The sequence below is a fragment of the Pseudomonas sp. NFACC45 genome, assembly GCF_900113505.1.
GTDB classification, from domain to species: domain Bacteria; phylum Pseudomonadota; class Gammaproteobacteria; order Pseudomonadales; family Pseudomonadaceae; genus Aquipseudomonas; species Aquipseudomonas tehranensis.
On the sequence record NZ_FOPO01000013.1, the window covers coordinates 55295 to 112965 of the forward strand.

Below are 57671 nucleotides of genomic sequence, written 5' to 3' on the forward strand. Positions count from 1 at the left end.
GCAAAGTCGTCATCGAGGCGGACTAGCGTGGTGTCGCGTCGCTGGGCCAGGGATGACGGCTCGCCACCCGTTGCCAGGGCCTGCCAGTAATCGACCCAGGCGTCGCGCTTGAGCACCTCGAAGCGCGTGCGGATCTCGTGGATCCGGTCGTTCAGGGTTTCCAGTTTGGTGGCTTTGTCGACCACGTACTCGGGGGTGGTGACCTTGCCGCAATCGTGCAGCCAGGCGGCGATGTGCAGCGCTTCCCACTCATCCTCCGTGGGTTGGTAGGCCTGGAATGCCGACGCCTGGCTGGCAGCGGCGGCCTGGGCGAGCATCAGCGTCAGGGCTGGAACCCGCTGGCAATGACCTCCGGTGTAAGGACTCTTGGCATCGATCGCCCCGGCCAGCAGTTGAATGAACGAATCGAGCAGTTGTTTTTGCCGGGCTTGCAGGCGCTGGCCTTCGATGCTCACGGTGGCGGCGCCGGACACGGCCTGCAGGAAAGCGATACGGTCCGGCTGCAGTTTTTCCAGGTCGGCTTCAGTACCGCTGTCGGTGATCAGCAGCACCAGAACCCCGACGGTTTCCTGGTGGCGATTGCGCAGGCGGATGCCGATCAGATGAACCCGAGGGGCGTCCAGTGCCAGCAAGACACTCTTGAGGTCGGCGGCCTGCTCGAAGCCCAGCGAGGTGACGAGGTTGTCCGCGGCGTCCAGTTGCTGCAGCCATGGCGGGCTGTCCGGTGCCTTGAGCGCATGGCCTTGCAACTCGAAGGCTGCAAGGTCCCGAGGCGTTCCATCGATGACCAGCCCGTAGGGCCTGACCCGATCGTCATCGTTCTCGCGCAGGTAAATCAGGCCGGCCTGGGCCTGAGCGATTTTCACCGTCTCGAACAACACCCGCTCCAGCAATGGGGCAAAGCGGGTTTCAGCGCGCAGACTGGCGGTGATTTCGAAGAAGCTTGCCAGGGTCTCTTTCATTCGCGCCATCGAAACGCCCAACTGATCGACCTCCAGCACGGGGGAGCGACGGGACACTGGGTAGTTGAAATCGAAGCTGCGAATGGCGTCGGCCTCCTGCACCAGTGCGCGCAGGGGCTTGACCAGGATCCTGGAGGTCAACCAGCCCAGGGGCAGGCACAGGAGCAGGGTGGCCAGGGTAATCAGCGCGCCTTGCCAGCGCATGCGATAGGCATCGGCCAGCAACTCATCTTCAGGGACCAACAACGCCAGTTCCAGGCCCTGCGGTCCGCCTTCCTGCATGTGGCTGCGCGAAACGATCCATTGGCGTCCACCTGCCTCCAGGCGTGGGGTGTCGGTGTTGTCGTCGAGTGCGGCGGCGATGGCCGGGCTGAGGTCGCGTGCCTTGATCAGGCGTGCCGACTGGGTGTCGGTGATCAGCCGCTGACTGTCGGGGTAGGCGACTGTATTGCCCTGGGGGTCGAGCAGCACAATTTCGGTGCCGGCGGTCACCCTGTGCTTGGCCAGGGTCTGGGACAGGGACGCCAGGGTCAGGTCGGCAGCGATGACCGCCTGTGCGCCACTGCGCCGGGCGAGGGTGGTGCCCAGGTTTTGGGTGGAGAAGAAGACGTAGGGTTCGGTGGTGATTTGCTCGGCGCTGTCCAGCGCGCTGCGAAACCAGCCTCGATTGCGCGGATCGTAGGATTCGTCGGCAATGTCCTGACGGCTAACGAGCGTCAGGTTCTGGTCGTAGAACAGCGACTGGGCACGAACCTGGCCGGGGGTAGCTGTCCGATCCACGGTCCAGACCTGGTAGGCCGCGTTGGCCGGCGCGTTAAGTGCGGTCTTCAGGGTTTCGGTGCGCAAGGGGCGGACCATCAGGAAGTCGCCATTGCTGTCGCCCAGGTACAGCGACGACAGGTTCGGGTTGTCCCGCAGTGCCTGGCTGAAGGGGGCGAGCAGGGCCAGGCGCTGAGCTATCCTGGGTTCATGTGTCGCCGGGTAATCGGCCAGCAGGCCCAACAGGTGGCGGATGGGTTCATAGGTGTCATACAAATCCAGGCGTACGTCCTGCTCGATGCGGTTGAACAGTTTTTCACTGCTGGACAGGATGATTTGCGTTGTCTGGTGATAGTTGAAAAGGCCTAGCACCGCACCGGTCAGCAGCATGAGCAGCGTAAACATCACGCTGATGTGCACGTGCAAGGGGAACCGGCGTTGTTGCGGACGCGGTGCGCTGGGCATTGCAGTCACTCCAAGTGTTGGTGGGCGTTCCCAACTCATTCCCTGCCGCGCCGGGGGATGCCAATTGAGAACGCCCCTGGTGCGCACTGCTGAGCGATCAGCATAGTAAACGCTGGATTATTTTGCCTTGGCGATCTCTGTTTCCAGGGCGCGCTCCAGTTCGGTCATGGCCTGGTCGAGCGCCTCGGTACATTCGCCAATGGGGTGCGCACCCTGTGCCTGGCGGCAGGCGTGTTCCAGCGCCTCACATCTTTGTATCAACGAGGTCGCCTGCACTATTCGGGCGACGCCTTTTATTTTGTGTGCGGCCTCGGTCAGTGCCTGTCGGTCCCCACTGCGGGCAATATCGAGCAACTCCCGGCGGTCCGAGCGATTGCTGCTGAGCAGCTCTTCCAACAGGCGCCGGATGGACAAGGGGTTGCCACCGGTCAAGGTCTGCAGGCTTTGCACATTGAAAGCCTTGGGCCGGCTGGTGGATCTGACCGTTTTCATCCATTGGCTCAGGGCGCTCAGGCTGATCGGTTTGAACAGGCAGTCGTCCATTCCGGCGTCCTGGCAGCGTTGTTTCTCCTCCGGTTGTGCGTTGGCGGTAAACCCCAGGATGGTGCAGCGCGGCAGTTCGCGTTCGCACTCATGACGACGAATCGAACTGGCCAGTTCGTAGCCGCTCATGATGGGCATGTTGCAATCGGCGATGACCAGGTCGAAATCCCCTTCATGCCAGGCTTTGAGCCCTTGTGCGCCATCATGGGCGACCTGATGGTGATGACCCAGGTACTCCAGTTGCTGCGACATCAACAAGCGATTGGCCGGATGGTCATCCACGATCAGAACGCTCAAGGCCGCCGTGGCCGTTTCAACGACGGGCTCCGGGGGTACGCAAACCGTGGAGGTCGGCAGGGTAGTCAGTTGCAGTGAAATCTGGACCCGGGTACCGATGCCCGGCTCGCTGCTCATGTGCAGGCTGCCGCCCATCATCTGGCACAGGTTGCGACTGATCACCAGGCCAAGTCCTGCGCCCGTTCGCGCCATCCGGCCGGTATTGTCGACCTGGGAAAACGGCTCGAACAGACGTTGCAGGTCTGCCGCACTGATGCCGATGCCGCTGTCGCTGACCTCCAGTTGCATGTGCAGGGTGTCATCCGGGGTGGCCGGGGACAGTTGGACCTTGATTTGAACCTGACCCTGTTCGGTAAACTTGAGGGCATTGCTGATGAGGTTCGAGAGCACCTGTTTGAATCGCAAGGGGTCTATCAGGACGTCCGGGTTGCCTTCGGCCGGGTCGAACAGCAGCGACAATGCCAGGTTCTTCTGTCGGGCAACGCCTTCGAAAACCCGTATGACCGATTGCAGCAAGGCCCTGAGATTGACCCGTTCGGGCGCCAGGCTCAGGTGACCTGACTCGATCCGTGCAATGTCCAGGATATCGCCGATCAGCTCCAGCATGCCGGAAGCCGATTCGTACGCCACTTCTATTGTCGAGCGGTCCAGATGGCCCTTGTCGGCATGTTTCAAAGCCAGCTCCAGCATGCCGATCACCGCGTTCATGGGGGTGCGGATCTCATGGCTCATGGTCGCCAGGAACGTGCTTTTGGCGCGGTTCGCATCATCGGCCCGCTCCTTGGCGGCGCGCAGTTCATCGAACAGTTGGCGTCGTTCGCTGATGTCGATCCAGCCGCCAATGATGCCCTGCACTTCGGCGTTGGAATTTCGGTAGGGGAGAATCCAGTGATAGATGGTCAGTTTGTCATCCCCGATATGTAACGGGCGATCCATGACCAGCGGAGTGCCTTCGGCCATGACCCGCTGATAGTCCGCCTGGTACTCCTGCGCTTCGAAAGCATTGCTCATGGACCCAGGCATGACGTTCTTGCCGATGACCTCTTCGCGTTTCATATTGAACGTCTGCAAGTAGCTGTCATTGCAACTTTGCAGGAAACCGTTGCGATCTCTGACGTAGATCGGGTGAGGGGTGCCGTTGAGCAGCGAGTGCATGAACTCAAGCTGGTCATTGAGGGCCAGCTCCGCCCGTTGACGTTGCCTGATCTGGCGCTGCATGTAGGCATTCCATGCCAGTGACAGCAGCAGCAAGAGGCCGACGCCGGCGACGATCTGGAAAAACAGGCGGTTATAGGTGCGCCACGCGTGTTCCGATGCTGACACGTAACCTCGCCAACGATTATTGATCACGCCCAGTTCGTCTGGGTCGATGCTGGTGAGGGCTTTGTCGAGAATGGAGTTCAGCTCCACGGCGTCTTTGGCAGTGGCCAACGAGAACATGGCCTGGCGAGTTCCTACGGTACTGCTGATTTGCAAGGTGTCTCGCAACGAGTGCGACGAGATCAAGTAGTTGGCCATGACCAGAGAGTTCACGCTGCCGTCGATCTGACCCTTGGCGAGCATTTCCACGGCATGGAGAGGGTCGTCGGTTTCGATGATCTTGATGTCTGGGTACTGGCTGCGTAGCCATTCAATGATCGGATTGCCTTGAGTGATGGCCAGGCTTCGGTCCCCGAACTGGTCGAGGGTTGCCGGGGTGTCGGCTTGCTTGCGGGTCAGCAGGACGAATGAGCTGTCGACGTAGGGGCGGCTGAACTTCAATTGTTGTTGCCGCTCGCTGCTCGGTAATAGCGCTGCAATCATGTCGACCTGACCGTTCAGGACCGCGGCAATCATTTCGCTGTCATTCTGAGTGCGCTGGATCTCCAGGCGGATGCCGGTGCGCAACCGGATCAGCTCCAGCAGGTCGGCACTGATGCCACGAAAATCACCATCGGCGTCGAAAAAAGTGAAGGGCGCCGCGGTTTCGTTTACCGCGACTCGCACCACCGGGTGCCGTGCCAGCCAGCGTTGCTCCCGGGCAGTCAGTTGTATCTTGTGTTCCGTGAGATACAAGTCGCTGCCAGCGCTCCAGCGCTTGGAAATGGCCGCTTGCTCGGTGATGGAAATCTGGTTCAGCGTGGCATTGATGGCCTCCAGCAGCCGGGTATCGAGACTTCGAACCGCGAAACCGAATCCATAGGACTCATGCTTGCCGAAGCTGGCCATGCGGATGTTGCTCAGGTAACCCTTGCTGATCATGTAGTGGGTGGAAATGGTATCGCCGAGAAAGACATCCGCCTGGCCAAAAGCGACGGCGTTTATGGCGTTCTGGTAGGAGGGGTAGGTGCTGATGATTGCCTTGGGATAAAGCTTTTCGATTTCCCGCAGCGGCAGGTAGTGATAAACCATGCTCAGCCGCAATCCCTGGAGATCTTCAGTCAGGGAACGGCTTTCATTCGTCCGGGTGACGAGAACGGGTTGGTCCACTGCATAAGGGGTCGATAGCACAATGCCGGGGGTGCGAGCTTCGAAACCATTGGCGGTACCCAGCATGTCGATTTTTCCATTCTTGAGGGCAGCAATGGCCTCGTCCCGGGTCGCGAAACGCAAAACCCGCATTGGCAGACCGATCGCCCTGGCGATGACGCCGGCGTAGTCGGCGGTCATGCCCTCGTAGTCTTGCCCGCTGGTGGACAGATCGAAGGGCGGATAATCAGGGGCAGAAGTCCCCAGTACCAATTCCTGCCGGTCCTGTAACAGGCTACGGTGAGCGTCATCCAGCAGCACCTCGACATGAGCCGCCGTCGAACGACCCAAAAGCGTGTAGTGCTCGGGCATGCCCGGCGTCGCCATGAGGCCGTGCGCATATAACCCCGCGCTTAATAGCAGCAGGCATCTACTTATGCATTTGAGCATCCGGTCTTTTCTCACACCAGCGCGTTGCGCTTCGCCATTTCAATCAGTTCTACCAGGGACTTGACCTTGAGTTTTTGCATCAATCTTTTTTTGTAGGTGCTGACGGTCTTATTACTGAGAAACATACCTTTGGCTATTTCCTTATTGGTGCGCCCCTGAGCAAAAAGTTGCAGCACCATCAACTCTCGGTCATTGACGCTCTTGAACAGATCCAGCTCTATGCTGCGAGGATCGTCCTGGCGGACCGGGTTCAGTGCCTGGCTGGGGAAATAGTTATAACCGGACAACACCGCCTTGATTGCGCTGACCAGCTCGCTGAGGTCTTCCTGTTTACAAACGTATCCAGAGGCACCGGATTGCATGCACCGGATACCGAAAAGCGTTGGGGACTGAGCGGTGAGCACCAATGTTTTAAGGGGTGTGGTCATGGCGTTGAACCGTGAGAGAATTTCCAGCCCGTCAAGCCTGGGGATGCTGATGTCCAGAATGACCAGGTCCGGCATGCATTCGCGCACCATTTGCATCGCATCCACACCGTTGTCAGTTTCCCCTACGACCTTATAGCCCTCATGCTCCAGGAGCATGCGAACGGCGAGGCGGATGACCGGGTGGTCGTCGACAATGAAAACGGAGTTCATGAATAAAGTCCCTACGAGCTTAATAAAGCGCGCACCTTAGCCCAGTTAATGCCGGGGTCGTATGAGGAGACAGGCATACATATTCAATTTCAGAAGTTTCCTACAAAAAAAGAGGCGGGGTACTACGGTGTGATTGGGTTTTTAGTAGGTGAATGAACTAGGAAGGGGAATTATTGCCCGTTTGGGAGGGGAGATTTCTTTCAGTATGTTGTTTATATAAACAAATAGAGCAAGGGTTTTATTCAGTATTAATGGCAGGTCGTCGACTTTTCAGAAGCGAGTGCGACGCTCCATTGCCGTTTACCCCGCCCCATGGGGCGGGCCTGTCAAACCTCAACTGCTGCGCCTTCACATCCAGGCTTGCCACGGACGCCCTCTCATTGGCGAGTACGGCCCGTCATCTCCTGAGCCATTTCGCTGGCGTAGCTGTCAGTCATCCCGGCGATAAAATCGATCATCCGCAAGAATGCACCATGCAACGAACCGTTCGGATCGGGCGCGTTGTTACCCAGCAGATCGAGAATTCGCCGATTCTTGAACGAAGGCGTGCGACCGCCATGTTGCTCCAGGGCGGCGCCGCAAAACCCGTTGAGCAGGATTTCCAGCGTGGTGTAGGCGCCGATCTCATGCAGGGTCTTGCGCTTGTCCTGGAAGATTTTCTTGCGCGCCATGTCCTTGGCATTCAATACGCAACGTTTGGCTGGGCCATGCATGTGTTCCACCAGGTCCCCTGGTAGCGTACCGGCCAGCAACGCTTGCTGCTGCTCGACGAAAGCCCTGGCGGCGGCGTTGGTCAGATGTTCGATGGCCTTGCCTCGCAGGATCGCCAGTTTGCGCCTTCGCGAGTCCAGTGGTCCAAGTTGACGGTAAGTGTCGGGAAGATCGTCGCCCACCAGGTCCAGAAGTAGCGACTCCACTTGCGAGTATTCCAGTAGCTCCATTTCCACGCCATCTTCCAGGTCGATCAGCGCGTAGCAGATGTCATCGGCGGCTTCCATCAGGTAAACCAGCGGATGCCGTGCCCAGCGCTGGTCTTCGAGTTGAGGCAGGCCAAGCTTGTGGGCGATCTGTTCCAGCAACGGCAGTTCGCTCTGGTAGCAACCGAACTTGTGCTTTTTGTAGCCCAAGGAGTCCGCGTGACGGGCGGTCCAGGGGTATTTGAGGTAAGTGCCGAGGGTGGCATAGGTCAACCGCGTACCACCGTCGAACTGGTGATACTCAAGCTGGGTGAGCACCCGGAACCCCTGGGCGTTGCCTTCGAAATTGAGAAAGTCGTTGCGCTCGGCCTCGGTCATGGCGTCGAGCCAACCGCGGCCGGCGGCCTGCTGGAACCAATAGCGGATGGCGTCTTCACCGGAATGACCGAATGGCGGGTTGCCGATGTCATGGGCCAGGCAGGCCGATTGCACCACCATGCCCAGGTCACTTGGCTCGCACCAGTCAGGCAGGGCGCTGCGGATGGTTTCCCCCACGCGCATGCCCAGGGATCGCCCCACGCAACTGACTTCCAGCGAATGGGTCAGGCGTGTGTGGATGTGGTCGTTGCTGGAGACCGGATGCACCTGGGTCTTGCGTCCGAGGCGCCGGAACGCGCCGGAAAAAATGATGCGGTCATGGTCTTTGTGGAACGGGCTGCGGCCCAACTCTTCCGGGCTGTGCAGCGTTTTTCCGAGGCGCTCGCGAGTCAGCAGGGTGTGCCAATCCAAGGCTGGTTGCTCCGTTTGATAAGGTCGATGTCTTAGCTTCGCGGTTCGCGGGGCACCTCGCAAGGCCTATAGGCTATTGCTACGTCAGGGTTTGCGCACACTTTTGGCCAGCTTGATGAGCGGCAGCAGGGTCGTTGCCAGCCGGATCAGTCCCGTCAGGCTGCTGGTGCGGCCGCTGCGGGTCCGTTTGCCGGTGAGAAAGCCGAGCAAGGACACCGCCGCCACGCCCCAGAGCGGCGCGTGCTTGATGCCGAAACCCTCGTGCCAGCTTTGAGTGAAACCGCGCACCCGTTGCAGAGGTTGCAGCAGTTGGCGGGTTTCCTGGCGGATTTCCTGTCGGTGCATTTCCATGCGCAGACGTACCAGCGCCTTGCGCATTTCCTGTCGTGTCCGGGCTTGAGGAATATCAGGCAGACTCATGGCAACAGGCGCTCCCGGTCGTTGGCCAATTCTTCCAGAGTGGCATGGAAGGGTGAGGACTCATCATAGATCGCTGCCTTGAGTCGCAGACCGCAGAACAGGGCGGCCAGCAGATAAAACAGACACAGGCCAATAATTCCCGCCAGACGATAGGTATCCCATACCAGGATCAGTACCAGCGCCGACAGCCCGACCAGCAGCAACAGCGCAAACACCAGCGCCAGCCCTGCGAACAACAACAGGCTGACTGTGCGTGCCTTCTGTTCCTGCAATTCGATGCCGAACAATTCGACATGGCTGTGCAGTAATCCGAGAAACGCTGCGCCCAGGCGGCGTGCTGTAGGTTGTGTGCCCGCTTCGGACGAGCCGGATTCGTCAATGCCCATCATTAGCGCCGTGTCGCCAGCAGGCCAATCAGAAAGCCCACGCCCGCGGCGATGCCGACGGATTGCCAAGGATTGGCCTGAACATATTCCTCGGTGGCGATCACCGCCGCCTGGCCGCGTTCACGCACCGAGTCTTCGGTCAACTTCAGGGTCTCGCGGGCGCGCAGAAGGGTTTCATGGATCTGACTGCGCAGCTCATCGGCCTGGTCGCCAGCCAGTGTCGCGGTGTGATCCAGCAGCCGTTCGGTGTCGCTGACCAGCGTCTGAAAATCTTCCATCAGGATTTCTTGAGCAGTCTTTGCCTGGGTTCTGGCCATGGGGGAATCTCCGTAAGTGACGTCTGAAGCGTTCGAGTATGAGCCATACCGGAAGGTTCAGTGAAACTGACTGGTACAACTTTTGCTCAGGGTTTTGCCGTGTACTGGTGCGTCCCCCTGCGCCTGTGCGCTGAAGCTGGGCGTCAGCCCGTAAAACCTTAACCCAGAAAATCAGAATCCGCGAAGCACTCCCAGCGGAACACCGCCTTGTCGGTTTTTGTGCACTCATTCGGTTCATCGATTCTTCGAGGCGATGTTTCGACTTGGTGCGCGGGCAGGGCGAATGAACTGGTTTGGTGCTTTTCTCAACTTTTCAGGTCTGCCAACACCATGGAAAATATTCAAAGCGCTGTGGGCACTCTGGTCCACAGCTCCAACACACTGTTCATTTTGCTCGGTGCGGTCATGGTCCTGGCGATGCACGCCGGTTTCGCCTTCCTTGAAGTGGGGACCGTCCGCCAGAAGAATCAGGTCAATGCTCTGTCGAAAATCCTCAGTGATTTCGCCGTCTCCACTCTGGCCTATTTCTTCGTGGGCTACTGGGTTTCCTACGGCGTGACCTTCCTGCAACCTGCTGCGGTGCTCAACGTCGATCACGGTTACAGCCTGGTGAAGTTTTTCTTCCTGTTGACATTCGCCGCCGCGATCCCAGCGATCATTTCCGGCGGTATTGCCGAGCGTGCCCGATTTGCGCCTCAGTTGTGTGCCACGGTGTTGATCGTCGCGTTTGTGTATCCATTCTTCGAAGGCGTGGTCTGGAACGGCAATTTCGGCCTGCAGGCTTGGTTGCAGGCCCAGTTCGGCGCTGGCTTCCATGATTTTGCCGGCTCGGTGGTCGTGCATGCCATGGGCGGATGGCTGGCGCTGGCGGCCGTGCTCTTGCTGGGGCCGCGTAACGGCCGTTACCGGGACGGTCGCCTGGTGGCGTTCGCGCCATCGAGTATTCCTTTCCTGGCCTTGGGGTCGTGGATCCTGATTGTCGGCTGGTTCGGCTTCAACGTGATGAGCGCCCAGACGCTGCCGGCGGTGAGCGGGCTGGTGGCGATCAATTCATTGATGGCCATGGTCGGCGGGACTGTGGCGGCGTTGGTCGTCGGACGCAATGACCCCGGCTTTCTGCACAACGGTCCGTTGGCCGGGCTGGTCGCGATCTGTGCCGGTTCGGACCTGATGCACCCGATCGGCGCACTCGTGACCGGCGCGATCGCCGGTGCCTTGTTTGTCTGGTTTTTCACCGCGGCCCAGGGCAAGTGGAAGATCGACGATGTGCTCGGTGTCTGGCCGCTCCACGGGTTGTGTGGTGTCTGGGGCGGCATTGCTTGCGGCATCTTCGGTCAGAGCGCTCTGGGCGGCCTGGGCGGGGTCAGTTTGATCAGCCAGCTGATCGGCACCACGCTGGGCGTTGTCGTGGCCCTGTGCGGCGGGTTCGCGGTCTATGGTGCGATCAAGGCTGTGGTGGGACTGCGGCTGACTCAGGAGCAGGAGTATTACGGCGCCGACCTTTCGATCCACAAGATCGGCGCGGTCAGTCAGGACTGATCCTAAGGCTCTTTGTCCTGATTCCCAGGATAAAAACCGTGTAGCAAGCGATAGCGGTCGTGGCGGACCTGATCCACATGCTGCTGGACCTGCTGGTTCGGCAGCCCGAGCATGATCAGGGCGTGGGAGGCCAACATCAGGCTTGACTCCAGCAACTCGGGGACCACTTCGCTGGCCCCGGCAGCCTGCAACTCCGCCAATTGGCTGTCATCGCGGGTGCGCACCAGAATCGGCACCTGCGGATTGAGCCGGCGGGCTTCCTTGAGCACGCTGATGGCGATGTCGGTTTTGTCCACGGCGATCACCAACAGTTTGGCGCGACTCAGCCCGACGGCGGTCAGGAGGTCACCCCGGCGTGAATCTCCATAGTGCACGCAGCTTTCCCCGACACTGGCTTCCTGAATGATGACCGGATCGTCGTCCAGGGCCACGAAGGCCTGGTGTTCCCTGCGCAGAAACCTCCCGATTGACTGGCCGACACGGCCATACCCGCAAATGACCACATGCCCCGACAAATCGGCATTGAGTGCGCTTATCTGGTCCAGCTGTGCCTCTTCGTTGGGTTTGCGGTGCAGGCGGGCAGCAATGCGCGGCGCGGCACGCAGCAGCAGTGGCGTCAGCAGCATCGAGCAGAAGGTCGCTGCCAGTAGCAGGCCGCTGATGTCGGCGGGCATGAGGCGGTTCTGCTGCATCAGTGCCATCAGGGCAAAACAGAATTCGCCGCCCTGGGCCAGGGCCAGACCACTGCGCCAGGAGGTTTCGCCGTCGTCCCCTTGCCACTTCACCAGCACTGCGACCACGCAGCCTTTGAGAAGCATCAATCCCAGGGTCAACCCGAGGATCAGCAAGCCGTCCTCCACAAACAACTGCAGATCGATCAGCATGCCGATGCTGACGAAAAACAGCCCCAGCAGAATGTCGCGGAACGGCCGTATGTCGGCCTCGATCTGATGTCGGTAGTGGCTTTCCCCTAACAACATGCCCGCCAGAAACGCCCCAAGCGCCGGTGACAGGCCCAGCAGATGGGTCAGCCACGCTGTCAGCAATACGATCACCAGGGCCAGCAGCACGAACAGCTCGGCGGACCGGGATTCGGCCACTTCATGGAACAGCCGTGGTAGCAGCAGACGACTGGCCAGCAGTAAACCGCCGAACAGCACCAGGGTCTTGCCCAGGGTCAGGGGCAACGCCCAGTACCATGGTTGCTCGCTGCTGCCGGCGAACACGGGGACGAGGGTCAACAGCAACACCGCGACGACATCCTGAAACAGCAGCACACCGATTGCGTTCTGGCCATGGCTGCTGAATATTTCCCCCAGGCTGGTCAGCTCCTTGCTGACAATCGCGGTGGATGACAAGGCCAGCCCGGCGCCGAGCAGCATGGCCGCGACAGGTGGGGCGCCGAAGAGCAGCAGCAGGCTGCCCAGCAGTATCCCTGAGCACAGCACCTGCAGGCTGCCAAGGCCGAACACGACCCTGCGCAGTTCGATCATCTTCGCCAGGGAGAACTCCAGCCCCAGCGAGAACAACAGGAAAACCACCCCGAGCTCGGCCAGGTCTGGCAGTTCTTCGCTGTCGTTCACCCAGTCCAGGGCGGTGGGGCCGACCGCCAACCCGACACACAGATAACCCAGTACCGGCGGCAGGCGCAGGCGCCTGAACAGGGCGATGACCACCAGGGACGAGGCAAGAATGATCAGCAGATTGGCAAACAAGGGGTACTCCGTTTCAAGGTTTGCGCCACACAGCGTAGAAGGAAAAAAAGCGCCGGGCAGTGCCGGAAAAGTATTGGCGCTCAAAGATTTGCATCAGCGTTTTACCGAAGCACCGGGCATCATATTACCCGGCTCGACGGTTTCGCGGAGGGGGCCTAGAATGACCATCTCTTTTTTGTGGGTCTACCTGCCATGCCTCCTGAATGCCAGTTGTTCGGCACCCTGGGTTGTCATCTTTGTGAAGTTGCCGAAAGTGTGTTGATGTCTTTCGTCGAGCATGGATTGTTGGTGGAACTGGTGGATATCGCCGAGAGCGAGGATTTGTCCGAACGTTATGGGCTGCGAATCCCGGTGCTGCGCAGGGTAGACAATGGCGCGGAGCTGGATTGGCCTTTCGACGATCCTGATCGGGTTGCCGACTTTCTGCGCTGACTCCCTGCGTACGTCGATTCCGGACACGGCCATTGGCGAAAATCCCCTTCTTCGGTTACTGTATGCCTATACAGCTATCCGGAGTGTGTCCCTTGGTCAATGTCGAACAACTGAAAAACAGCGTGAACAGGATGTCCGTGGACGTTGTGCGCGAGGCGGTCCAGGAGTTGCGCCTGGACGGGCTGGTCACCGAAGGCAAGACGCCCTTCAACAAACTGCATTTCAATACCTGCTTCGCCGAGATCGAAGCATTGTTCCAGCGTGCCGGCTACCACAAGCAGCTGGATGTGGTGGGTTACCAGGGCTTGTTGTATGCGTTGTACGATCCGGGTCGCTGGGAGGCGGTGGAAGTGCTGCGCTGGTTGAAAGAGTTCACTGAAGCGGCAGCCAAGACGACGTCGATCCCGGCGTGAAGCAATCATTGCTGGGCTGGCTTGCGCGGCTGACGGATAATGCCACCCTGCCAGAAGATTAGAGTTTCCAATGTCCCGGTCATCGTTTTGCGCCGCTCACCATCAGGCCAGCACCTTGTATCTTCCGCCCGGCTCCTGGCAGACGGTGCTTGAGTGCCTGTGCGAGCATTTCAGCACCATCAGTCGCGAGCAGTGGCAGGACCGGATCATCCGGGGCCGGGTATTGGACGGAGAGGGCAAGGCCATTGCTGCCGACCTGCCATATCGGGAAGGCCTGCGCATCCACTACTTTCGTGAGGTGCCTGACGAGAAGCCGATCCCGGTCGTGGAATCGATTCTGTATGCCGACGAACATCTGGTGGTGGCGGACAAGCCGCATTTTCTGCCTGTCACGCCAGCCGGCGAGTATGTCGAGCAGACGCTGTTGCGACGTCTGATCCGACGTCTGGACAATCCCCATCTGGTGCCCTTGCACCGTATCGACCGGCATACGGCCGGGCTGGTGTTGTTTTCAGCCAACCCACAGACCCGTTCGGCTTATCAGTCGCTGTTTCCAGCGCGCAAAATCGAGAAACGCTACCAGGCCATAGCCCCTGCGTTGCCTCAGATGACCTTCCCTCGGGTGCATAAGAGCCGAATGATCGATGGCGAGCCGTTCTTCCGGATGCAGGAAGGGCCGGGCGCGCCCAATACCGAAACGGCCATCGAAGTCCTGGAAAAAAACGGCGAGTTGTGGCGCTATGGTCTGTCTCCGGTCACGGGCAAGAAGCACCAGTTGCGAGTGCATATGAATGCCCTCGGGGCGGCTATCTGTAACGATCCGTTCTACCCGGAGGTGCTGCGGGACGTGGAGGACGATTACGCCAACCCGCTCAAGCTGCTGGCCCAGGGGTTGAGTTTTATCGATCCTGTCACTGGCCAGGAACGTGTATTTCAAAGTGATATCAGCTTGCAGTGGTAATCGGGCTGACTTTCGAACAGGCATCAAAAAGCCCGCAAATATCGCGGGCTTTTCTGTATCTGGCTGTGGCGTTAAAAATTACAGGTCTTTAACGGTACGAACCTGATCCTTGTTCACGCGAGTCTCTTTACCGTCCAGTTGCTCGAATTCGTAGAAGCCGGTGTCTTCATCGTACTCGGGGGTGTCGACGGCCTGGATTTCGCGACCGTCATTCAAGGTAATCACTGTTGGCGATGCGCACCCGGCGAGAGTGGCGAGGCCCAGTGCGAGCATGAAAGTGGCGAGGGTCCGTTGAGTCATGGTGTTTCTCCGAAATAGGATTCTTCAAGTTACTGACCTTCAGACGTATACATCGCGCGCAAGTTCCTGGCTAGTGTCAATCTGACACACCTTTGTGGCCGCCGAGCAGTTCCGGCGTGTTCAGATTTGCCAGGCGAATATCGTTGGCAGGGCATTGCAGTGCAACCGCATGCAGCGCCCGCATGATGCGACCCGGGCTGCGTTCGCCTTCGCTCCAGGCCTGTTCGAAGGCCGGTGCCAGCGCTACAGGAATGACGCACAGCAGCGGTTCCCAGTGTTCACCGTGACGTACCATCAAGGGTTTGTCGGGATGCAGGCTTGCCTCGCTGAGCATGCTGTCAAGCAGGCTGGAGTCGATTTTCGGTACATCGCACGGCAGCACCAACAGAGACGGGTATCGTGCCACCTTGAGGCCTGCCCGGATGCCTGCCAATGGGCCGGGGAAGCCCCCTTCATCATCATGCACCAATTGATCGGCATACAGCGCATAGCGTTCCGGGTTGCGGTTGCAGGAGATAATCAGGTCGTCGCTCAGTGCTCGGGTCCGTCTATGCAGATGGGCGATCAATGGTTCGCCCTGCCACTCCACCAGGCCTTTGTCCTGCCCGCCCATGCGTTGTCCGCGCCCACCCGCCAGCAGCAGGATGGAGCATGATGGCGAGGAAGTGTTCGAGGTCATGGCGTATCTCCGCACAGGCGAAAAAATGAAGCGCTGTGATATAACACCGGGCTGTTTCCTCTACAACTGGACGAGCCTATGAAAGCCAAGGCTGATGTACCTTTCGTGCCGCTCAATATCGCGGTGCTGACAGTCAGTGATACCCGCACCCTCGAAACCGATACATCCGGGCAGGTCTTTGTCGATCGACTCACGGCGGCCGGTCACAACCTGGCGGCGCGGGTTCTGCTCAAAGATGATTTGTACAAGATCCGCGCGCAAGTCGCGAACTGGATCGCCGAGGACGTGGTGCAAGTGGTGTTGATTACGGGCGGCACCGGTTTCACTGGGCGAGATAGCACTCCGGAAGCCGTCGCGTGCCTGCTGGACAAGCAGGTCGACGGCTTCGGTGAATTGTTTCGCCAAATATCGGTGGCGGACATAGGCACTTCCACCGTCCAGTCTCGGGCGCTGGCAGGTCTGGCCAATGGCACGCTGGTTTGTTGCCTGCCTGGCTCAACCAACGCGGTGCGCACTGGCTGGGACGGGATACTGGCCGAGCAACTGGATGCGCGGCATCGTCCATGTAACTTCGTGGCCCATCTGAAACAGGCAGCGCCTTGTGAATCCCGTGGGTAAACCGGGCAAGGCCGGTGCCCTGATGGCCGTGGAGGTGGCGTTGGAGCGTTTGCTCGAGATGGCGGCGGCTACGCCGATTGTCCAGCGTGAACGTTTGCCTTTGGCCGCGGCGCAAGGCCGGGTGCTTGCAGAAGATGTGGTATCGACCCTTGATTTGCCGCCATGGCCCAACAGCGCCATGGACGGCTACGCCTTGCGGCTGGCTGACTGCACAGGTGAGCCGCTGGTGGTCAGTCAGCGAATTTTCGCCGGTCAGGCCCCGGAGCCGCTGGCCGCAGGAACCTGTGCACGGATCTTCACCGGAGCGCCTGTCCCTGCCGGCGCTGACTGCGTCGAGATGCAGGAAAACACCGTGGTTGAAGATGACCTGCGCATACGCTTCACCGAGCCCATGGTGAGCGGGCAAAACATCCGCCCCCAGGGGCAGGAGACAACTGTCGGAGAAACGGTTCTCTCCTGCGGTACTCGCCTGGGGCCGATCGAACTGGGGCTGGCGGCATCTCTTGGCTGCGCGTCGCTGGAGGTGGTGCGCAAGGTGCGTGTTGCAGTGCTCTCCACCGGCGACGAACTGGTAGAGCCAGGTCAGGCGCTGGGCCCTGGCCAGATCTATAACAGCAATCGCGTACTGCTCTGTGGCTGGTTGCAGCAACTGGGTTGTGAGGTGGTCGACGCAGGTATTCTGCCCGACGACTTGCCCGCCACCCGACAGCGTCTGGGGCAGTTGTCGGATGTCGATCTGATCCTGTCCACTGGCGGCGTATCGGTGGGGGAGGCTGACTTCCTGGGGGCCGCCTTGCACGAAGAGGGTGAACTCGCGCTCTGGAAACTTGCCATCAAACCCGGGAAACCGCTGACGTTCGGGCATTTTCGTGGTGTGCCCGTGATAGGCCTGCCCGGAAACCCTGCCTCGACATTGGTGACATTCGCCCTGTTGGCCCGCCCTTACTTGTTACGCCGTCAGGGTGTTCAGGCGGTAACGCCGCTCAAGTTCAAGGTGCCAGCCGGCTTCGATTGGCCGAAGGCAGGTGGTCGACGAGAATATTTGCGAGGTCGCATCGAGAACGGTCGGGCGATCATCTACCGCAATCAAAGCTCAGGTGTGTTGCGCAGCGCGGCCTGGGCTGAAGGACTGGTTGAAGTGCTTGAGGGGAGAACCCTGGTCGAAGGTGACGAAGTGGGTTTTATTCCCTTGAGCGAGGTCCTGGGCTAGCGCTGCAGCAGTGGGGTATCGGCCCGAGTCGAGTGCTCGGGCTTTTCATGCCCATCGAATTTATCGCGAGAGCAGCATGACCAGTTGATCGAATCGACTGTTCGCAATCCAGCCCAGCAGGCCAAAGACCACCGCTGCTGCGCCTGCCGAATAGGCGAGCCTGTGGCGGATCACCTTCACATCGGTTCGGATTTCATCCATGTCTTTACGGATGTATTTAAGGTGGGTTTCCAGTTCAACGACGCGCGGTTCCAAATCAATTCCTCCTGCGGGATTACTGCAACTTTTGCATTCGTTTTGAACGTTGGCCTGTTCGCTTCCAAATGATGCGAGCTGCCGGGGTGACAGCTTGTATTTATGGCTATGCATGGGGCGTTTCATCCCTTTGGCCATAACTGTTCGAACCACTGTTCCGGCCCCTGCGGGCCGTGACGTATCCATCCATGGGTTAAGACATCCTTGTGTAATGAGCATTTAAACGATCCAGCACAACAGAGCACCAAAGTGTCTCAATACCGTTGAAGGGTCAATTGAGCTGATTCGCCAGTTCTTGTAAGAAAATTCTTCGAGTCGAGAAGTTAGCGGCAGGCGGGCTGTCCGCCGGTTTCCCCATGGGCGCGCAGCGCAGTCTTTTATTTAAATTGAATCGGTCCGGGCTTTTTCGGCCGTGTGAGTGGTCCCATTCTCTGAACCTTCCCATGACGGAGATAATAATGAGCAAAGGCAAGGCGCTGTTGATTTTGCATGGCAAGCAAGCGCTCAACGATGAGGTTCGCGCCGCAGTAATGCTCAAGCGCAAGCAGGGCTGGGACCTTGCGGTCCGACTGACGTGGGAGGCCGGCGATGCTCGACGCTGTGTCGATGAGGCGCTGGATGCCGGTTACACGACTCTGATCGCCGGCGGTGGGGACGGGACCTTGCGTGATATCGCCGAGGCGATCGCGCGTCAATCGAGTGAGGTCAGCCTGGTATTGCTGCCGCTGGGTACGGCCAATGATTTTGCCCGTGCCGCCGGTATCCCGCTGGAGCCGGAGCAGGCCCTGGATCTGCTGGATGTCACGCCCCAGGCCATCGACCTGGGGGAAGTGGGCGGTCAGATTTTCCTGAACATGGCCACGGGCGGTTTTGGCAGCCAAGTGACGGCGAACACCTCCGAGGACTTGAAAAAGGTCTTGGGTGGCGCCGCCTATCTGTTCACCGGTTTATCACGTTTCAGTGAACTGAGTGCGGCCTACGGTGAGCTGCAGGGCCCGGATTTCCACTGGCAGGGTGATTTGCTGGCGCTGGGTATCGGCAATGGCCGGCAGGCCGGAGGGGGGCATGTACTGTGCCCTGAGGCGCTGGTCGATGATGGAATGCTGGACATCAGTGTCCTGCCGGCGCCTCAGGAAGTGGTCAGCACCCTGAAGGATTTGCTGGCCGGTGGCCTGGGGATCGACAATATGTTCGTGCGCGCACGCCTGCCATGGGTGGAAATCAAGGTCGCTCAAGGCCTGGATATCAATCTTGATGGCGAACCGCTGCAGGTCGAAAGTTTGCGTTTCACTGTCCGGGCGAAAGCGCTGCGTGTTCACCTGCCCTCCGATTCGCCTTTGCTGAGTACCTCGGTGGCGCTTAATCGTCCAGGCTGATGATCTGCTCACGCACTGCGAACAGCACCAGCCCGGCCACATCATGGATCTGTAGGCGTTTCATGATTTGCGCCCGGTGGGTTTCTATGGTCTTGATGCTCAGGCTCAGGCCGTTGGCGATTTCCCGGGTGGACTTGCCGCGCACGATCAACCGCAGGATCTCCAGTTGGCGGGCGGTCAGATTATGAGCCTGGCCAGGATCGGGTTGCGGCTTCTGGACGCGGGTCAGTGCCTGGTTGATCACGGTGTGGGCAATGGCAGGGCTCAGGTAGCGTTCGTTGTTGCGCAGAGCTTCCAGCGCGTGTTCCAGCTCGGTGGCGGTGGTGTCCTTGAGCAGATAGCCATGGGCTCCGGATTCCAGTGCCTGCATGATCAACGCCGGATCGGTGTGCATCGACAGAATCAGTACTTTGCTCTGGGGACGCACGCGCTTGAGCTGTTGCAGCGCGTCCAGGCCGCAGGTGTCTTTCATGGATATATCCAGCAAGACGATATCTGGAACCAGCCGTTCAACCAGTTCCAGCAATTGCGTCCCGTCACTGGCTTCGCCGATCACGGCATATCCGGGCAGATCCATGACCAGGGCGCGCACGCCGGCCCTGATCAGCGAGTGGTCATCTATCAGAAGCAAGTTACAAATCAATGGAGAACCTTATTCTTGCTGGCCCGTTCCAGGGCGCGAGGCGTCCAGGGAAAGCTTGCCTCAATATGGGTACCTTTGCCGGCCTCGCTGATGACCTTCAAGGTGCCGCCCAGTTGTTCAACCCGCTCCGACATGCCGGCCATGCCGCGTTGTCCTTCGTGAGCGGGGTGGGAGGCCGGGACGAATCCTTTGCCATCGTCGCTGATCAACAGGGTCAGGCCTTCGGGCAAGCGTTGCAGGCGCACCAGCAGGTTTTTCGCCTGGGCATGGCGCAAAATATTGGTCACGGCTTCCTGGGTGATTCGAAACGCGGCGACCGTCATTTCCTCAGGGATACCGGTCATGCGTTGTTGACAGTCCAGGCTCCATTTCAGCGGTGTGTTAGCCAGCGTCTTGAGCAGGTGCGCGCGCAGGCTGGCTTCAAGTCCCAGGCTGGTCAGTTGTCTTGGGTTGAGAATGGCTGAGACGTCGCGAACCTTGTTGAGCGTTTCGTCCAGCGTCTCGCAGAGGATCGTGCACTGGCCCTGCAGTTCTTCCGGAATACGGCGCTTGAGCCATTCGCTTTGCAGTTTTGCCGCGGTCAGCAACTGGCCGATATCGTCGTGCAATTCACGGCTGAGCCGATGGCGCTCATTTTCCTGGACCTCAAGCAACCGATCGGCCAACTCCTGGGGCTGGAACTTGATGGATTTGTGTGACAGGCGATGCTGGATCCAGACGCAGGTCGTGGCCGCGATATTCAGCGCCAGCAAACTCAGGGGTACGGTAGAGGCCAACAGGTAGACCAGCAGGCTGCCAAGGGTTGAGCAGATGCACAACGACAACGTGAAACGGCGGGCATTTTCTCGGGAGGGTGGCCAGGTGATGATTGACTTGAGGCTGGCGTACATGACGGATGGAGCCAATGAATGTTCGCTGCGGGCAGGCCAGTCAGCGTATCTGACAGGCCGGGACGGGTAAACGTTTCAGGTCGAAGGCAGCCTCAGTTGGCGGCTTAATGCCACTATCTTGAGGCCACTGACGCGGGAGATAGTACCACTTCATATTTCGTTGGTCGCGTTCAGCATGGTGGCGTGAAAGTGCCAAGTGTCAGCCGCATCAGGTCGAACCGCATTCATCGGCCTCAGGCCTGTTTTTGTGAGTAGGGCACCAAACCCAGGGGGCGCGAAGCAGGCAATGTCTGGCCAGGACTCTGGCCTACCTGGAAGGCAAAGGCTTCGATCAACGAGGTCTGTTCGCTGCTGTCCAGGCTGAGCTGGCCGGTGGTGTGATCGACCAGTTCCAGTTGCCAGGCCATCAGGGTGAAGCAATCCTTCAGCGCGCCCAGCGCCTGATCATGCAATTCAACGTGACTTTGCGCGTTGCTGAGCAAGCCATGAATATGCAGCGAAAATTCTGAAATGGCTTCCAGCGCCAGGGCGTCGGCCTTGTTTGCCAGCTTCAGCAAGGTACTGAGCATGCAATCAATGGCGTCCCTGTCGTCGTTGATCAGTTGCAGGTGGCTTAGGCATTCCTCTGACTTGGCCAAAAGCGTTTCGGCCTCGATCAGAAATTCGGGAAGGCGCTGATTCCAGTTTTTACGATCGTTCGGCATGCTTATCTCCACAACATCATGTCAGACGCAAGAAAATCGCGTGTGGCGAACGGCAGGAATTCACGGCCGGCAACTAACGAAGACCCGCAGGCACTCTTTCGCCCGTAGACAAAGGCATGCTCGCAAACGATTGCACTGGCGGGATCGGCCAAATGGCTGGAAGTCCGGTGTCCTGCGGTCGCGCACAAAAGCCTGACTCCGTTCAGCAATGAGAATGGCGTCACATTAATGGCTATTGGATAGCGGGAATATCAGGTTGCACCTGATTGTTGCTAGGGGAAACCCCTAGGCGGGGGAACTTTGTGCGCAAGCTGAGGTCGCGCCGCGCAGAACTTGAGGGATGAAATCTGTGAAGCCAGTAAAGCATGATGCTAATGTGACATCAATGCCCTGCGCGACATTTTATACAGGGGTCAAGATCCGGCCTGCACGGCCGATATCTCCTTTATGGATTCATCCGAACAAGCCCAGGAGTCATAGATGGCCGGCATTCTCGATACAGTAGATCAACGAACCCAACTGGTGGGTGAGAATCGCCTGGAAATTCTCATGTTTCGCCTGGCGGGGCGGCAGTTGTTCGCCATTAACGTGTTCAAGGTCCAGGAAGTGCTGCAGTTGCCGAAGCTGACGTTGATGCCGCAGCGCCATCCGTTTGTGTGCGGCGTAGTCAATCTGAGGGGCCAGACGTTGCCGGTGATCGACCTGTCCCAGGCCATCGGTATGCGTCCGCTGGTGCCGGGACCGAACAGCACCATTATCGTCACCGAGTACAACCGTTCGGTTCAGGCGTTCCTGGTGGGCGGCGTGGACCGCATCGTCAATATGAACTGGGAAGCCATCTTGCCGCCGCCGACCAGCGCCGGACGTGAGCACTACCTGACGGCGATCAGCAAGGTTGATGACCAGTTGGTGGAAATCATCGACGTGGAAAAAGTCCTGGCTGAAATCGTGCCTTACAACGCCAAGGTTTCCCGGGACAAACTCGAAGATCCGGTACTGGAGCGCGCCCGCGGACGCGAAGTGCTGCTGGTGGACGACTCCAATGTCGCGCTCTCTCAACTGCGCGATACGCTGGGTCAGTTGGGTGTGAAAATGCACGTTGCCAGCGACGGTTTGAAAGCCCTGAACATGCTCAAGGCCTGGGCCGATACTGGCGAAGTGATGACCGATAAATTACTGATGATTTTCACCGACGCGGAAATGCCGGAAATGGACGGCTATCGCCTGACCACCGAGATCCGCAACGACCCTCGTTTGCGGGGCCTCTACGTAGTGCTGCACACCTCGCTGTCCGGCAGCTTCAACGATTCGATGGTCAAGAAGGTCGGCTGCGACAACTTCCTCTCCAAATTCCAGCCGGACAAGCTGGTTGACGTGGTGCGCCAGCGACTGATGCTCGACTGAGGCTGATCATGGTTTGCTTCAATGGCCGGCTCGTATAAGGTGGCGTTTTTCGTCACCAGGGAAGTCGAGCATGTTGCGGCTGAGCGCGTTGTATCGTTATCCGTTGAAGTCCGGCAAGGGTCAGCTCCTGCAAGGCATAGGCCTGGACAAGCTGGGCCTGGACGGTGACCGGCGCTGGATGCTGGTGGACGAGGGCACCGGGCGTTTCCTGACCCAGCGGGCAGTGATTCAAATGAGCCAGCTCTCGGCATTGTGGAACGAGGCAGGCGGTCTGACGCTCAGTGCGCCAGGTTTTGCCTCGCTGGATGTACCGCTGCCACCTGCCGACGAAGAGCAGCGACGTGGTGTGATCATCTGGCGCGACACCTTGCGCGTACCGGATGCCGGTGACGAGGCAGCGGCCTGGGTCAGCGAATTCATCGGCAAGCCCACCCGGCTGGTTCACGTTCCGGTAGAACTGGCGCGCACCACCGCCGCCGGTTACGGCAAGGATGACGACAAGGTGGCGTTCGCGGACGGTTTCCCCTTGCTGCTGATCGGCCAGGCCTCTTTGCAGGACGTGTCCGATCGGGTCGGCCGCCCTTTGGAGATGCTGCGCTTTCGTCCCAACCTGGTTATCGAGGGCAGCGAGGCATTTGCCGAGGATGGCTGGAAGCGCATTCGTATCGGCGATGTGGAGTTCCGGCTGGTCAAGCCCTGCTCGCGCTGCATCATGACCACGGTCGATCCGCAAACCGGCGAACGCGACCCTGACCGCGAACCCTTCGCCACGTTGCAGCAGTATCGTTCGACACCGGACGGTGCGATGTTCGGCCAGAACCTGGTCAATGACAGCAATGGTTGGCTTGAAGTGGGCATGCCGGTTGAAGTGCTCGAATAAACACCGCTTCTGAAAAAACAATGCCCGTGTCCACCGGACACGGGCATTTTTCATTCCCGATACCACGCTGGGGCTTTTGTGGCGAGGGGATTTATCCCCGCTGGGCTGCACAGCAGCCTAAAGACCTGCAGCCTCGGTGTATCAGGCTGACTGTGTTCAGTCTTTTGGGGCTGCTGCGCAGCCCAGCGGGGATAAATCCCCTCGCCACAGACTCAGCCGCGGTATTCGCACAGGTAGGCGGTGTCGACGGCGACCTTGAGCTGGAACTTGCTATTGGCCGGTACATTGAACTGGCTGCCGGCCTCGAAGGTTTCCCAGTCGGTGCTGTCGGGCAGTTTCACGGTCAGGGCGCCGGAGACGACATGCATGATTTCCCGCTGGGCCGTGCCGAACTCGTATTCGCCCGCAGCCATGACGCCGATGGTCGCAGGGCCTTCGGCAGTGCCGAAAGCGATCGACTTGACGGTGCCGTCGAAGTACTCGTTGACTTTAAACATGGGCGATTCCTCGAAAAAAGGGGCTGGAAAAGGCCGGCCAGTATGCACAAGGCTGCAACGTTCGTCATCTGCCGCGCCGCCGTCGTGGCTCGCGTTCAGCCTGGGAGTACCAGGGGTAATAACCGCGCCGTATTGCGCGCATCTTCCAGGGCCCGGTGTTGTTGACCGCAGAATTGCAGGCCGGCCAGTTGCAGCGCCCCGTTGAGCCCCAGCGGTCGCTCCAGCCGGCGGGCTTTGGCGAAGCGCTGCTTGAGGTTCATGTGCGGCACTTGGCCGAGAAAACTGTGCAACCGCTGATGCTGCCATTCCTGAAGCAATTGCTTGCGGTCGTAATCGCCCCAACTGACCCAGCTCTCCAGGTTCGCGTGATACTGCGCCAGCCAGCGTTCGAACGCCGGCCAGACCTCGGTCAAAGGCGCGGCGCTGTCGATATTGGCCTGGGTGATATGGGTCAGCTCGCGACAGAAAGGTGTGAGCAAGGGACGCCTCAACGGCTTTACGAACCGCTGGAAGTGGTCCAGCTCGCGGCCATCCCGATTCACCAGCGTGGCGCCGATTTCGATAATTTCCATTTCGGTTACCGGCCAGCCACCTTCATCGGTGGTGGCCTCCAGATCAATCACCAGCCAGTGAGGCATCGCAAGGTTCCCGGTATCGGCGTGCTGATGGGTTTGAGCGTAGTCAAACCCTGCGCATCCGCCTAGTGCGCTGTTTCAACCTGCAATAATAACTGGCGGTTTTTCACCTGATCGCCTGGCTTGACTTGTAAGGTCCTGACCACTCCATCAATACCTGCCTTGAGTGGGTGCTCCATTTTCATCGCTTCGAGCACCATCAGTAGCTGTCCCTGGCGTACTGCCGTCCCTTCACTGACCAGTACTTCGACGATAGCGCCGTCCATTGGCGCCTTGAGGGAGCCATCGCTGACGTTGGTTCTGGCGGCGATGGGGGCCTGGGTCCGATCCTGCAAATGCAGGCCGCCGGGGCGAGTGAACAGCCACAGGTCATTACCATCGAGGTGCCAGGCATGGCGTTGGCGAATGCCGTCGATCATCAGCGTTGCGCCGCACTGATCAGCTTCGAGCAACTTCAACTCGATCACACGCTCGGCTACCCGGAGATGCAGCGTGCCGCCGGTTTCGGCGGTCAGGATCAGGGGCCAGTCGCGCTCGCCCAGGCCAATGCGATAGCGCCGCACCGTGCCGCTGTTGTTGCTCCATCCTCCCAGATCGGGCGCATGACGTGCATGCATGGACTGATAGAACAAGGCTGCGGCGATGGCGAGCTGCTCAGCCGAGGGGGCATGGATCTGCAGGGCGGGATGATCGGCGAAATGTTGCTGGATGAAACCGGTGCCGAAATCTCCATCAATGAATTGTGGATGAGCCAACAGCCCCGCCAGCAAGCGCTGATTGGCCTGTACACCCAGGAGCACGCAGTCCTCCACGGCGCGCAGCAATTTGCGTCGGGCCTCTTCACGGGTGGCGCCGTGGGCGATGACTTTGCCCAGCATTGGGTCGTAGAACGGGGTGATGGTCTGGCCTTCAAGCAAACCATGGTCGATTCGTACACCGTCGCGGATAGGGGGTTGCCAACTGAGCAAATGGCCGGTTTGCGGCAGAAAGTTCGCAGCCGGGTCTTCGGCATACAACCGTACTTCCATGGCATGACCACTGAACTGGACCTGGTTCTGGCGCAGGGGCAGTGGCAGGCCGGCGGCCACATCCAGTTGCCAGGCCACCAGGTCCAGTCCGGTGATCAGCTCGGTGACCGGATGTTCGACCTGTAGGCGCGTGTTCATCTCCAGAAAGTAAAAACCGCCGTCCGGGGCGAGCAAAAACTCCACAGTCCCGGCCCCCACATAATTGACCGCACGGCCAGCCTTGAGCGCGGCGTCACCCATGGCCTGGCGCAGATCGGTGGTCATGACCGGGCAGGGCGCTTCTTCAATGATTTTCTGGTGGCGTCGCTGGATCGAGCAGTCCCTTTCGCCCAAATGGAGCAGATTGCCGTGATGGTCACCGAAAATCTGGATTTCCACATGCCGCGGATTGATCAAGGCTTGTTCGAGGATCAACTCATCGTTGCCAAAACCATGCAGCGCCTCGGAGCGCGCGGTGCGTAACTGTTCTAGCAGGTCTTCATCCCGCCAAACCAGGCGCATGCCTCGGCCACCACCGCCGGCGCTGGCCTTGATCATCAACGGATAGCCGATGCGGGCGGCTTCGCGAGTCAGCGTGTCGTCATCCTGGGCCGCGCCTTGGTAACCGGCGATGCACGGTACGCCGGCGGCGAGCATAGCGATTTTCGACCGGCGTTTGCTGCCCATCAGGTCGATGGCGTCGGGGCTGGGGCCGATGAACACGATACCGGCCGCTTCGCAGGCCTTGGCGAACCCGGCGTTTTCCGCGAGCAAACCGTAGCCGGGGTGGATGGCGTCGGCGCCAGTTCGCCGGGCGGCATCGAGGATGGCCGGCTGATTGAGGTAGGACTGTGGCACCGGTGCCGCGCCGATGAGTACCGCTTCATCGGCCATGCGCACATGCAGCGCGTCGGCGTCGGCCTCGCTGAACACCGCCACGGTGCGATAGCCCAGGGCCTGGGCGGTGCGCTGGATCCGGCAGGCGATTTCACCGCGGTTGGCGATGAGGATCTTGCTGAAGGCGGGCATGGTGGTCATTCCTGGGTTTTACGGTGGCTGTCAGGGCCTCATCGCGAGCAGGCTCGCTCCCACAATGGAGGGTCAACACAGTCAAATTTCGATGGCGGCCTGGCAGGCGACGTAGTCATTTTTTCTTGCCCGGCAAAATGCCCATGAGTTTGCAGATGATGCCTAGCATGATCTCGTCCGCACCGGCACCGATGGACACCAGTCGCACGTCGCGATACGCCCGCGCCACCGGGTTGTCCCACATGAAACCCATGCCGCCCCAGTATTGCAGGCAACTGTCGGTGACTTCCCGCGCCAGGCGCCCGGCCTTGAGCTTGGCCATGGACGCTAGCCGCGTCACATCCTGGCCGTTGATGTACTGCTCGGTGGCCTGGTAGACCAGCGCCCGCAGGCATTCGATTTCGCTGGCCAGTTCCGCCAGGCGAAAGTGGATCACCTGGTTGTCGATCAGGGCGGTGCCGAAGGTCTTGCGCTGCTTGCAGTACTCGACGGTGCTGTCGATGCAGTGCTCCAGCCCCTTGAGCATGTTCGCCGCGCCGAACAGGCGTTCTTCCTGGAACTGCAACATCTGCATCATGAATCCGGCACCTTCCTGACCCACGCGATTGCGTTGCGGCACCCGTACGTCGTCAAAGAACACCTGGGCGGTTTCCGAGCTGCGCATGCCTAGCTTGTCCAGGTGCCCGCCGAGGCTGATACCAGGGCTGTTCATCGGTACCATGATCAGTGATTTGTTGATGTGGGGCTTGTCGTCCGACGTGTTGGCCAGCAGGCACATGAAATCGGCGCTCGGTGAATTGGTGATCCACATCTTGCTGCCGTTGATGACGTAGTCATCGCCATCCTTGCGGGCCGTGGTCTTGAGCCCGGCGACATCAGAGCCGGCCCCGACTTCCGAGACGCCGATGCAACCGACCTGCTCACCGCTGATGGCCGGGCGCAAGAATGCTTCACGCAGCTCATCGGAGCCGAAACGCGCCAGGGCCGGGGTGCACATGTCGGTCTGCACGCCGATGGACATCGGCACGCCGCCACAATGAATGGTGCCGAACTCCTCGGCGGCGACGATCGAATAGCTGTAGTCCAGGCCCATGCCGCCGAACTGCTCCGGCTTGGATATACCCAGCAATCCCAGTGCACCGGCCTTGCGGAAAACCTCGTGGATGGGAAACCGTCCGGCCTTCTCCCATTCGTCGACATAGGGGTTTATCTGCTGGTCGACAAACTGGCGAACGGTGCGCCGCAGCGCTGCGTGTTCCTGGGTGAAGATCATTTTTATTGTTCTCCTGTGGGCAGCGATCAAAAGTCCTTCACACGTTCAGAAACGGGCCACACCGAAACTGTTGGGTTGCAGCGGCCGCAGCTCAGCCGCGTGGCAGATGTCCAGCAGGTAGCCTAGCAACGTGCGGGTGTCGCGCGGGTCGATGAGCCCGTCATCCCACAGGTTGGCGCTGCCGTATAGCGCAGTGGACTGGCTGTCGAGTGTCTGCGCAGTGGTTTGTTCAAGCAGGTCCAGCATCTTCGGGTCGGGGGTGAGGCCATTCTTGATCTGCGTCGCCTGCGTGACGATGCGCAAAACCTTGCCGGCCTGGGCGCCACCCATCACCGCTGTGTGGCTGTTGGGCCAGGCGAAGATGAAGCGTGGGTCCAGCCCTCGGCCGCACATGGCGTAGTTGCCGGCGCCGTAGGAACCGCCCACCACGACCGTCAGCTTCGGCACCCGGGCGTTGGCCACGGCCTGGATCATCTTTGCCCCATGCTTGATCACGCCTTGTTGTTCCGACTCGGTGCCGACCATGAATCCGGTGGTGTTGTGCAGGAACAGCAGCGGTGTGCGGCTCTGGTCGCACAGCTGGATGAACTGCGCGGCCTTGCTCGCGCCCTTGGGTGTGATCGGGCCGTTGTTGCCGATCAGGCCACAGGCATGGCCACGAATGCGCAGGTGGCCACAAATCGTCTGTTGATCGAACTCGCTTTTGAATTCCAGGAAGTCCGAACCGTCGGCGATACGGGCGACGATTTCCCGCACGTCATAGGGCTTTTTCGGGTCGTCGGGGATCAACCCCAGCAACTCATCGGCCGGGTAGAGCGGCTCTTTCCAGGTGCGTTCAGGCTGTGGCGGCTGTTGCTCGTTCCAGGGCAACAGGCTGACGATCTCCCGGGCCAGGCGTATGCCATCGGCGTCATTCTCGGCCAGGTATTCAGCGGTGCCGGCCACCTGCGCATGCATTTGCGCACCGCCCAGTTCTTCTTCTGTGGCGATTTCGCCAGTGGCGGCTTTGAGCAGCGGTGGCCCGGCCAGAAACAGCCGTGCTTTGTCGCGCACCACCACCACGTAATCCGAGAGCCCCGGCTGGTAGGCCCCGCCCGCCGTGGCCGAACCATGCACCACGGTAATCTGCGGCAAGCCCATGGCGGACATCCGCGCCTGATTGGCGAAGCTGCGCGCACCTTCGACAAAAATCTGCGCGGCATAGTTGAGATTGGCGCCGCCGCTTTCGGCCAAGGTGATGACCGGCAGTTTGTTCTCCATGGCGATCTGTTGCAGACGCAGGGTCTTGTTCAAGCCGCTGGGAGAGATGGTCCCACCCTTGATCGCGCTGTTGTTCGCCACCACCAATACCTGAGCGCCGGATACGTAGCCGATCCCCGCGATCAAGCCGCCACCGGCCTGGCTGCCATCTTTGTCGTCATGGAGTTTGTAGCCGGCCAGGCTCGCCAGTTCCAGGAACGGCGCGCCGGGGTCCAGCAGCAGGTTCAGACGCTCGCGCGGCAGCAGTTGGCCGCGTTGCTCGAACCTGGCCTGGGCCAGGGCGGCTTTCTCCAGCACCGTCTGTTCGATCTGACGCAGGTGTGCCACGCCAGCCAGCATGGCCGCGTGGTTGCGGGCGAAGTCGGCGCTGTGAGGGTCAAGGTGCGATTCGATGACTGGCATAAGTGTTCCTTGTGCTCGAACCGACGCTGTGGCGAGCGTCCTTTAATTGACCTGATCGGCGATGCTCTGTGGCACCGGTATCTGGATCTCCAGCAACTGCTGAGCGAACGCCTTGCCCTGCGGATCGATGCGCAGGCTGGCGATACCGCCCCCGCCAAGGGCATTTTCCAGCACGAAGTTCAGGCTGTGGGTGGCCGGCAGATACCAGCGCTCGACGCGCCCCAGCAGTGGGTCGAGCACGTGGCTCATCCAGTCAACCAACACCTGGGGCGTTAGCGCCTCGGCGATCCACGGCAAGTATTCGGGGGCCCGGGCGATGACGCCGATGTTGCTGTGGTTGCCCTTGTCGCCGGAGCGCGCCACCGCCAGTTTGACCAATGGCACGCTGGCGTCAGCCCGGCCCTGGGGTTTGGGCAGGTCGGGAGCGACCGGCAAGTCGCGGGTTTGCAGCGCTTCGACGGTGGGCAGCAGGCAAGGATGACTCTGCCCGTCGAGTTCGATGTCGAGCCGGCAAGCGGACTTGTCGATCAGGAACGAGAACAGGCGAATCAGCGGATACACCGTCGGGCGGCCACCCATCAGGCCGGTCAGCCCCGGCACCATGCCGGTGGCGGCCTGGGCGATCTCCCTGGAAAACAGCACCAGCGGCTGTTTGTCGGGGTGGCGCACCGCCAGTTTGATCACCACTTCGCGGCTGTCCTGGCGCCGGCCGTGCTGGCCGTAAGTCGCTTCGCTGCCCAGCAGCTCGATGTTCACCTCGCTGTAGGGTGCCCAGCCGCGCGAACTGAACAACTGCGAAGTCCTGGCGATGATCGCCTGGCTGACCCGTTCGGCCTTGGCCACCGCATCGATGCCGGCGATCAGGCACAGGGCAGTGCAGCGAAAACCATCGGCCCAGGTGGCGCAGACCTTGTATTGATCGGTGGGCGGCAAGCCCTTGGCGCCTTGGACGCGCACGGCGTGCTTGCCTTGCTGGATCAACCTGACCTGGCTGAAGTCGCAGATCACGTCCGGCAAGAGATAGCCTTGGGGATCGCCGATTTCATAGAGCAGTTGTTCCCCGACCGTCAGCGGCGTGACCAGCCCGCCGGTGCCTTCGGCCTTGGTGACGATGAATTGGCCGTCGGCGCTGACTTCAACGATGGGAAAACCGATGTGCTCGTAATCCGGTACCTCCCGCCAGTCGGTGAAATTACCGCCTGTGCATTGGGCCCCGCACTCAATGAGGTGCCCGGCCAATGCGGCTTGGGCCAGTTTGTCGTAGTCGTGCCAGGCCCAACCAAACTCATGCACCAGGGCCGCGCTGACCACGGCGCTGTCGACCACCCGGCCGGTGATCACGATGTCGGCTCCCAGATGCAAGGCCTCGACAATGCCGGGGGCACCCAGGTAAGCGTTGGTGGACACGCACACCGTCGGTAGGGGCGCACCGCTGAACATCTCGGCAATGCCCTGGCTGGCGAGCTGTTCGAATCGCGGTTGCAGGTCGTCTCCCAGCAGCACCGCGATCTTCAAGGGCACGCCGGCCTTGTCGCAAGCCGCTTGTAGAGCGGCGGCGCAGGCCTGGGGGTTGACCCCGCCGGCATTGCTGATGACGCGGATCTTGCGTTCATGCAAACGATGAAGCAGCGGTGAGAGCACTTCGATGAAGTCCGTGGCATAACCGCCCCGAGGGTCTTTCATGCGCGCGGCAGCCATGATCGACATCGTGACCTCGGCCAGGTAATCGAACACCAGGTAGTCCAGTTCAGCGCCTTCGACCAGTTGCGCCGCAGCGGTACAGGTATCGCCCCAGAAGGCGCTGGCACAACCGATACGTATCGTTTTTGGCATGGTGCTCCCTCCGGCCGACGTCGCCCGAGACTACCAAGCAAGCGCTTGGTTTGTAAACGGCCGCCAGTTCTTCGATCCAAGCGCTTGCTTGGGTGCCCCGGCCAGCTTAAATTGCCCGCGCCACCTCGTCGGTTCCGCAAGCGTGGCCCGACGTTGATCGATCGACTGTAGGAGAGAATGGGTGGATGAGCAAAAAGCCCTGAACGTGATGCGTGAGCTGGTCGATAACGGGCAACTGACCGATCCTGACAGCGCTCGCGGCAAACTGCTCCAGACCGCCGCCCATCTGTTTCGCAACAAAGGGTTCGAGCGCACCACGGTGCGCGACCTGGCGAGCGCGGTGGGCATTCAGTCGGGCAGCATCTTTCATCATTTCAAAAGCAAGGATGAGATCCTGCGGGCGGTGATGGAGGAGACCATTCGCTACAACACGGCGTTGATGCGCGCGGCGCTGGCCGAGGCCGATAGCGTGCGCGAGCGGGTCCTGGCGCTGATCCGCTGCGAGTTGCAGTCGATCATGGGCGGCAGCGGCGAGGCGATGGCGGTGCTGGTCTACGAATGGCGCTCGTTGTCCGAGCAAGGGCAAAGACAGGTGCTGGCTTTGCGTGATATTTATGAGGCCCTGTGGCTTGAGGTTCTTGGGCAGGCCAAGGACGCGGGGTATATTCGGGGCGACGTGTTCATCACCCGTCGTTTCCTGACCGGCGCCCTGTCCTGGACCACCACTTGGTTTCGCGCCGAGGGCAGCCTGAGTCTTGATGAGTTGGCCGAGCAAGCCTTGATTCTGGTGCTTGAAGAAAAATAAAAAGAGGCAGCAATGCCGCTGAGTGGTCGCCTTGCGTGCCCTGCGTGATGTGCATTGAGATGCCTGGTTGGATTCACTGATGATTAATTTTCTGGGGAGTGAGGTGTCTTGACGTTTTCAACGATGGGGATAGCCTCGCGCGTCTTGCTCGCTGCGTTGATTGCAGTGTTCGCGTTGCCGGCCACGGCTGCGCAACTGGTCCGGATTGGCGCAGCGCATTTTCCGCCCTACACGATACGCCCCGAAACTGGCGCCGATACCGGTTTGCTGCCGCAGTTGGTCGAGGCCTTGAACCGGTCCCAAAGCGATTATCAATTCGTGCTGGTTCCGACGTCGATTCCGCGCCGTTTCAATGATTTCAAGCAGGGGCGGGTCGACATGGCCATTTTCGAGAACCCGGACTGGGGCTGGAAGGATGTGCCTCATACTGCGGTAGACATGGGCCTGGAAGACGCGGAAATCTTCGTAGCCCAGCGTCAACCGGATCGTCAGCAAGACTATTTCTCTGATCTGCGGGGCAAGCGCCTGGCGCTGTTCAGCGGCTACCACTACGCCTTTGCCGAATTCAACGCCGACCCCAAGTTCCTGACCGGCCAATACAACGCCACGCTGACGTATTCCCATGACAGCAACCTGCTGATGGTCTTGCGCGGGCGTGCGGACATTGCGCTGGTCACCCGTTCGTACCTCATCGATTACGTGTTGCGCAATCCAGACGTCGCCCCCCAATTGCTGATATCCGAACGTATCGATCAGATTTACCACCATTACGCGCTGATCCGCCCCCAGGCGCCGATCTCTGGCGAAGCGTTCGATCGGCTGCTGCAAAAGCTGCGGGACGACGGGCAGATGCTGGCGATTTTCCAGCCCTACCAGATACAGCTGGTGCCAGCCCACGATCATTGAACAGGGCACTAAATTTCCCTGCCTGGCTCACGTCACACGTTGACTACCGACGACTACGTGAGCCCCGCCATGTCCCACCTCAAGCACCCGACGACGCTGCCTTTACCCGGTGGTCGCCGTCTCGGCGCCGATGAAACCGAACACCACCTGAGCCTGATGCTTGAGGGCGCGCCGCTGATCCGGCTGCGCTTGGAGCGGGGTACCGAGCTACATGTGCATTTGCAGGAAATCAATGATCGGCCCGTAGGCCCGGCGCTTTGGGCGGCCTGCTATTGGCTGTTCGCCCGCGATCCTGAATGCCGGCGCCTGACTTGGCATCTGCCCGAGCGCCCTGGTGAAGCCTTGCTCAGCGGACTGCTGACGCCCGGCGAGTGCGCCGACGAGTACATCTGCGAGCGCACTCTGTTCTGGCAACTGCCGCAACCCTGGCTGGGAGAGTCGTTCAACGGCAGCTATCCGCAACAGATGATCATCACCGATGGCAAGCGTCATCCGCGCCGGCCCATGAAGCCGCGAGGCGAGGTGTATCGGCGCTTCGATGCGCGCCTGGGGGCCTGGGTGTCCTTGCGCACCCTGGAAATCGAACAGGACCTGACGCGCTTCAACCGCTGGCAGAACAGCCCACGGGTGGCGAGTTTCTGGCAGGAGGAGGGCAGCCTGGAACAGCATCGCGAGTATCTGAGCACACTGCAGCGCGATCCCCGGGTGCTGACCTTGATCGGTTGTTTCGACGACCAGCCTTTCGCCTACTTCGAAGCCTATTGGGCCAAGGAGGATCGGATCGCGCCGTTCTACGACGTGCACAATTATGATCGCGGCATTCACATGTTGGTGGGCGAAGAGCAGCACCGTGGCCCGCACAAGGTGGCAAGCTGGCTGTCGGCACTGGTGCATTACCTGTTTCTCGACGACCCGCGCACCCAACGCGTGGTGGCCGAACCTCGGGCCGACAACGCCCGAATGATCGGTCATCTGTACAACCAGTGTTTCCACTGTGAAAAGGAATTCGATTTCCCCCACAAGCGCGCGGCGCTGATGATTCTGGGGCGTGAGCGGTTTTTTGATCGGTGTGGGTTGATGTAAGAGGTTAAGTCCTCAAGGCCTTATCGCGAGCAGGCTCGCTCCCACAGGGATTTGTGATGAACACAGACTTCGTGAACACCCAGATCCATTGTGGGAGCGAGCCTGCTCGCGATGAGGCCCGCAAAATCACGGCACTGTTACCGCCGGGCGAATGTATCCCCACGAATCCCTGACACCTTGCGGCAATGCACCAGAGCGTCGCGGATCATGAAGTTCACCAGGGTCGGCGAGACCCCCAGCTCCTTGGCGATATCCTTCTGTGGCACACCGTGCAGGCGGTACATCTCGAAGGCATAACGGGTGCGGCTGGGCAGTTCAGTGAGCGCGTCGGCGATGTGCTCCAGCGTCGAGAAATTGATGTGTGACGTTTCTGGCGAAGCCCCCTGGATCACCACATTCAACCCTTCCTCTTCCGGCCCCGAGTATTTCTGTTCCAGCGCCTGCTTGCGGTAATGGTCGATCGCCAGGTTGCGCACGATCTGAAACAGGTAGCTGAGCTGAGCCTTGAAGGACGAGGTGATCTGAGGCGCCGATTGCAGCCGGAAAAACGCATCCTGCACCACGTCTTCTGCCCGGGACCGGCAACCGGTGATTCGTGCTGCGATCTTGACCAGGATCATCCGGTTATCCACGAATGCCTGAAGTAACGGTGAGTCGCACCTGCTTGTGGATACTTGTTCCGTCATGGAATTCACCTTGCTGCAAAAAGTTAGCAGGACGACGGCTCTGTCCGACTCGTCCTGCATATCGAGCGACAAATTAGGCTGAATGATAATGATTGTCAATTGAGAAGAAGAATTATTGATGCTGAAAAGTCCAGCGCGAGAACTGCGACCCGTTGCCACGGTGTTCTGCCTGTCAGCGGGGCTGGAACAAGAGGTTGCTGACTAATTATTTGCCGACGGTATCCGTTCTCAGGGATGAAGGTTTCGGGCGGCAGTCCCGATGCCGCACCGCATTCCGCAGGCCACCAGATACCACTAGCAAGCCGAATTTCAGGCAGGAAACCTCATGACCGACGCGTTCGAACTCCCCAGCACCCTGGCTCATGCCCTTCAGCGCCGCGCCGCGTTGTCGCCGGACCGTGTGGCCTTGCGCTTCCTTGCCGACGCCCCGGAGCAAAGTGTGGTGCTGAGTTATCGCGACCTGGACCTGCGTGCCCGGACCATCGCCGCCGCCTTGCAGGCCGAAGCGGCGTTCGGCGACCGTGCGGTACTGCTGTTTCCCAGTGGTCCGGACTACGTCGCGGCGTTTTTTGGCTGCCTTTATGCAGGTGTGATCGCCGTGCCGGCCTATCCGCCGGAGTCCGCCCGACGCCATCACCAGGAACGCCTGCTGTCGATCATTGCCGATGCCGAGCCGCGCCTGCTGCTCACCCGCAGCGATCTGCGCGAGCCGCTGCAAGCCATCGAGTCAGCCCCTCCCGTGCTGTGCGTCGATACCCTTGATCCGGCCCGCGCCGGGCAATGGCTGCAACCGAATCTTCAGGACCATGACATTGCTTTCCTGCAATACACCTCCGGCTCCACCGCGTTGCCCAAGGGTGTGCAAGTGAGCCATGGCAACCTGGTGGCCAACGAATTATTGATCCGCCACGGTTTCGGCATCGATCTGAACCCTGACGACGTGATCGTCAGCTGGCTGCCGCTGTACCACGACATGGGCCTGATCGGTGGCCTGTTGCAGCCAGTTTTCAGCGGTGTGCCCTGTGTGCTGATGTCGCCCGCGTACTTTCTGGCCCGGCCATTGCGCTGGCTGGAGGCGATCAGTGAATACGGTGGCACCATCAGCGGCGGCCCGGACTTCGCCTATCGGCTGTGCAGCGAGCGGGTCAGTGAATCGGCGCTCAAGCGCCTCGACCTGAGCGGCTGGCGCGTGGCTTATTCAGGCTCCGAGCCGATCCGTCTCGACAGCCTGGAACGCTTTGCCGAGAAATTCGCGCCGTGCGGCTTCACGCCGGACAGTTTCATGGCGTCCTATGGCCTGGCCGAAGCCACGTTGTTCGTCGCGGGCACGCCACGCAGTCAAGGCATCCCGGCGTTGCGGATGGACGACACGGCCCTGGCGCACAACCGTGCCGAGCCAGGGCAGGGCAGTACGGTGATGAGTTGCGGCGTGAGTCAGCCTGGGCATGCGGTGCTGATCGTCGAGCCCAACACGTTGCAGCCGCTGACCGACAACCGGGTCGGCGAAGTCTGGGCCTGTGGGCCGAGCATTGCGCATGGCTACTGGCGAAACCCTGAGGCCAGCGCCAAGACATTCGTCCAGCACGCTGGCCGCACCTGGCTGCGCACCGGCGACTTGGGTTTCCTGCGTGACGGTGAGCTGTTCATTACCGGCCGCTTGAAGGACCTGTTGATCGTGCGCGGTCATAACCTCTACCCCCAGGACATCGAGCAAACCATCGAGCGGGAAGTGGAGGTGGTGCGCAAAGGCCGGGTGGCGGCGTTCGCGGTCAACAATGGCGGCGAGGAGGGCATCGGCATCGCGGCGGAAATCAGCCGCAGCGTGCAGAAGATCCTGCCACCCGAAGCGTTGATCAAAGCCATTCGCCAGGCGGTGGCCGAAGCCTGTCAGCAAGCGCCGAGCGTGGTGGTGCTGCTCAATCCGGGCGCGTTGCCCAAGACCTCCAGCGGCAAGTTGCAACGCTCGGCCTGTCGGACCCGATTGGCCGACGGCAGTCTCGACAGTTATGCGCTGTTCCCGTCAGTCGAGGTTGAAGCAAGCCCAGATGCTCGCTCGTCATCGCCGTTGCAAACATTGATCGGCCAAGTCTGGTGCGAGCAGTTGCAGATTGAACACGTCCAGGGCGACGATCATTTCTTCCTGTTGGGCGGTAACTCCATCGCCGCCACTCAAGTGGTCGCGCGGCTGCAAGAAAGGCTGGGGCTGGCGCTGAATCTGCGCGTGTTGTTCGAAGCGCCGACCCTCGCAGCGTTCACGGCAGCGGTGGCGAGCCTGCAGCAGGCAGGTGGTGAAGCCACAGGCGTGATCAGTCGGTTACCGCGCCACGAAGCGTTGCCGCAATCCCTCGCCCAGAATCGGTTGTGGATCACCTGGCAACTGGATCCGGCGAGCCGCGCCTACAACATTCCCGGCGGCTTGCACCTGCGCGGTGAGTTGAACGAGGAGGCGTTGCGCTGCAGTTTCCAGCAACTGCTCGAACGCCACGAAGCCCTGCGCACACGATTTTTGGAGCGCGAGGGTGTCGCTCTGCAACAGATCGATCCGGCCGCTGAACTCGAACTGCGAGTGATCGACCTCAGCGACCTGCCCGCCGACCAGCGCGAGGCCCGGGCGCGCCAGGTTCGAGACGATGAAGCCACGACGCTGTTCGATTTGCAGAAGGGCCCACTGTGGCGCGTCACTTTGCTGCGCCTCGATGAGGCTGATCATCAGTTGCTGGTCACGCTGCACCACATCATTGCCGACGGTTGGTCGATGAACGTGCTGATCGATGAGTTCTCGCGGTTATACGCGGCTGCATGCCAAGGGCAGGTCGCCGCCCTGGCGCCGTTGCCGTTGCAGTACGCCGACTACGGCAGTTGGCAGCGCCAGTGGTTGGCTCAAGGGGAGGCCGAGCGGCAACTGACGTACTGGAAACAGCAACTGGGCGACGAACATCCGAGCCTGGCCCTGGGCACGGACCATCCCCGCAGCGCTCAGCATCGGCGCAGCGCCGCACGCCATAGTCTGCGTCTGGACAAAGACCTCGGTGCTGCCTTGCGCCAAGTGGCCCAAGCCCACGACGCCACCTTATTCATGCTGCTGCTGGCCGCCTTCCAAGCGCTGTTGCAGCGTTACACCGGCCAGTCTGACATCCGCATCGGCGTGCCCAACGCTAACCGTCCACGCCTGGAGACCCAGGGGCTGATCGGCTTTTTCATCAATACCCAGGTGCTGCGCGCTCAGGTCGATCCGCGCCAGTCGTTCGCCGCGTTGCTGGCCCAAGCCCGGGAGACCACGCTGGGCGCCCAGGCCCATCAGGACCTGCCGTTCGAACAACTGCTCGAAGCGTTCCCCCAGGTTCGCGAACAAGGTCTGTTCCAGGTGATGTTCAACCATCAGCAGCGCGACCTCAGCGCCTTGCGCCGCTTGCCGGGGCTGTTGGCCGACGAACTGCCATGGCACAGCTGCGAAGCCAAGTTCGACTTGCAGCTGCATAGCGAAGAGGATCGCAACGGACGGCTGACACTCTCATTCGACTACGCCGACGAACTGTTCGAGGCTGCGACCATCACTCGGTTGGCCGGGCATTTTTGCAACCTGCTGCGCGCCGTCTGCACTAATCCGCAACAGGCCATCGGCGATGTGCCGTTGCTGAGCGTTGATGAGCATGCGCAACAGCAGCGGTGGAGCGCGGCGCCCTGCGCGCCGGCCACACAGTGGCTGCCGGAGCTGTTGAACGAACAGGCCCGGCTTACGCCGCAACGCACTGCGCTGCGGTGGGACGATGGCCGCCTGGACTACGCCGAGTTGCACGCCCAGGCCAACCGCCTGGCCCATTACCTGCGCGACAAAGGTGTCGGCCCGGACGTGTGCGTGGCGATTGCCGCCGAGCGTTCGCCGCAGTTGCTCATCGGTGTGCTGGCGATCCTCAAGGCCGGTGGCGCCTACGTGCCGCTGGATGCCGATTACCCGGCCGAGCGCCTGGCCTATATGCTCAAGGACAGCGGCGTCGATCTGTTGCTGACCCAAACTGCATTGCTTGAACGCTTGCCCCTCTGCGAGGGCGTCAGCGTCATTGCCATGGACGCCTTGCATTTGGAGCAATGGCCGAGCAATCCGCCGGGTCTGCACCTGCACGGTGATCACCTGGCTTACGTGATTTACACCTCCGGCTCCACCGGCCAGCCCAAAGGCGTCGGCAACACCCACGCGGCTTTGGCCGAGCGCCTGCAATGGATGCAGGCCACTTACGCCCTGGATGAATCCGATGTGCTGATGCAAAAAGCGCCGATCAGCTTCGACGTGTCGGTGTGGGAATGCTTCTGGCCGCTGATCACCGGCTGCCAATTGGTGTTGGCCGGACCCGGCGAACACCGTGACCCGCACCGCATCGCGCAGTTGGTCCAACAATTTGGCGTGACCACGCTGCACTTCGTGCCGCCGCTGCTCAGCCTGTTCATCGACGAACCCTTGAGCGCCCGCTGCACCAGCCTGCGCCGGGTATTCTGCGGGGGTGAAGCGTTGCCCGCCGAACTGCGCAACCGCGTGCTGGCGCAACTGCCGTCGGCGCAATTGCACAACCGTTATGGCCCGACCGAAACCGCCATCAACGTCACCCACTGGCATTGCAGCGTCGCCGACGGCGAGCGCTCGCCCATCGGCCGGCCGCTGGGCAATGTGTTGTGTCGTGTGCTCGACAGCGAACTCAATCCCGTGCCGGCCGGCGTGCCGGGTGAATTGTGCATCGGCGGCCTGGGGTTGGCGCGGGGTTACCTCGGGCGTCCGGGTTTGAGCGCCGAGCGTTTTATCGCCGACCCGCTGGGCGTGGCGGGCGCGCGGCTGTATCGCACCGGTGACCGGGCGCGCTGGAGCGCCGATGGCGTGATCGAATACCTTGGCCGTCTCGACCAGCAGGTCAAGCTGCGCGGATTTCGGGTCGAGCCGCAGGAAATCGAAGCGCGGCTGCTGGCCCAGGACGGCGTGGCCCAAGTGGCGGTGTTGGTACGCGAGACCTCGGCCGGCCCGCAACTGATCGGCTATTACACCGCTTGCGATGTTACGCACGATCAGGACCTCGAAAACGCCCGACTCCACGCCGCCCTGGCCGCCGAACTGCCGGACTACATGGTGCCCGCGCAATTGCTGCGCCTGGACGCCATGCCCCTGAGCCCCAGCGGCAAACTCGACCGTCGTGCCTTGCCCGAACCGCAATGGCAAGTGCGTGAACACGTCGAGCCGGTCAGTGCCCTTGAGCAACAGGTCGCTGGCATCTGGCGCGACGTGCTGGGGCTCGACCGCATCGGTCTGCGGGACGACTTTTTCGCCCTGGGCGGCCATTCGCTGCTGGCGACCCAGATCATTTCCCGCACCCGCCAGGTCTGTGACGTCGAGCTGCCGTTGCGGACCTTGTTCGAGGCCAGTGAGCTGGGTGCGTTCGCCGAACAGGTGCGCTTGATAAAGGCCTGCGGTCAGACCAACCGGCAACCGCCGATCGAGAAAGTCGATCGCAGCCAACCGGTGCCGTTGTCTTATTCCCAACAGCGCATGTGGTTCCTCTGGCAGATGGAGCCCGACAGCCCGGCCTACAACGTCGGCGGCATGGCGCGGTTGTGCGGGGTGCTGGATGTCGGGCGTTTCGAAGCGGCGTTGCAGGCGTTGGTCCTGCGCCATGAAACCCTGCGCACTACCTTCCCCAGCGTCGACGGCGTGCCCCGGCAACAGGTGCACGCCGCTACCGGCCTGCGCATGGACTGGCAAGATTTCTCGATGCTCGCCGCCGATATTCGCCAACAGCAGGTGCAGCAACTGGCCGACAGCGAAGCGCACAAACCCTTCGACCTGGAAACCGGGCCACTGCTGCGGGTCTGTCTGGTCAAGACCGCCGAGCAGGAACATTACCTGGTGCTGACTCTGCACCACATCGTCACCGAAGGCTGGGCAATGGATATTTTTGCCCGCGAGCTGAGTGCACTGTACGAGGCCTTTATCGACGACCGCGAATCGCCACTGGAACCGTTGCCGGTGCAGTATCTGGACTACAGCGTCTGGCAGCGCCAGTGGCTGGAGTCTGGCGAGCGCCAACGGCAACTGGACTACTGGACCGCACAACTGGGGCGCGAACACCCGTTGCTCGAATTGCCGGGCGACCGTCCGCGTCCGCCGGTGCAAAGCCATCGCGGTGAATTGTTCCGCTTCGACCTGAGTGATGACCTCGCCGCCCGGGTCCGCGCCTTCAATGCGCAACACGGCTTGACCCTGTTCATGACCATGACCGCCGCCCTGGCCGTGCTGCTCTACCGCTACAGCGGCCAGACCGACCTGCGCATCGGCGCGCCGGTGGCCAACCGCATCCGCCCGGAAAGCGAAGGGCTGATCGGTGCGTTCCTCAACACCCAGGTGCTGCGCTGCCAGCTCGACGGGCAGATGTCAGTCGGCGAGTTGTTCGAGCAGGTGCGTCATACGGTGATCGAAGGCCAGTCCCATCAGGATTTGCCCTTCGATCATCTGGTCGAAGCCCTGCAACCACCGCGCAGTGCCGCATACAACCCGCTGTTTCAGGTGATGTGCAATGTGCAGCGCTGGGAGTTCCAGCAGAGCCGCACGCTGGCCGGGATGAGCGTCGAATATTTGGCCAACGACGCCCGGGCCACCAAGTTCGACCTGAATCTGGAAGTCACCGACCTGGACCATCGCCTGGGTTGCTGCCTGACCTACAGCACCGACCTGTTCGATGAGCCGCGCATCGCCCGCATGGCCGGGCACTGGCGCAATCTGCTGGAGGCTCTGCTGGCCGATCCGACCCAACGGCTGAGCGAGTTGCCGTTGCTCGATGCCCGCGAGCAGCAACAGATGCTCGACAGCCTCGGCGTTGAACCCGGTGAACACCGCCTGGATCAGTGCATCCAGCAACTGTTCAGCGAACAGGCCCTGGCCCGCGCCGACGCACCGGCCCTGACCTTTGCCGGGCAAACCCTGAGCTACGCCGAACTCGAATGCCGCGCCAACCGCCTGGCCTGGATGTTGCGCGAGCGCGGTGTCGGGCCGCAGGTGCGGGTGGGCCTGGCGCTGGAGCGGTCGCTGGAGATGGTCGTCGGCCTGTTAGCGATCCTCAAGGCCGGCGGCGCCTACGTGCCGCTGGACCCGGAATACCCGCTGGACCGTTTGCATTACATGATCGAAGACAGTGGCCTGGGTTTGCTGCTCAGCGACCGGGCGATGTTCCAGGCCTTGGGCCCATTGCCGGCCGGTGTAGAGGGCTGGTGCCTGGAGGACGACAGCGCGGCCCTCGCCGGCTATTCGGACCAGGCACCGCCGCTGATCAACCTGCCGCAGCATCAGGCGTACTTGATCTACACCTCAGGCTCCACCGGCAAGCCCAAGGGCGTGGTGGTGTCCCACGCAGAAATCGCCATGCACTGCCAGGCGGTGATTCAGCGTTTCGGCATGCGCCCGGACGATTGCGAACTGCATTTCTATTCCATCAACTTCGACGCCGCCACCGAGCGCCTGCTGGTGCCGTTGCTCAGCGGTGCCCAGGTGGTGCTGCGTGCGCAAGGGCAATGGGACGCCGAGCAAATCTGCGGGCTGATTCGCGAGCACCGTATCAACATCCTCGGTTTTACCCCCAGCTACGGCAGCCAGTTGGCGCAATGGCTGGCGACCCAGGGACAAACCCTGCCGGTGCGCATGTGCATCACCGGTGGCGAAGCCCTGACCGGCGAGCATTTGCAACGTATCCGGGCGGCGTTCCAGCCGAGCCTGTTCTTCAACGCCTATGGCCCGACCGAAACCGTGGTCATGCCACTGGCGAGCCTTGCCCCTGAACAACTGGAAGAGGGCGCGGCGAGTGTGCCGATTGGCAGCGTGATCGGCGCCCGGGTGGCCTATATCCTCGATGCCGACCTGGCTCTGGTGCCCCAAGGTGCCACCGGGGAGTTGTACGTCGGTGGCGCGGGATTGGCCCAGGGCTATTACCAGCGTCCGGGCATGACCGCCGAGCGCTTTGTCGCCGATCCGTTTGCCGTCAATGGCGGACGGCTGTACCGCACCGGTGACCTGGTGCGCCAGCGCGTTGATGGTCAGGTGGAGTATTTGGGGCGGATCGACCATCAAGTGAAGATCCGCGGTTTCCGCATCGAACTGGGGGAAATCGAAACCCGCCTGCTGGAACATGACGCCGTGCGCGAGGCGGTGGTATTGGCGCTCGATATGCCAGGCGGCAAGCAACTGGCCGGCTACCTGGTAACCGACGGCGTTGAACAGGACACCGAGCAACAAGCGGCCCTGCGCGAAGCGCTGAAAAATCACCTCAAGGCTCAACTGCCGGATTACATGGTGCCCACCCACCTGATCCTGCTGGCGAGCATGCCGCTGACCGCCAACGGCAAGCTCGACCGGCGTGCCTTGCCGATGCCGGATCCTGAACTCAATCGCCAACATTACCTGGCCCCGAGCAGTGCCTTGGAGCAGACCCTGGCGGCGATCTGGTGCGATGTACTGAACGTGAAGCAGGTCGGCCTGAACGACAACTTCTTCGAGCTGGGTGGCGACTCGATCCTGTCCATTCAGGTCGTCAGCCGTGCCCGGCAACAGGGCATTCATTTCACGCCCCGCGACCTGTTTCAGCACCAGACCGTGCAGGCCCTGGCCGGTGTGGCCAGCCACAGTCAGCCAGTGAGCGCCGAGCAGGGGCTGCTCGCCGGTGAGTCGGCGTTGACGCCGATCCAGTATTGGTTCTTCGAGAGCAGGATTGCCAACCGTCATCACTGGAACCAGGCGTTGTTGCTGGAACCGGCCATCACGCTGCAATCGTCCGTGCTGGAACAGGCACTGCGCAGCGTTTTCCAACAGCACGATGCGTTGCGCCTGGGTTTTGCCGAAATGGCCGGGCATTGGCGCGCCGAGCACCGACCATTGTCCGAAGCGGCGCTGTTGCGGCAGGTGGACGTGGAGAGTGAGCAGGCCTGTGAAACGCTGTTTGCCCAGACGCAGCGCAGTCTGAATCTGTCGAGCGGGCCTTTGCTGCGCGCGGTGCTGGCGCAGTTGCCCGATGGCCGCCAACGTCTGCTGATCGTGATCCATCATCTGGTCGTTGATGGCGTGTCGTGGCGGGTATTGATGGATGACCTGCAAACGCTCTACCGCCAGATCAGCGCCGGGCATACCGCAGAACTGCCGGCCAAGACCAGCCCGTTCCGGGATTGGGCCGCGCGCTTGCAGGCCTACGCCGGCAGCGAGTCCCTGCGCGAGGAACTGGGTTGGTGGCAAGCGTGCTTGAGCGGCCCGGAGGTGGCGCTGCCCTGCGCCCATCCTGACGGTGGGCGTGAGGAGCGTCACGCCCAGACCGTCAGCGTGCGCTTGGACGCCGAGCGCACCGGGCAACTGCTGCAACAGGCACCGCGTGCCTACCGCACCCAGGTCAACGACCTGCTGCTCACCGCGCTGGCCCGGGTGCTGTGTCGCTGGAGCGGCCAGGAGTCGGCATTGATCCAGCTCGAAGGCCACGGCCGCGAGGCGCTGTTCGATGACATCGACCTGACTCGTACGGTGGGTTGGTTCACCAGCGTTTATCCACTGCGCCTGAGCCCGTCGGGTGAAGACTTCGGCACCTCGATCAAGGCCATCAAGGAACAACTGCGCGCGGTGCCCCACAAGGGGCTCGGCTACGGCGTGCTGCGCTACCTGGCTGACGCCGCGACGCGCCAGGCGATGGCCGGCCTGCCGCAAGCGCCGATCACCTTCAACTACCTGGGGCAGCTCGATCAGACCCTGGGTCACGACGCGCTGTTCCAGCCGCTGGACGCGGCGTTGGGCGCGATCCACGACCCCGACGCGCCGCTGCCCAACGAGCTGAGTGTCGACAGTCAGGTCAGCGGCGGTGAGCTGGTGCTGCGCTGGACGTTCAGCGCCGAGCGGCACGAGCGCCAGACCATCGTGGCGTTGGCCGATGCTTACCTGGATGAGCTGCTGGGCCTGATCGAACATTGCCTGACGGACGCGGCGGGCGGCTTGACGCCCTCGGACTTCCCCTTGGCGAAACTGACCCAGGCCCAACTCGACAGCCTGCCGGTGCCGGCCGCGCAGATCGAAGACGTCTACCCGCTGACGCCGATGCAGGAGGGCATGCTGCTGCACACATTGCTGGAGCCGGGCACGGGCCTGTACTACATGCAGGATCGCTACCGCATCAACAGCGAACTGGACCCGCAACGTTTCGCCCAGGCCTGGCAGGCGGTCATCGCCCGTCATGAAGCCTTGCGCGCGTCCTTCTGCTGGAACGTCGGCGAAGACATGCTGCAAATCATCCACAAGCCCGGCAGCACGCCAGTGGATTATCTCGATTGGTGTGAAGTCCCCCAGGACGAGCAGGAAGCCAAACTCCAGGCATTGCTCAAAAGCGAGCGCGAGGCCGGTTTCGATCTATTGAACCAGGCCCCGTTCCACTTGCGCCTGATCCGGGTGAGCGCGGCGCGTTACTGGTTCATGATGAGCAACCATCACATCCTGATCGATGCCTGGTGCCGTTCGTTGCTGATGGAGGATTTCTTCGAGATCTACACGGCCCTTGGCGAACACCGCGAACCGCGACTGGCCGAGCCGCCGCGTTATCGCGACTACATCGGCTGGTTACAACACCAGAGCCTGGCCGAAGCGCGGCAGTGGTGGACGCGCAACCTGCAAGGTTTCGAACGGACCACGCCGATCCCCACCGACCGGCCGTTGCTGCGCGAACACGCCGGTGACAGCGGCGGCATGATGGTCGGTGACTGCTACACCCGCCTCGAGGCCCGCGACGGTGCGCGACTGCGGGAACTGGCCCAGGCTCATCAACTGACGGTCAACACCTTCGCTCAGGCCGCGTGGGCCCTGGTGCTGCGGCGGGTGAGCGGCGATCGGGACGTGCTGTTCGGCGTCACCGTGGCCGGGCGCCCGGTGGAACTGCCGCAAATGCAACGCACCGTGGGTCTGTTCATCAACAGCATCGCCTTGCGTGTGCGGATGCCCGACGATCATCAGCGTTGCAGTGTGCGCCAATGGCTCGGTGCGTTGCTCGACAGCAACATGCAACTGCGCGAGTACGAATACCTGCCGTTGGTGAGCATCCAGGACGTCAGCGAACTGCCCAAGGGGCAACCGTTGTTCGACAGTCTGTTCGTGTTTGAGAACGCGCCGGTGGAAGTGTCGGTGCTGGATCGCGCCCAAAGCCTCAACGCCACCTCGGACTCGGGCCGCACCCACACCAACTTCCCGCTCACGGCGGTCTGCTATCCGGGGGATGACCTGGGGCTGCATCTGTCCTACGACCAGCGCTACTTTGATGAATCCACTGTTCAGGGCTTGCTGGGTGAGTTCAAGCGCTTGCTGCTGGCGCTGATGGAAGGCTTCCACGGGGACATGGCCGAGCTGCCGCTGATTGGCGCCGAGGAGCAGGACTTCCTGATCCAAGGCTGCAACCAGAGCGAGCGTGCCTATGCGCTGGAGCAAAGTTACGTCGAGCTGTTCGAGGCCCAGGTCGCGGCCCATCCGCAACGGGTGGCGGCCACCTGCCTGGACAGGACGTACAGCTACGCCGAGTTGAATGCACGGAGCAACCGCCTCGGCCATGCCTTGATCGCGTCCGGCGTCGGCCTCGACCAACCGGTGGCGTTGCTGGCTGAGCGCGACCTGGACCTGCTGGGCATGATCATCGGCAGCTTCAAGGCCGGTGCCGGTTACCTGCCGCTGGACCCGGGCCTGCCGAGTCAGCGTCTGAGCCGCATCATTGAGCTGAGCCGCACGCCGTTGCTGGTCTGCACCCAGGCCTGTCATGCCCAGGCGCTGGCGCTGCTGGACGAGTTCGCCTGCTCCGGGCGGCCGAAGTTGCTGGTGTGGGAAAGCGTCCAGGCCAGCGATGTTTCGCAGCACAACCCCGGCATTTACAGCGGCCCGGACAACCTGGCGTACGTGATCTACACCTCGGGCTCCACCGGGTTGCCCAAAGGCGTCATGGTGGAACAACGCGGCATGCTCAACAATCAGCTCAGCAAGGTGCCGTACCTGGCCTTGAGCGAGACGGACGTGATCGCCCAGACCGCCTCCCAGAGTTTCGACATTTCCGTGTGGCAGTTCCTCGCCGCGCCGTTGTTCGGCGCCCGGGTGGACATCGTGCCCAACGTGATCGCCCATGACCCGCAAGGGCTACTCGAGCATGTGCAACGCCAGGCAATCACGGTGCTGGAAAGCGTGCCGTCACTGATCCAGGGCATGCTCGCCCAGGAACGCATCGGTCTGGACGGCCTGCGCTGGATGCTGCCCACTGGTGAAGCGATGCCGCCGGAGCTGGCCCATCAATGGTTGTTGCGTTACCCGGACATTGGCCTGGTAAACGCCTATGGCCCGGCGGAATGCTCCGATGACGTGGCGTTCTTCCGGGTCGACATGGCCTCGACCCGTGGCAGCTACTTGCCGATTGGTACGCCCACCGACAACAACCGCTTGTACGTGCTCGATGGTGCGCTGGACCTGGTGCCGCTGGGCGCCGTGGGTGAGTTGTGCGTAGCGGGCAGCGGGGTAGGGCGCGGTTACGTCAGTGATCCATTGCGCACGGCCCCGGTGTTTGTGCCCAACCCGTTGGGTGCGCCAGGGGAGCGCTTGTACCGCACTGGCGATCTGGCGCGGCGGCGTCGTGACGGCGTGCTGGAGTACGTCGGACGCATCGATCATCAGGTGAAGATTCGTGGTTACCGCATCGAGCTGGGGGAAATCGAAGCGCGGTTGCATGAACAGCCCGAGGTGCGCGATGGGGCGGTGGGGGTGCAGGAAGGCGCCAATGGCAAGCATCTGGTGGGGTATCTGGTCGCAGCCGACTCGGCGCTGAACCCGACCGAGCGCCTGGAGCGCATCAAGCAGCGCCTACGCGCCGAACTTCCGGAATACATGGTGCCGCTGCACTGGCTATGGCTTGAGCGCTTACCCCTCAACGCCAACGGAAAGCTTGACCGCAAGGCCTTGCCGGCCCTGGAAATCGGCCAGTTGCAAAACCAGGACTACCAGGCGCCAGGTAATGCACTGGAGCAGACCTTGGCGGACATCTGGGCCCAGGTGCTCAAGGTCGAGCGGGTGGGTGTGCGAGACAATTTCTTCGAACTGGGCGGCCATTCGTTACTGGCGACGCAAATCGCCTCGCGGGTGCAAAAGGCCCTGCAACGCAATGTGCCGCTGCGGGCGATGTTCGAGTGCAGCACGGTGCAGGAACTGGCCGAATACATCGATGGGCTGGCGGCGAGCGAAATCACCGAGGAGAAGGTGGATCGGTTGAATGATTTGATGGCGCAATTGGAAGGATTGTAGTTCTGCGGCGTCTATAGAGGCCCCATCGCGAGCAGGCTCGCTCTCACAATGGATTTGTGATCGACGCAAATCCCCTGTGGGAGCGAGCCTGCTCGCGATGGCGGCATGACTAACACCGCAAAGCCCAAGGTTGACGCCTCGCCCTGTACGGCTCAGTCTCCCAAGGCTTTTTCTCCATTCAAAACAAGGAGGTCATCAATGCCTTTTGCAACCCTTGATGGGCAATCACTTCACTACCTGGACCAAGGCCAGGGGCCGGTGGTGCTGCTGGGCAGCAGCTACCTGTGGGATCACACCATGTGGGCACCGCAGATCGAGGCATTGTCCCGACATTACCGGGTGATCGCCCTGGATTTGTGGGGCCACGGCCAGTCCGGGCGTTTGCCTGAGGGCATGACCTCTCTGGACGACCTGGCTCGTCAGGCATTGGCGTTGATGGATCATCTGGATATCGATTGTTTCAGCCTGGTGGGGCTTTCCGTCGGTGGGATGTGGGGCGCACGGTTGGCGCTGATGGCGCCCAAGCGGCTCCAGGCGCTGGTGCTGATGGACACCTACGTGGGCGTCGAGCCAGAACCGACCCGCCAGTATTACTTCTCGCTGTTCGACAAGATCGAAGCCAGCGGCAGCGTCCCCGAACCGTTGCTGGACATCATCGTACCGATCTTCTTCCGGCCAGGCATCGATCCGCAGTCAGCGCTCTACCAGCAGTTCCGCGCCACACTGGCCGCATTGCCGACCGAGCGCTTGCGCGACAGCATCGTACCGCTGGGACGGATCATTTTCGGTCGCGACGATATCCTGCCGCGCCTGCCTGAGCTCGACGCCAGGCGCACGCTGGTGATGTGCGGCGATCAGGACAAACCGCGACCACCGTCCGAGGCGCTGGAAATGGCTGAGCTGATCGGCTGCCCGCATGTGCTGATTCCAGAGGCGGGGCATATCTCCAACCTGGAAAACCCGGAATTCGTCACCCGGGCCTTGCTGGAGTTTTTGCGACGCTGACCCGCCGCCATCGCGAGCAGGCTCGCTCCCACATTATGATCTGTGCCTGACGCTGTTTTTGTCGTCGCCACACACCCTCCGTGGGAGCGAGCCTGCTCGCGATGAGGCCCTCTGGGTCGATGTCACTTCGGCCCGAGAATCTTCACCAGCTTGTCCGGCGACGGTGCGCCTTGCTGCTGTTGCAGTTCGCCCTTGTCATCCAGGTAGAAAATCGCCGGGGTGGCGGACAGTTCCAGCTCCTCCATCAATTGCAGGTTGGCGTCCAGTTTTGCCTGGATGGCCGGCGGTATGTTTTTGAGGGGTTTGAGCGCGCTGCCCTTGCCGGCCTTCTCGTGGGTTTCCAAGGCTTTCTCAGGGTCTTTGGCCGCCAGCAATGCGGCGGATTTTCCTGGGCTGTCTTCACGGATGATACCCACCATGATGTGGCGCAACTGCACTTTGCCGGCCTTGACCCAGGGCCGTGCCTGTTCCCAGAACATGTTGCAGTACGGGCAGTTCGGGTCACTGAACAGATAGACGGTGCGCGGCGCGTCCTTGCTGCCGTCGGCGATCCAGTTGCTCGTTTCCATCTTCCCCCAGATGGCCTTGGCCATTGGCGCATAGACCAGCTTTTGCAGCGGCTCGGCGCTCAGGTCCTTGCCGTCGGCGTCGTACAGGTTGCCCAGCAAGACATGCTGGCCATCGGGTGTCAGGTACAGCGCCATCCCACGGTTCTGGTATTGCGCCGCGTAACCGCGCAATCCGTCCGGCGCCTCGAACGTACCGACGATTTTCGCGCCCTTGGCTTCGATTTTCTTGATGGCCGCGGGCAGTTCTTCGGCGTGCAGCAGCGGTGCCTGCGACAGCGTGGCGGCGACGGCCAGGGTCAGCAAGTGGCGGAGGCGGGGCATGAGGGTTTCCTTGTGGCGGAGTGGGGAGCCGATGTTGAATCCGGCGTTTCGAAGTTCTCCAGGGCGCGGGCCAGGCTCGCTTCTGACAATTCGCCCAAGTGACTGTCCAGCAGGCGGCCGTCGGCGCTGTAGAACAAGGTCGTTGGCAGCGCCATGGAACCGACGGCTTGACCGAGGCGACCGCTGCCATCAAACAGCACGTTGTCCAGGCTCAAGCCCTGGGTGGCGAGATAAGTGCTGACGCTTTGCATGCTTTCGGCCTGGTTGACGAACAGGAACGTCAGGTCCGGGCGTTGCTGCTGGGCTTCTTCCAGCACGGGCATTTCGCGCCGGCAGGGCGGGCACCAAGTGGCCCAGAGGTTGATTACCAGGGGCCGACCCTGATAATCGGTGAGTTTCACCGTCTCGCCGTTGGCGTTACGCAGATTGATTTCCGGCAGTCGGGTGCCTTGTTCATAGATCGTCAACGACATCGTCGCCACCACCCAGAACAACAGGCCGCTGCCAACGCCGAAAGCCAACGGCCGGCGCAAGGCCGGTCGGTGCCGGCTCCACAGCAACGCGCCAATCACCAGCGCGACAATCCCCGGCCAGGCCAGGAAACCACCGTCGCGCAGGTCGACGATCTGCCACAGGTCATCCTGGTAATGGTTCCAGTAGGCGCCGACGAAGCCGATCCGTGCGGCCAGAAGCCCCAGCAAAAACAGCACGAACAGCACCGATTCCGGGTTTTCGCCACCGCGCTTGGCTACTCGCCAGCCCACCACGGTCGCCAGTGCCAACGCGCTGATCAGCAATAGATGGTTAAGCGCAATGGCAAAGGTGCCCAGGGTAAACGTCAGCATCAGCGCGCGTTCCGAGTCATGTTCCAACGCTCCAGGAATTCCTTGGCATTGACTTCCCCGGTGATCCGCTGGCTGCGTCGCTCTTGACCGTCGGCGCCAATCCACAGCAGGCTCGGTGGCCCCGGCACTTGATAGCGGCCCAGCAGTTCGCGACTGGCGGCATTGTCGGCGGTGACATCGATACGCACCAGGCGTACGTCTTTCAAGGCATCCAGCACTTCGGCGCGGCCAAACACCTGTTTTTCCATGATCTTGCAGGACACGCACCAGTCGGCGTAGTAGTCCAGCAGGACCCATTGGCCCTGGGCCTTGGCCGCGTCCAACTCCCGTTGCAGGGCGGCAGGCTCGCTGACCGTGATAAAGGCATCATGGGCGCTGGTGGCCGAGCTTTCCGAGGTGCCGGCATAGACCTTCAGGGGCTGGAAGAAATCATCGCCGCCCCCCGCCGCGCCGATCACCAGCAGGCTGCCCCACAGGCCGAACAGCAGCGACGCGCTGCCGCATACATAGGCTGTGCGACCGAAACCTTCGGTTTGACGCCAGGCGCTATAGGCGGCAATCAGCAGCAGCACGCCCCACAGACCGATCCACAGCGAGCCGTCGATGACCGGGCGAATCATCAGGATCGCGGTGCCCAGGAACAGAAAGCCGAACACGCCCTTGAGCACATTCATCCAGGCGCCGGGTTTGGGCAGGAAACGATTGCCCACGGTCACCAATAGCAACAGCGGCAGGCCAATGCCGACGCCCATGGCGAACAGGATCAGCCCGCCGTGCAACGCATTGCCACTTTGGGCGATGTACAGCAGCGCACCGGCCAACGGGGCGGTCATGCACGGGCCGACCAACAGGCCGGACAGCGCTCCGAGAATGCCGGCGCCCACCAGGCTGCCGCCGCGGCGCTGGCGTCCGGCACTTTCCAGGCGGTCGCGCAGAGCGGCCGGCAATTGCAACTCGAAGAAACCGAACATCGGCAGCGCCAACACCACGAAAATCGCTGCGAAAGTGCCCAGCAGCCACGGTTGCTGCAGCAGCGCCTGAAGGTTGGCCCCCAACAGCGCGGCGAGTACGCCCATGGCGGCATACACCAGGGCCATGCTGATCACGTAGCTGATGGCCAATGCCAATCCACGCCGAGGGCTGGCACCGCTGCCCACCACCACCCCGGCCAGGATCGGCAGCATGGGCAGCGAGCACGGCGTAAACGCCAGCAACAGGCCCAGGCCAAAGAACACCAGCAGGCTCCAGCCCAAGGCCCGTTGCTGCAGGCCGCTGGCCAGGGCCTGGTCCGGCGCCTCACCACTGGCAACCGTTGGTGCAGTGCCACCCAGGTCCACCACCTGGGTCTGGGGCGGATAGCACAAGCCCGCGTCGGCGCAACCTTGGAAGCCGACCTTGATCTTGCCGGTGGCGCCGGCGGGGATTTTCAGCTCCAGCGCCTGGCGATAAACCTGTTGATCGCCGAAAAACTCGTCGCTGTGGGCTTCACCTTCCGGCAGTTGCGGCTTTTGCGCCTCGGCAAGACCGTCGAATTTGAGTCGCTGCTGATACAGGTAGTAGCCGTCGGCAATCTGCCAGAACAACTGGGTTTCACCGGAGTCCAGGCGTTCGGAGGTAAACACGAACGCCTTTTCCACCGGCAGGAAATCGGTTTTGGTCTCGAAGGGATTGGCGGCCTGGGCCAGGCCCGAGATCAGGAGCAGCCACAGCAAAAACAATCGACGCATGGATAAAGCCTTAGAACGGAGCAAGTGGAATGCACGATGGCGAATGGCGATTAACCGTCGATTAACCCGGCGACAATCGGCAGGCAGCAATGATCGCCCATGTTTGCCGTACTCGTCGCATAATGTCGGCTTAATCGGCCGGCGGCCTAATGTACCTTTTTCCACGGGGCTTACCATGCACGTACTGGTCTGCGAAGACGATGAGTTGATCGCCAGCGGGATTGTCGCCGGGCTCACGGCCCAGGGCCTGACCGTCGAGCACGTCGCCACGGCGTCGGCGGCGAGGGCGATGGTGGGTGTGGCCCGGTTCGACGTCATGGTGCTGGACCTGGGCCTGCCTGACGAGGACGGCCTCAAATTGTTGCGTCAACTGCGCCAGCAAGGTCTGGAGATTCCGGTGCTGATCCTCACCGCCCGGGACTCGGTGACCGACCGGGTCGACGGTTTGCAGGCCGGGGCCGATGACTATTTGCTCAAGCCCTTCGATCTGCGTGAACTCGCGGCGCGCCTGCATACCTTGCTGCGGCGCGTGGCAGGGCGCAGTGTCAATCTGATCGAGCACGGTCGTTTGACTTACGACCCCAGCAGCCGCGAAACCACCCTCGGCGGACAGCCGGTGGACCTTTCCCGGCGTGAGCAGTCATTGCTGCAGGCGCTGTTGCACAGCCGCGGTCGGGTCTTGTCTACCGAGCAACTCAAGGACAGCGTCTACGGGTTCAATGACGAACTGGAAAGCAACGCCCTCAACGTCCATATCCATCACCTGCGGCGCAAACTCGGCAATGGCATTGTCGAGACAGTCCGTGGGCTGGGTTATCGGCTAGGGCCGGCCGACGACGGGGTATCTTCCAAGTGATGAGCCTGCGATTGCGCCTGAGCCTGACCCTCGGTGCGGCCTTTGCCCTGATCTGGGCCCTGGCGGCGGCGTGGATGCTCAGCGATCTGCGCAACCAGATGATGTTCTCCCTCGACCAGCGGCTGGTGGCTTCGGCGCGGATGGTTGCCGGGCTGCTGGAGCAGATGCCGCCATTGCCCAGCAAGGGAGAAGGCACGCACCTGAGAACCGAGCACGTGAGCATTCCGGGGGGCATGGCCTGCCAGGTCAGCTCCTTGCGGGGGGAGATCCTGGCTCGCAGCCATGGCACCCCGGACCAAACCCTTGAAGCCGAGAAACTGGGCTTTCACGACCAGATGATCGACGGCGCGCCCTGGCGCAGTTTTACCCTGGCCCGAGGGGATTTGCGCATCACCACCGCCGACCGTCAGATCGAGCGCGAAGCCTTGAACATGTCGGTACTGTTGGCGGCCTCGGTGCCGGTCGGCGTGGCGCTGCTGGGCTGCCTGTGCCTGTTGTGGTTGGGCATCGGTCAGGGCCTGGCACCGCTCAATCGCATGCGCGATGCGTTGATGCGACGTAATGCCGACTCCCTGGAACCTTTGCAGATCCATCCGCTGCCCAGTGAACTGCGGCCGTTGCTGGAGACCCAGAACCAGCTGTTCCAGCGTATCGGCAAGACCATTGAGCGCGAACGCCGGCTGACCGGCGATGCCGCCCATGAACTGCGCAGCCCCTTGACGGCCATCAAGACTCACCTGCAAGTGGCGCGCATGACTGAAGGCGTCGCCCGTGATCAGTCCCTGGCCCGGGCCGAGGAGGGCGCCGACCGCTTGCACCGCACCCTCGAACAGTTGTTGTTGCTGGCCCGGGTCGAAGGCAGCCTGTCGTTCGACGATGGCGTGCAATGCAACGCCGAGCAGGTGGCGCGGCTGGCAATCCAGGATGCGGCCAGTGGCGAACCCCGGCGAATCAAGCTGCACGTGCCGGCCGAGCTGTCCGACGCGCCGGTGCAAATGCCGGCAGTGCTCTCCATCGCCGCTTTGCGCAATTTGCTGGACAATGCGCTGCGACATACCCCGGATGACACCGATGTGGAGCTGCGCCTGGAAATGATCGGCCAGCGCGTGCGTTTCCAGGTTCGCGACCACGGCCCGGGCATCGCCGCCGACGATATCCAGCACTTGACCCAGCGCTTCTGGCGCAACGGCCAGAGCACCGGCTGCGGACTGGGATTGGCGATCGTCCAGGCCATCGTCCAGCGTTGTGGTTGCGGTCTGCATTTCGACAGCCGCCCGGACGGATTGCGGGTTGAATTGACGATGCCGGTGCAGGCAACCGCTGTGTAGGAGCTGGCGAAGCCTGCGATCTTTTGATCTTTCTTGATCTTGATCTTGATCTTGCACTTGAGATCTAACTGTCTGGGACAAGATCGCAGCCTCGTTGCACTCGTCAGCTCCTACGGGCGCACCCAGCGGGAGATCGTTGTACATCTGCTGTAACGACCTGTCATTGGCGCCCCGGCCTTATCCGGGTCTATGTTTTTTTCAGCTCGACTCAAGGACTGAGGAAAACCGCGCCATGGACACCTTCATCGAAATCTGCACGGCCACCCCCAGCGATGCCGGCATCATCAGCCGGATCGCCGAACGCTCCATCCGGGTCGGGTGTGCCGCCGAACACCGTAACGATCCCGCTGTCGTCGCCGCCTGGGTACGCAACAACACCCTCGCGCATATCCGCCCCTGGCTGGTCGACCCACGCTTGCGTCTGACCGTGGCACGTTTGCAGGGGCGGCCGGCGGGTGTCGCCATGGCCTCGGCCAGTGGCCGGATCGCCTTCTGCTACGTACAGCCGGAGTCCTTCCGCCGCGGTGTCGGCCAGGCGCTGGTGCGGGACATCGAGGCCTGGCTGCGCGGGCGCGGCGTGGCCCGAGTGCGCCTCAACACCACCCGTAGCAGCCAGGCGTTCTATCGACACCTGGGGTTCGAGCAAAGCGCTGACGCCTTCGCTATTGGCGGGGTCAAGGCCATTGCGATGCACAAGCCACTGATCGCGCCGCAGGAGAAAGTGCTGCCCGCGAGTAAATCCCCCCACGGCTGATGCGTTTCCACAACAGGAAACCTGCATGTGCGCTCCGACCGGATGCGCACCTGCCCGGTGTGTCGTTTTGGGTCACTACGTACTACGGGGTCGAGAGATGTCAGTCGCCAACAGCCTTATCGAAGCACAGCCGGCCCGGGTCAGCCCCGTGCCGGCCGAGACGCTCTACCAGTTCAATGAGTCGCCGCTGCTGGCGCGCCAGAGTCGGCAGGAGTCCAATGCCCGCAGCTATCCACGGCGCATCCCCCTGGCTCTCAAGCGCGCCAAGGGGTTGTATATCGAGGACGTCGAGGGCCGCACCTTCATTGATTGCCTGGCCGGCGCCGGCACGCTGGCGCTGGGGCATAACCACCCGGTGGTGATCGACGCGATCCAGCAGGTGCTGGCCGACGAGCTGCCGTTGCATACCCTGGACCTGACCACGCCGGTCAAGGATCGCTTCGTCCAGGACCTGTTCGGCCTGTTGCCGGTGGAGCTGGCCGCCGAGGCGAAGATCCAGTTCTGCGGCCCCACCGGTACCGACGCGGTGGAAGCCGCCCTCAAGCTGGTGCGTACCGCCACCGGACGCAGCACCGTGCTGTCGTTCCAGGGCGGTTATCACGGCATGAGCCAGGGCGCGCTGAGTCTGATGGGCAGCCTGGGGCCGAAGAAACCCTTGGGCGCCTTGCTCAGCAGCGGCGTGCAGTTCATGCCGTACCCCTACGATTACCGCTGTCCGTTCGGGCTGGGCGGTGTCGAGGGCGTGAAGGCCAACCTGCATTACCTGGAAAACCTGTTGAACGACCCGGAGGCCGGCGTGCAATTGCCGGCGGCGGTCATCGTCGAAGTGGTGCAGGGCGAGGGTGGAGTCATACCCGCCGACCTGGACTGGCTGCGCGGCTTGCGGCGGATCACCGAGCAGGCAGGGGTGGCGTTGATCGTCGACGAAATCCAGACCGGCTTCGGCCGCACCGGCAAAATGTTTGCCTTCGAGCATGCCGGGATCATCCCGGACGTGGTGGTGTTGTCCAAGGCCATTGGCGGCAGCCTGCCGCTGGCGGTAGTGGTTTACCGCGACTGGCTCGACACCTGGTTGCCAGGTGCTCACGCCGGGACCTTCCGTGGCAATCAGATGGCCATGGCCGCCGGTTCCGCGGTAATGCGCTACCTGCGTGAGCACGACCTGCCGACTCACGCCGCCGCCATGGGCGAACGCCTGAGTGAGCACCTGCACATCCTGCAGCGGGACTTCCCGCAACTGGGTGATATCCGTGGTCGCGGGCTGATGCTCGGTGTCGAGCTGGTGGACCCGGCGGGCAAGCCGGACGCCCTGGGCCATCCGCCTGTGCATGCACAGCTGGCGCCACGGCTGCAACGCGAATGCCTCAAGCGCGGGCTGATCCTGGAGCTGGGCGGTCGCCAGGGCGGCGTGGTGCGGTTCCTGCCACCGTTGATCATCACCCGGGCCGAAATCGACCGGGTCGCCGAGATTTTCGGGCGAGCCCTGCATGCGGCGGTCACAGACAGCTAATTTTCACCCGACCCCGTACGTTCCTTTCATATCCTGGCTGCGCATGTGACGCAGCGAACCTCGAGCAAAGATGGAGAGACACCCATGACTTCAGTATTCGACCGCGAGGACATCGTCTTTCAGGTCGTGGTCAACCACGAAGAGCAATATTCGATCTGGCCAGACTACAAGGCCATCCCCGAGGGTTGGCGTACCGTCGGTAAAAGCGGCTTCAAGAAGGAGTGCCTGGCCTACATCGAAGAAGTCTGGACCGACATGCGCCCGCTGAGCCTGCGCAAGAAAATGGACGAGCAGGCGGCATTGACGCAGTAGGCCGGGGACGTTGCGGGAGCGAGCCCGCTCGCGATGCAGGCAACTGGGTCTGCCAGTCAGGCCAAGGTGATGCTATCGCGAGCAGGCTCGCTCCTACAGATGGCGTCCGCTCTTGCCATAAAATCAATCAGCGCCCGTGCCGCCGCCGGCAATTGCCGATGGGGCGGGTAGATGATTGAAAATGGTCGACTGCGCCCGCCAAAGTCCTCCAGCAAAGCCACCAGTTCCCCGCGCTCGATTCGCTCCCGGACAATGAATTCATAGGTCTGGCAGATTCCCATCCCGGCCTGTGCCAGGGACACGATG

44 protein-coding genes (2 of these 44 running past the window's edge) are annotated in these 57671 nt (G+C 61.5%); 19 read left to right on the top strand and 25 right to left on the bottom strand.

The features are described 5' to 3' along the window. The 7 genes from BM132_RS22955 to BM132_RS22985 form a co-directional block, all read right to left on the bottom strand. Positions 1-2186, bottom strand: the 5' portion of a protein-coding gene (locus tag BM132_RS22955; RefSeq protein ID WP_092458955.1) for an HD domain-containing phosphohydrolase. It extends 763 nt beyond the left edge of the window; 2186 of the gene's 2949 nt are visible here — the first part of the coding sequence; the start codon lies at positions 2184-2186; the stop codon falls past the left edge of the window. Positions 2187-2303: 117 nt separating this feature from the next. Then, on the bottom strand, positions 2304-5861 hold the full coding sequence (locus BM132_RS22960) for a transporter substrate-binding domain-containing protein (RefSeq protein WP_092458957.1): 3558 nt from the start codon (positions 5859-5861) through the stop codon (positions 2304-2306). Positions 5862-5935: 74 nt separating this feature from the next. Then, positions 5936-6562: a response regulator transcription factor gene (locus BM132_RS22965; RefSeq protein ID WP_047226381.1), complete on the bottom strand. Its 627-nt coding sequence runs from the start codon at positions 6560-6562 to the stop codon at positions 5936-5938. Positions 6563-6939: 377 nt separating this feature from the next. Then, positions 6940-8268: a deoxyguanosinetriphosphate triphosphohydrolase gene (locus BM132_RS22970; protein WP_092458959.1), complete on the bottom strand. Its 1329-nt coding sequence runs from the start codon at positions 8266-8268 to the stop codon at positions 6940-6942. An 84-nt stretch (positions 8269-8352) separates the two neighbouring features. Next, positions 8353-8688, bottom strand: a complete 336-nt coding sequence (locus BM132_RS22975; RefSeq protein WP_047226383.1) for a hypothetical protein — start codon at positions 8686-8688, stop codon at positions 8353-8355. Next, entirely contained in the window at positions 8685-9074 is a 390-nt protein-coding gene (locus BM132_RS22980; protein ID WP_047226384.1) for a phage holin family protein, read from the bottom strand. Before BM132_RS22980 ends, BM132_RS22975 begins: the two co-directional genes overlap by 4 nt. Positions 9075-9076: 2 nt before the next feature. Continuing rightward, positions 9077-9391 carry an ElaB/YgaM/YqjD family protein gene (locus tag BM132_RS22985; RefSeq protein ID WP_047226385.1) on the bottom strand — a complete coding sequence of 105 codons (315 nt, stop codon included), beginning with the start codon at positions 9389-9391 and terminating at the stop codon, positions 9077-9079. Positions 9392-9721: 330 nt separating this feature from the next. Here BM132_RS22985 and BM132_RS22990 point away from each other — a divergent pair, with 330 nt between their 5' ends. Next, entirely contained in the window at positions 9722-10930 is a 1209-nt protein-coding gene (locus BM132_RS22990) for an ammonium transporter (protein WP_092458961.1), read from the top strand. A gap of 2 nt (positions 10931-10932) precedes the next feature. On the opposite strand, the gene BM132_RS22995 is transcribed toward BM132_RS22990, so the two are convergent. Next, on the bottom strand, positions 10933-12645 hold the full coding sequence (locus tag BM132_RS22995; RefSeq protein ID WP_092458963.1) for a cation:proton antiporter: 1713 nt from the start codon (positions 12643-12645) through the stop codon (positions 10933-10935). Between the two features lie 192 nt (positions 12646-12837). Here BM132_RS22995 and BM132_RS23000 point away from each other — a divergent pair, with 192 nt between their 5' ends. The 3 genes from BM132_RS23000 to BM132_RS23010 all read left to right on the top strand — a co-directional run bounded on the left by BM132_RS23000 (position 12838) and on the right by BM132_RS23010 (position 14451). Continuing rightward, the gene (locus BM132_RS23000; protein ID WP_092458966.1) at positions 12838-13077 is read left to right on the top strand and encodes a glutaredoxin family protein; all 240 of its coding nucleotides are present in this window, start codon (positions 12838-12840) and stop codon (positions 13075-13077) included. Between the two features lie 92 nt (positions 13078-13169). Further along, positions 13170-13490 carry a transcriptional regulator gene (locus tag BM132_RS23005; RefSeq protein WP_047226389.1) on the top strand — a complete coding sequence of 107 codons (321 nt, stop codon included), beginning with the start codon at positions 13170-13172 and terminating at the stop codon, positions 13488-13490. Positions 13491-13560: 70 nt separating this feature from the next. Next, on the top strand, positions 13561-14451 hold the full coding sequence (locus tag BM132_RS23010; protein WP_092458968.1) for a pseudouridine synthase: 891 nt from the start codon (positions 13561-13563) through the stop codon (positions 14449-14451). A gap of 78 nt (positions 14452-14529) precedes the next feature. Here the strand turns inward: BM132_RS23010 and BM132_RS23015 are convergent, their stop codons facing one another. Together BM132_RS23015 and mobA are read right to left on the bottom strand one after the other, a co-directional pair. Continuing rightward, a complete protein-coding gene (locus tag BM132_RS23015; RefSeq protein WP_047226391.1) occupies positions 14530-14751 on the bottom strand; it encodes a YgdI/YgdR family lipoprotein in 222 nt (73 codons plus the stop codon). Between the two features lie 76 nt (positions 14752-14827). Continuing rightward, on the bottom strand, positions 14828-15430 hold the full coding sequence (mobA, locus tag BM132_RS23020) for a molybdenum cofactor guanylyltransferase MobA (protein ID WP_092458970.1): 603 nt from the start codon (positions 15428-15430) through the stop codon (positions 14828-14830). 78 nt (positions 15431-15508) lie between these two features. Here mobA and moaB point away from each other — a divergent pair, with 78 nt between their 5' ends. Beyond that, positions 15509-16048, top strand: coding sequence for a molybdenum cofactor biosynthesis protein B (gene moaB, locus BM132_RS23025; protein WP_047226393.1), 540 nt, complete (start codon positions 15509-15511; stop codon positions 16046-16048). Next, positions 16032-17258, top strand: coding sequence for a molybdopterin molybdotransferase MoeA (glp, locus tag BM132_RS23030; protein WP_092458972.1), 1227 nt, complete (start codon positions 16032-16034; stop codon positions 17256-17258). The genes moaB and glp overlap by 17 nt, the downstream gene beginning before the upstream one ends. A 60-nt stretch (positions 17259-17318) precedes the next feature. Here glp and BM132_RS28755 read toward each other — a convergent pair whose 3' ends face one another. Further along, positions 17319-17627 carry a hypothetical protein gene (locus BM132_RS28755; RefSeq protein WP_225248412.1) on the bottom strand — a complete coding sequence of 103 codons (309 nt, stop codon included), beginning with the start codon at positions 17625-17627 and terminating at the stop codon, positions 17319-17321. 344 nt (positions 17628-17971) lie between these two features. Between BM132_RS28755 and yegS the strand changes: the two genes are divergently transcribed. After that, entirely contained in the window at positions 17972-18889 is a 918-nt protein-coding gene (gene yegS / locus BM132_RS23040; RefSeq protein ID WP_092458974.1) for a lipid kinase YegS, read from the top strand. On the opposite strand, the gene BM132_RS23045 is transcribed toward yegS, so the two are convergent. The 3 genes from BM132_RS23045 to BM132_RS23055 all read right to left on the bottom strand — a co-directional run bounded on the left by BM132_RS23045 (position 18873) and on the right by BM132_RS23055 (position 21126). Beyond that, on the bottom strand, positions 18873-19532 hold the full coding sequence (locus BM132_RS23045; RefSeq protein ID WP_092401859.1) for a response regulator: 660 nt from the start codon (positions 19530-19532) through the stop codon (positions 18873-18875). The two genes, yegS and BM132_RS23045, sit on opposite strands and share 17 nt — an antisense overlap. Beyond that, complete coding sequence (locus BM132_RS23050) at positions 19529-20422, bottom strand: sensor histidine kinase (protein WP_092401857.1); 894 nt, start codon at positions 20420-20422, stop codon at positions 19529-19531. Before BM132_RS23050 ends, BM132_RS23045 begins: the two co-directional genes overlap by 4 nt. Before the next feature lie 233 nt (positions 20423-20655). Beyond that, a complete protein-coding gene (locus tag BM132_RS23055) occupies positions 20656-21126 on the bottom strand; it encodes a hypothetical protein (protein WP_092401854.1) in 471 nt (156 codons plus the stop codon). 480 nt (positions 21127-21606) lie between these two features. Here BM132_RS23055 and BM132_RS23060 point away from each other — a divergent pair, with 480 nt between their 5' ends. Next, complete coding sequence (locus tag BM132_RS23060; protein WP_092401851.1) at positions 21607-22530, top strand: chemotaxis protein CheV; 924 nt, start codon at positions 21607-21609, stop codon at positions 22528-22530. 70 nt (positions 22531-22600) lie between these two features. Continuing rightward, entirely contained in the window at positions 22601-23410 is an 810-nt protein-coding gene (locus BM132_RS23065) for an MOSC domain-containing protein (protein ID WP_092458976.1), read from the top strand. A 212-nt stretch (positions 23411-23622) separates the two neighbouring features. Here BM132_RS23065 and BM132_RS23070 read toward each other — a convergent pair whose 3' ends face one another. From BM132_RS23070 to BM132_RS23095, 6 genes are all read right to left on the bottom strand, one after another. Continuing rightward, positions 23623-23907 carry a pyrimidine/purine nucleoside phosphorylase gene (locus BM132_RS23070; protein WP_047226402.1) on the bottom strand — a complete coding sequence of 95 codons (285 nt, stop codon included), beginning with the start codon at positions 23905-23907 and terminating at the stop codon, positions 23623-23625. 95 nt (positions 23908-24002) lie between these two features. Further along, positions 24003-24545: a 3'-5' exonuclease gene (locus BM132_RS23075; protein ID WP_047226403.1), complete on the bottom strand. Its 543-nt coding sequence runs from the start codon at positions 24543-24545 to the stop codon at positions 24003-24005. 62 nt (positions 24546-24607) lie between these two features. Beyond that, a complete protein-coding gene (locus tag BM132_RS23080; protein ID WP_092458978.1) occupies positions 24608-26578 on the bottom strand; it encodes an acetyl/propionyl/methylcrotonyl-CoA carboxylase subunit alpha in 1971 nt (656 codons plus the stop codon). Positions 26579-26693: 115 nt separating this feature from the next. Next, positions 26694-27851 (bottom strand): citronellyl-CoA dehydrogenase, encoded by a 1158-nt coding sequence (gene atuD / locus BM132_RS23085; protein WP_092458980.1) that lies wholly within the window; start codon positions 27849-27851, stop codon positions 26694-26696. A gap of 45 nt (positions 27852-27896) precedes the next feature. After that, the gene (gene atuC / locus BM132_RS23090; protein WP_092458982.1) at positions 27897-29513 is read right to left on the bottom strand and encodes a geranyl-CoA carboxylase subunit beta; all 1617 of its coding nucleotides are present in this window, start codon (positions 29511-29513) and stop codon (positions 27897-27899) included. Positions 29514-29555: 42 nt separating this feature from the next. Beyond that, positions 29556-31346 (bottom strand): acyclic terpene utilization AtuA family protein, encoded by a 1791-nt coding sequence (locus BM132_RS23095; protein ID WP_092458984.1) that lies wholly within the window; start codon positions 31344-31346, stop codon positions 29556-29558. A gap of 181 nt (positions 31347-31527) precedes the next feature. Between BM132_RS23095 and BM132_RS23100 the strand changes: the two genes are divergently transcribed. The 3 genes from BM132_RS23100 (at position 31528) to BM132_RS23110 (ending at position 34140) form a co-directional block, all read left to right on the top strand. Then, on the top strand, positions 31528-32151 hold the full coding sequence (locus BM132_RS23100) for a TetR/AcrR family transcriptional regulator (RefSeq protein WP_047226408.1): 624 nt from the start codon (positions 31528-31530) through the stop codon (positions 32149-32151). 123 nt (positions 32152-32274) lie between these two features. Beyond that, complete coding sequence (locus BM132_RS23105; protein WP_177193381.1) at positions 32275-33057, top strand: substrate-binding periplasmic protein; 783 nt, start codon at positions 32275-32277, stop codon at positions 33055-33057. Between the two features lie 69 nt (positions 33058-33126). Further along, complete coding sequence (locus BM132_RS23110) at positions 33127-34140, top strand: GNAT family N-acetyltransferase (RefSeq protein WP_092458986.1); 1014 nt, start codon at positions 33127-33129, stop codon at positions 34138-34140. A 137-nt stretch (positions 34141-34277) separates the two neighbouring features. Here BM132_RS23110 and BM132_RS23115 read toward each other — a convergent pair whose 3' ends face one another. After that, on the bottom strand, positions 34278-34826 hold the full coding sequence (locus tag BM132_RS23115; RefSeq protein ID WP_092401827.1) for an RNA polymerase factor sigma-70: 549 nt from the start codon (positions 34824-34826) through the stop codon (positions 34278-34280). Positions 34827-35151: 325 nt separating this feature from the next. On the opposite strand from BM132_RS23115, the gene BM132_RS23120 reads away from it, so the two are divergent. Further along, positions 35152-48138: a non-ribosomal peptide synthetase gene (locus BM132_RS23120; protein ID WP_092458988.1), complete on the top strand. Its 12987-nt coding sequence runs from the start codon at positions 35152-35154 to the stop codon at positions 48136-48138. A gap of 198 nt (positions 48139-48336) precedes the next feature. Further along, entirely contained in the window at positions 48337-49143 is an 807-nt protein-coding gene (locus BM132_RS23125; protein ID WP_092458990.1) for an alpha/beta fold hydrolase, read from the top strand. A 122-nt stretch (positions 49144-49265) separates the two neighbouring features. Here the strand turns inward: BM132_RS23125 and dsbG are convergent, their stop codons facing one another. The 3 genes from dsbG to dsbD are packed head-to-tail and all read right to left on the bottom strand — an operon-like array spanning position 49266 to position 52605. Continuing rightward, a complete protein-coding gene (gene dsbG / locus BM132_RS23130; RefSeq protein WP_092458992.1) occupies positions 49266-50033 on the bottom strand; it encodes a thiol:disulfide interchange protein DsbG in 768 nt (255 codons plus the stop codon). Then, entirely contained in the window at positions 50009-50878 is an 870-nt protein-coding gene (locus BM132_RS23135; RefSeq protein ID WP_092401815.1) for a TlpA family protein disulfide reductase, read from the bottom strand. Before BM132_RS23135 ends, dsbG begins: the two co-directional genes overlap by 25 nt. Beyond that, a complete protein-coding gene (gene dsbD / locus BM132_RS23140; protein ID WP_092458994.1) occupies positions 50878-52605 on the bottom strand; it encodes a protein-disulfide reductase DsbD in 1728 nt (575 codons plus the stop codon). Before dsbD ends, BM132_RS23135 begins: the two co-directional genes overlap by 1 nt. 175 nt (positions 52606-52780) lie before the next feature. Here dsbD and BM132_RS23145 point away from each other — a divergent pair, with 175 nt between their 5' ends. The 5 genes from BM132_RS23145 (at position 52781) to BM132_RS23165 (ending at position 57365) form a co-directional block, all read left to right on the top strand. Next, the gene (locus BM132_RS23145; RefSeq protein ID WP_092401809.1) at positions 52781-53461 is read left to right on the top strand and encodes a response regulator; all 681 of its coding nucleotides are present in this window, start codon (positions 52781-52783) and stop codon (positions 53459-53461) included. Next, positions 53458-54789, top strand: coding sequence for an ATP-binding protein (locus tag BM132_RS23150; RefSeq protein ID WP_092458996.1), 1332 nt, complete (start codon positions 53458-53460; stop codon positions 54787-54789). Before BM132_RS23145 ends, BM132_RS23150 begins: the two co-directional genes overlap by 4 nt. A 232-nt stretch (positions 54790-55021) precedes the next feature. Continuing rightward, the gene (locus tag BM132_RS23155) at positions 55022-55543 is read left to right on the top strand and encodes a GNAT family N-acetyltransferase (RefSeq protein ID WP_092458998.1); all 522 of its coding nucleotides are present in this window, start codon (positions 55022-55024) and stop codon (positions 55541-55543) included. A gap of 97 nt (positions 55544-55640) precedes the next feature. Then, positions 55641-57053 carry an aspartate aminotransferase family protein gene (locus BM132_RS23160; protein ID WP_092459000.1) on the top strand — a complete coding sequence of 471 codons (1413 nt, stop codon included), beginning with the start codon at positions 55641-55643 and terminating at the stop codon, positions 57051-57053. A gap of 84 nt (positions 57054-57137) precedes the next feature. Beyond that, positions 57138-57365: an MbtH family protein gene (locus BM132_RS23165; protein ID WP_092401797.1), complete on the top strand. Its 228-nt coding sequence runs from the start codon at positions 57138-57140 to the stop codon at positions 57363-57365. A 56-nt stretch (positions 57366-57421) separates the two neighbouring features. Here BM132_RS23165 and BM132_RS23170 read toward each other — a convergent pair whose 3' ends face one another. Beyond that, positions 57422-57671: the final stretch of a LysR family transcriptional regulator gene (locus BM132_RS23170; RefSeq protein WP_092459002.1), read on the bottom strand. It continues 695 nt past the right edge of the window; 250 of the gene's 945 nt are visible here — the last part of the coding sequence; its start codon lies beyond the right edge, outside the window; the stop codon is at positions 57422-57424.

Excerpts from the sequence above, each read along its gene's own strand:
- BM132_RS22960 (WP_092458957.1), bottom strand. The coding sequence starts at position 5,861 with ATGGCGACGCCGGGCATGCCCGAGCACTACACGCTTTTGGGTCGTTCG.
- BM132_RS22965 (WP_047226381.1), bottom strand. The coding sequence starts at position 6,562 with ATGAACTCCGTTTTCATTGTCGACGACCACCCGGTCATCCGCCTCGCC.
- BM132_RS22975 (WP_047226383.1), bottom strand. The coding sequence starts at position 8,688 with ATGAGTCTGCCTGATATTCCTCAAGCCCGGACACGACAGGAAATGCGC.
- BM132_RS22980 (WP_047226384.1), bottom strand. The coding sequence starts at position 9,074 with ATGGGCATTGACGAATCCGGCTCGTCCGAAGCGGGCACACAACCTACA.
- BM132_RS22985 (WP_047226385.1), bottom strand. The coding sequence starts at position 9,391 with ATGGCCAGAACCCAGGCAAAGACTGCTCAAGAAATCCTGATGGAAGAT.
- BM132_RS22990 (WP_092458961.1), top strand. The coding sequence starts at position 9,722 with ATGGAAAATATTCAAAGCGCTGTGGGCACTCTGGTCCACAGCTCCAAC.
- BM132_RS23000 (WP_092458966.1), top strand. The coding sequence starts at position 12,838 with ATGCCTCCTGAATGCCAGTTGTTCGGCACCCTGGGTTGTCATCTTTGT.
- BM132_RS23010 (WP_092458968.1), top strand. The coding sequence starts at position 13,561 with ATGTCCCGGTCATCGTTTTGCGCCGCTCACCATCAGGCCAGCACCTTG.
- BM132_RS23015 (WP_047226391.1), bottom strand. The coding sequence starts at position 14,751 with ATGACTCAACGGACCCTCGCCACTTTCATGCTCGCACTGGGCCTCGCC.
- mobA (WP_092458970.1), bottom strand. The coding sequence starts at position 15,430 with ATGACCTCGAACACTTCCTCGCCATCATGCTCCATCCTGCTGCTGGCG.
- moaB (WP_047226393.1), top strand. The coding sequence starts at position 15,509 with ATGAAAGCCAAGGCTGATGTACCTTTCGTGCCGCTCAATATCGCGGTG.
- BM132_RS28755 (WP_225248412.1), bottom strand. The coding sequence starts at position 17,627 with ATGCATAGCCATAAATACAAGCTGTCACCCCGGCAGCTCGCATCATTT.
- yegS (WP_092458974.1), top strand. The coding sequence starts at position 17,972 with ATGAGCAAAGGCAAGGCGCTGTTGATTTTGCATGGCAAGCAAGCGCTC.
- BM132_RS23050 (WP_092401857.1), bottom strand. The coding sequence starts at position 20,422 with ATGTACGCCAGCCTCAAGTCAATCATCACCTGGCCACCCTCCCGAGAA.
- BM132_RS23055 (WP_092401854.1), bottom strand. The coding sequence starts at position 21,126 with ATGCCGAACGATCGTAAAAACTGGAATCAGCGCCTTCCCGAATTTCTG.
- BM132_RS23060 (WP_092401851.1), top strand. The coding sequence starts at position 21,607 with ATGGCCGGCATTCTCGATACAGTAGATCAACGAACCCAACTGGTGGGT.
- BM132_RS23065 (WP_092458976.1), top strand. The coding sequence starts at position 22,601 with ATGTTGCGGCTGAGCGCGTTGTATCGTTATCCGTTGAAGTCCGGCAAG.
- BM132_RS23070 (WP_047226402.1), bottom strand. The coding sequence starts at position 23,907 with ATGTTTAAAGTCAACGAGTACTTCGACGGCACCGTCAAGTCGATCGCT.
- BM132_RS23075 (WP_047226403.1), bottom strand. The coding sequence starts at position 24,545 with ATGCCTCACTGGCTGGTGATTGATCTGGAGGCCACCACCGATGAAGGT.
- BM132_RS23080 (WP_092458978.1), bottom strand. The coding sequence starts at position 26,578 with ATGCCCGCCTTCAGCAAGATCCTCATCGCCAACCGCGGTGAAATCGCC.
- atuD (WP_092458980.1), bottom strand. The coding sequence starts at position 27,851 with ATGATCTTCACCCAGGAACACGCAGCGCTGCGGCGCACCGTTCGCCAG.
- atuC (WP_092458982.1), bottom strand. The coding sequence starts at position 29,513 with ATGCCAGTCATCGAATCGCACCTTGACCCTCACAGCGCCGACTTCGCC.
- BM132_RS23095 (WP_092458984.1), bottom strand. The coding sequence starts at position 31,346 with ATGCCAAAAACGATACGTATCGGTTGTGCCAGCGCCTTCTGGGGCGAT.
- BM132_RS23105 (WP_177193381.1), top strand. The coding sequence starts at position 32,275 with ATGGGGATAGCCTCGCGCGTCTTGCTCGCTGCGTTGATTGCAGTGTTC.
- BM132_RS23110 (WP_092458986.1), top strand. The coding sequence starts at position 33,127 with ATGTCCCACCTCAAGCACCCGACGACGCTGCCTTTACCCGGTGGTCGC.
- BM132_RS23115 (WP_092401827.1), bottom strand. The coding sequence starts at position 34,826 with ATGACGGAACAAGTATCCACAAGCAGGTGCGACTCACCGTTACTTCAG.
- BM132_RS23120 (WP_092458988.1), top strand. The coding sequence starts at position 35,152 with ATGACCGACGCGTTCGAACTCCCCAGCACCCTGGCTCATGCCCTTCAG.
- BM132_RS23125 (WP_092458990.1), top strand. The coding sequence starts at position 48,337 with ATGCCTTTTGCAACCCTTGATGGGCAATCACTTCACTACCTGGACCAA.
- dsbG (WP_092458992.1), bottom strand. The coding sequence starts at position 50,033 with ATGCCCCGCCTCCGCCACTTGCTGACCCTGGCCGTCGCCGCCACGCTG.
- BM132_RS23135 (WP_092401815.1), bottom strand. The coding sequence starts at position 50,878 with ATGCTGACGTTTACCCTGGGCACCTTTGCCATTGCGCTTAACCATCTA.
- dsbD (WP_092458994.1), bottom strand. The coding sequence starts at position 52,605 with ATGCGTCGATTGTTTTTGCTGTGGCTGCTCCTGATCTCGGGCCTGGCC.
- BM132_RS23145 (WP_092401809.1), top strand. The coding sequence starts at position 52,781 with ATGCACGTACTGGTCTGCGAAGACGATGAGTTGATCGCCAGCGGGATT.
- BM132_RS23155 (WP_092458998.1), top strand. The coding sequence starts at position 55,022 with ATGGACACCTTCATCGAAATCTGCACGGCCACCCCCAGCGATGCCGGC.
- BM132_RS23160 (WP_092459000.1), top strand. The coding sequence starts at position 55,641 with ATGTCAGTCGCCAACAGCCTTATCGAAGCACAGCCGGCCCGGGTCAGC.
- BM132_RS23165 (WP_092401797.1), top strand. The coding sequence starts at position 57,138 with ATGACTTCAGTATTCGACCGCGAGGACATCGTCTTTCAGGTCGTGGTC.